53 protein-coding genes and 1 pseudogene are annotated in these 51,085 nt (G+C 66.4%); 14 read left to right on the top strand and 40 right to left on the bottom strand.

The features are described from left to right. Positions 1-464 precede the first annotated feature (464 nt). Together ACFWZ3_RS16640 and mddA are read left to right on the top strand one after the other, a co-directional pair. On the top strand, positions 465-1,895 hold the full coding sequence (locus tag ACFWZ3_RS16640; protein WP_439708792.1) for a hypothetical protein: 1,431 nt from the start codon (positions 465-467) through the stop codon (positions 1,893-1,895). Positions 1,896-2,036: 141 nt separating this feature from the next. Further along, positions 2,037-2,843, top strand: coding sequence for a methanethiol S-methyltransferase (gene mddA / locus ACFWZ3_RS16635; protein WP_439708791.1), 807 nt, complete (start codon positions 2,037-2,039; stop codon positions 2,841-2,843). Between the two features lie 36 nt (positions 2,844-2,879). Here mddA and ACFWZ3_RS16630 read toward each other — a convergent pair whose 3' ends face one another. The 3 genes from ACFWZ3_RS16630 to ACFWZ3_RS16620 form a co-directional block, all read right to left on the bottom strand. Then, positions 2,880-3,404 carry a GNAT family N-acetyltransferase gene (locus ACFWZ3_RS16630; RefSeq protein ID WP_439708790.1) on the bottom strand — a complete coding sequence of 175 codons (525 nt, stop codon included), beginning with the start codon at positions 3,402-3,404 and terminating at the stop codon, positions 2,880-2,882. Positions 3,405-3,507: 103 nt separating this feature from the next. Beyond that, on the bottom strand, positions 3,508-4,470 hold the full coding sequence (locus ACFWZ3_RS16625; RefSeq protein WP_439708789.1) for an alpha/beta hydrolase: 963 nt from the start codon (positions 4,468-4,470) through the stop codon (positions 3,508-3,510). A 72-nt stretch (positions 4,471-4,542) separates the two neighbouring features. After that, complete coding sequence (locus tag ACFWZ3_RS16620) at positions 4,543-4,986, bottom strand: hypothetical protein (RefSeq protein WP_439708788.1); 444 nt, start codon at positions 4,984-4,986, stop codon at positions 4,543-4,545. Positions 4,987-5,441: 455 nt separating this feature from the next. Between ACFWZ3_RS16620 and ACFWZ3_RS16615 the strand changes: the two genes are divergently transcribed. Beyond that, positions 5,442-5,891 carry a hypothetical protein gene (locus tag ACFWZ3_RS16615; protein WP_439708787.1) on the top strand — a complete coding sequence of 150 codons (450 nt, stop codon included), beginning with the start codon at positions 5,442-5,444 and terminating at the stop codon, positions 5,889-5,891. 61 nt (positions 5,892-5,952) lie between these two features. On the opposite strand, the gene ACFWZ3_RS16610 is transcribed toward ACFWZ3_RS16615, so the two are convergent. The 5 genes from ACFWZ3_RS16610 to ACFWZ3_RS16590 form a co-directional block, all read right to left on the bottom strand. Beyond that, complete coding sequence (locus ACFWZ3_RS16610) at positions 5,953-6,453, bottom strand: GNAT family N-acetyltransferase (RefSeq protein WP_439708786.1); 501 nt, start codon at positions 6,451-6,453, stop codon at positions 5,953-5,955. 591 nt (positions 6,454-7,044) lie between these two features. Beyond that, the gene (locus ACFWZ3_RS16605; RefSeq protein ID WP_439708785.1) at positions 7,045-7,515 is read right to left on the bottom strand and encodes a hypothetical protein; all 471 of its coding nucleotides are present in this window, start codon (positions 7,513-7,515) and stop codon (positions 7,045-7,047) included. A 74-nt stretch (positions 7,516-7,589) separates the two neighbouring features. Next, positions 7,590-7,994: a hypothetical protein gene (locus ACFWZ3_RS16600; RefSeq protein ID WP_439708784.1), complete on the bottom strand. Its 405-nt coding sequence runs from the start codon at positions 7,992-7,994 to the stop codon at positions 7,590-7,592. Between the two features lie 58 nt (positions 7,995-8,052). After that, positions 8,053-8,352 carry a DUF1871 family protein gene (locus ACFWZ3_RS16595; RefSeq protein ID WP_439708783.1) on the bottom strand — a complete coding sequence of 100 codons (300 nt, stop codon included), beginning with the start codon at positions 8,350-8,352 and terminating at the stop codon, positions 8,053-8,055. Positions 8,353-8,728: 376 nt separating this feature from the next. Further along, positions 8,729-9,064 (bottom strand): hypothetical protein, encoded by a 336-nt coding sequence (locus ACFWZ3_RS16590; protein ID WP_439708782.1) that lies wholly within the window; start codon positions 9,062-9,064, stop codon positions 8,729-8,731. 182 nt (positions 9,065-9,246) lie between these two features. On the opposite strand from ACFWZ3_RS16590, the pseudogene ACFWZ3_RS16585 reads away from it, so the two are divergent. Further along, a pseudogene (locus tag ACFWZ3_RS16585) lies at positions 9,247-10,226 on the top strand (IS30 family transposase); the annotation flags it as partial. Between the two features lie 489 nt (positions 10,227-10,715). Here ACFWZ3_RS16585 and ACFWZ3_RS16580 read toward each other — a convergent pair. From ACFWZ3_RS16580 to ACFWZ3_RS16465, 24 genes are all read right to left on the bottom strand, one after another. After that, positions 10,716-11,285, bottom strand: coding sequence for a hypothetical protein (locus ACFWZ3_RS16580; RefSeq protein ID WP_439708781.1), 570 nt, complete (start codon positions 11,283-11,285; stop codon positions 10,716-10,718). Between the two features lie 66 nt (positions 11,286-11,351). Next, complete coding sequence (locus tag ACFWZ3_RS16575; RefSeq protein WP_439708780.1) at positions 11,352-11,867, bottom strand: hypothetical protein; 516 nt, start codon at positions 11,865-11,867, stop codon at positions 11,352-11,354. A 95-nt stretch (positions 11,868-11,962) separates the two neighbouring features. Then, complete coding sequence (locus ACFWZ3_RS16570; protein ID WP_439708779.1) at positions 11,963-12,271, bottom strand: hypothetical protein; 309 nt, start codon at positions 12,269-12,271, stop codon at positions 11,963-11,965. 72 nt (positions 12,272-12,343) lie between these two features. Further along, on the bottom strand, positions 12,344-12,676 hold the full coding sequence (locus ACFWZ3_RS16565) for a hypothetical protein (RefSeq protein WP_439708778.1): 333 nt from the start codon (positions 12,674-12,676) through the stop codon (positions 12,344-12,346). 81 nt (positions 12,677-12,757) lie between these two features. After that, positions 12,758-13,141 carry a hypothetical protein gene (locus ACFWZ3_RS16560; RefSeq protein ID WP_439708777.1) on the bottom strand — a complete coding sequence of 128 codons (384 nt, stop codon included), beginning with the start codon at positions 13,139-13,141 and terminating at the stop codon, positions 12,758-12,760. 528 nt (positions 13,142-13,669) lie between these two features. Then, positions 13,670-14,011 (bottom strand): hypothetical protein, encoded by a 342-nt coding sequence (locus tag ACFWZ3_RS16555; protein WP_439708776.1) that lies wholly within the window; start codon positions 14,009-14,011, stop codon positions 13,670-13,672. A 17-nt stretch (positions 14,012-14,028) separates the two neighbouring features. Further along, on the bottom strand, positions 14,029-14,337 hold the full coding sequence (locus ACFWZ3_RS16550) for a hypothetical protein (RefSeq protein WP_439708775.1): 309 nt from the start codon (positions 14,335-14,337) through the stop codon (positions 14,029-14,031). Positions 14,338-14,764: 427 nt separating this feature from the next. Beyond that, positions 14,765-15,310: a hypothetical protein gene (locus tag ACFWZ3_RS16545; RefSeq protein WP_439708774.1), complete on the bottom strand. Its 546-nt coding sequence runs from the start codon at positions 15,308-15,310 to the stop codon at positions 14,765-14,767. Between the two features lie 1,147 nt (positions 15,311-16,457). Continuing rightward, the gene (locus ACFWZ3_RS16540; RefSeq protein WP_439708773.1) at positions 16,458-16,796 is read right to left on the bottom strand and encodes a hypothetical protein; all 339 of its coding nucleotides are present in this window, start codon (positions 16,794-16,796) and stop codon (positions 16,458-16,460) included. Between the two features lie 594 nt (positions 16,797-17,390). Further along, entirely contained in the window at positions 17,391-18,515 is a 1,125-nt protein-coding gene (locus ACFWZ3_RS16535) for a glycosyltransferase family 4 protein (RefSeq protein WP_439708772.1), read from the bottom strand. After that, complete coding sequence (locus tag ACFWZ3_RS16530) at positions 18,512-19,678, bottom strand: glycosyltransferase family 4 protein (protein ID WP_439708771.1); 1,167 nt, start codon at positions 19,676-19,678, stop codon at positions 18,512-18,514. The genes ACFWZ3_RS16535 and ACFWZ3_RS16530 overlap by 4 nt, the downstream gene beginning before the upstream one ends. 2 nt (positions 19,679-19,680) lie before the next feature. Further along, complete coding sequence (locus tag ACFWZ3_RS16525; protein WP_439708770.1) at positions 19,681-21,192, bottom strand: B12-binding domain-containing radical SAM protein; 1,512 nt, start codon at positions 21,190-21,192, stop codon at positions 19,681-19,683. A gap of 7 nt (positions 21,193-21,199) precedes the next feature. Continuing rightward, positions 21,200-21,898 carry a class I SAM-dependent methyltransferase gene (locus tag ACFWZ3_RS16520; protein WP_439708769.1) on the bottom strand — a complete coding sequence of 233 codons (699 nt, stop codon included), beginning with the start codon at positions 21,896-21,898 and terminating at the stop codon, positions 21,200-21,202. Beyond that, positions 21,898-23,118 carry an amidohydrolase family protein gene (locus ACFWZ3_RS16515; RefSeq protein ID WP_439708768.1) on the bottom strand — a complete coding sequence of 407 codons (1,221 nt, stop codon included), beginning with the start codon at positions 23,116-23,118 and terminating at the stop codon, positions 21,898-21,900. The genes ACFWZ3_RS16520 and ACFWZ3_RS16515 overlap by 1 nt, the downstream gene beginning before the upstream one ends. Before the next feature lie 4 nt (positions 23,119-23,122). Beyond that, complete coding sequence (locus ACFWZ3_RS16510) at positions 23,123-23,974, bottom strand: class I SAM-dependent methyltransferase (RefSeq protein ID WP_439708767.1); 852 nt, start codon at positions 23,972-23,974, stop codon at positions 23,123-23,125. A 249-nt stretch (positions 23,975-24,223) separates the two neighbouring features. Further along, positions 24,224-25,123: a Wzz/FepE/Etk N-terminal domain-containing protein gene (locus ACFWZ3_RS16505; RefSeq protein ID WP_439708766.1), complete on the bottom strand. Its 900-nt coding sequence runs from the start codon at positions 25,121-25,123 to the stop codon at positions 24,224-24,226. Next, positions 25,099-26,259 (bottom strand): hypothetical protein, encoded by a 1,161-nt coding sequence (locus ACFWZ3_RS16500; RefSeq protein ID WP_439708765.1) that lies wholly within the window; start codon positions 26,257-26,259, stop codon positions 25,099-25,101. Before ACFWZ3_RS16500 ends, ACFWZ3_RS16505 begins: the two co-directional genes overlap by 25 nt. Then, positions 26,256-27,170, bottom strand: coding sequence for a glycosyltransferase family 2 protein (locus ACFWZ3_RS16495; RefSeq protein ID WP_439708795.1), 915 nt, complete (start codon positions 27,168-27,170; stop codon positions 26,256-26,258). The genes ACFWZ3_RS16500 and ACFWZ3_RS16495 overlap by 4 nt, the downstream gene beginning before the upstream one ends. A 2-nt stretch (positions 27,171-27,172) precedes the next feature. Further along, positions 27,173-28,423: an O-antigen translocase gene (locus ACFWZ3_RS16490; protein WP_439708764.1), complete on the bottom strand. Its 1,251-nt coding sequence runs from the start codon at positions 28,421-28,423 to the stop codon at positions 27,173-27,175. Beyond that, a complete protein-coding gene (locus ACFWZ3_RS16485; RefSeq protein WP_439708794.1) occupies positions 28,420-29,532 on the bottom strand; it encodes a DegT/DnrJ/EryC1/StrS family aminotransferase in 1,113 nt (370 codons plus the stop codon). Before ACFWZ3_RS16485 ends, ACFWZ3_RS16490 begins: the two co-directional genes overlap by 4 nt. Before the next feature lie 14 nt (positions 29,533-29,546). Beyond that, complete coding sequence (locus tag ACFWZ3_RS16480; RefSeq protein ID WP_439708763.1) at positions 29,547-30,479, bottom strand: GNAT family N-acetyltransferase; 933 nt, start codon at positions 30,477-30,479, stop codon at positions 29,547-29,549. After that, positions 30,466-31,419, bottom strand: a complete 954-nt coding sequence (locus ACFWZ3_RS16475; protein WP_439708762.1) for a hypothetical protein — start codon at positions 31,417-31,419, stop codon at positions 30,466-30,468. The genes ACFWZ3_RS16480 and ACFWZ3_RS16475 overlap by 14 nt, the downstream gene beginning before the upstream one ends. Positions 31,420-31,422: 3 nt before the next feature. Continuing rightward, on the bottom strand, positions 31,423-32,088 hold the full coding sequence (locus ACFWZ3_RS16470; protein ID WP_439708761.1) for an acetyltransferase: 666 nt from the start codon (positions 32,086-32,088) through the stop codon (positions 31,423-31,425). Continuing rightward, complete coding sequence (locus ACFWZ3_RS16465; RefSeq protein ID WP_439708760.1) at positions 32,073-32,510, bottom strand: sugar 3,4-ketoisomerase; 438 nt, start codon at positions 32,508-32,510, stop codon at positions 32,073-32,075. Before ACFWZ3_RS16465 ends, ACFWZ3_RS16470 begins: the two co-directional genes overlap by 16 nt. Before the next feature lie 583 nt (positions 32,511-33,093). Here ACFWZ3_RS16465 and ACFWZ3_RS16460 point away from each other — a divergent pair. The 7 genes from ACFWZ3_RS16460 to ACFWZ3_RS16430 all read left to right on the top strand — a co-directional run bounded on the left by ACFWZ3_RS16460 (position 33,094) and on the right by ACFWZ3_RS16430 (position 38,888). Next, the gene (locus ACFWZ3_RS16460) at positions 33,094-33,705 is read left to right on the top strand and encodes a cytochrome b (protein ID WP_439708759.1); all 612 of its coding nucleotides are present in this window, start codon (positions 33,094-33,096) and stop codon (positions 33,703-33,705) included. A 43-nt stretch (positions 33,706-33,748) separates the two neighbouring features. Next, positions 33,749-35,086: a cytochrome C gene (locus ACFWZ3_RS16455; RefSeq protein WP_439708758.1), complete on the top strand. Its 1,338-nt coding sequence runs from the start codon at positions 33,749-33,751 to the stop codon at positions 35,084-35,086. A 98-nt stretch (positions 35,087-35,184) separates the two neighbouring features. Further along, positions 35,185-35,577 carry a c-type cytochrome gene (locus tag ACFWZ3_RS16450; RefSeq protein WP_439708793.1) on the top strand — a complete coding sequence of 131 codons (393 nt, stop codon included), beginning with the start codon at positions 35,185-35,187 and terminating at the stop codon, positions 35,575-35,577. A gap of 46 nt (positions 35,578-35,623) precedes the next feature. Next, positions 35,624-36,337, top strand: a complete 714-nt coding sequence (locus tag ACFWZ3_RS16445) for a TorF family putative porin (protein WP_439708757.1) — start codon at positions 35,624-35,626, stop codon at positions 36,335-36,337. A gap of 81 nt (positions 36,338-36,418) precedes the next feature. Then, entirely contained in the window at positions 36,419-37,003 is a 585-nt protein-coding gene (locus ACFWZ3_RS16440) for a sigma-70 family RNA polymerase sigma factor (RefSeq protein WP_439708756.1), read from the top strand. Continuing rightward, complete coding sequence (locus ACFWZ3_RS16435; RefSeq protein ID WP_439708755.1) at positions 37,000-37,611, top strand: anti-sigma factor family protein; 612 nt, start codon at positions 37,000-37,002, stop codon at positions 37,609-37,611. Before ACFWZ3_RS16440 ends, ACFWZ3_RS16435 begins: the two co-directional genes overlap by 4 nt. After that, complete coding sequence (locus ACFWZ3_RS16430; RefSeq protein ID WP_439708754.1) at positions 37,608-38,888, top strand: S8 family serine peptidase; 1,281 nt, start codon at positions 37,608-37,610, stop codon at positions 38,886-38,888. Before ACFWZ3_RS16435 ends, ACFWZ3_RS16430 begins: the two co-directional genes overlap by 4 nt. A gap of 219 nt (positions 38,889-39,107) precedes the next feature. On the opposite strand, the gene ACFWZ3_RS16425 is transcribed toward ACFWZ3_RS16430, so the two are convergent. The 3 genes from ACFWZ3_RS16425 to polA form a co-directional block, all read right to left on the bottom strand. Further along, complete coding sequence (locus ACFWZ3_RS16425) at positions 39,108-41,414, bottom strand: ATP-dependent DNA helicase (RefSeq protein WP_439708753.1); 2,307 nt, start codon at positions 41,412-41,414, stop codon at positions 39,108-39,110. A 56-nt stretch (positions 41,415-41,470) separates the two neighbouring features. Next, a complete protein-coding gene (locus ACFWZ3_RS16420; RefSeq protein WP_439708752.1) occupies positions 41,471-41,689 on the bottom strand; it encodes a hypothetical protein in 219 nt (72 codons plus the stop codon). 317 nt (positions 41,690-42,006) lie between these two features. Continuing rightward, complete coding sequence (polA, locus tag ACFWZ3_RS16415; protein WP_439708751.1) at positions 42,007-44,733, bottom strand: DNA polymerase I; 2,727 nt, start codon at positions 44,731-44,733, stop codon at positions 42,007-42,009. A 97-nt stretch (positions 44,734-44,830) separates the two neighbouring features. On the opposite strand from polA, the gene ACFWZ3_RS16410 reads away from it, so the two are divergent. Then, positions 44,831-45,292, top strand: coding sequence for a DUF2782 domain-containing protein (locus ACFWZ3_RS16410; RefSeq protein ID WP_439708750.1), 462 nt, complete (start codon positions 44,831-44,833; stop codon positions 45,290-45,292). Between the two features lie 7 nt (positions 45,293-45,299). Continuing rightward, positions 45,300-45,731, top strand: a complete 432-nt coding sequence (locus ACFWZ3_RS16405) for an EamA family transporter (protein WP_439708749.1) — start codon at positions 45,300-45,302, stop codon at positions 45,729-45,731. A 54-nt stretch (positions 45,732-45,785) separates the two neighbouring features. On the opposite strand, the gene ACFWZ3_RS16400 is transcribed toward ACFWZ3_RS16405, so the two are convergent. After that, positions 45,786-46,328, bottom strand: coding sequence for an REP-associated tyrosine transposase (locus ACFWZ3_RS16400; protein WP_439708748.1), 543 nt, complete (start codon positions 46,326-46,328; stop codon positions 45,786-45,788). Positions 46,329-46,473: 145 nt separating this feature from the next. After that, a complete protein-coding gene (locus tag ACFWZ3_RS16395; RefSeq protein WP_439708747.1) occupies positions 46,474-47,187 on the bottom strand; it encodes a glutathione S-transferase in 714 nt (237 codons plus the stop codon). Between the two features lie 75 nt (positions 47,188-47,262). Between ACFWZ3_RS16395 and ACFWZ3_RS16390 the strand changes: the two genes are divergently transcribed. Then, positions 47,263-47,550, top strand: coding sequence for a hypothetical protein (locus tag ACFWZ3_RS16390; RefSeq protein ID WP_439708746.1), 288 nt, complete (start codon positions 47,263-47,265; stop codon positions 47,548-47,550). A 119-nt stretch (positions 47,551-47,669) separates the two neighbouring features. On the opposite strand, the gene purH is transcribed toward ACFWZ3_RS16390, so the two are convergent. The 3 genes from purH to ACFWZ3_RS16375 all read right to left on the bottom strand — a co-directional run bounded on the left by purH (position 47,670) and on the right by ACFWZ3_RS16375 (position 50,649). Beyond that, positions 47,670-49,289 carry a bifunctional phosphoribosylaminoimidazolecarboxamide formyltransferase/IMP cyclohydrolase gene (purH, locus tag ACFWZ3_RS16385; protein WP_439708745.1) on the bottom strand — a complete coding sequence of 540 codons (1,620 nt, stop codon included), beginning with the start codon at positions 49,287-49,289 and terminating at the stop codon, positions 47,670-47,672. A gap of 115 nt (positions 49,290-49,404) precedes the next feature. Then, entirely contained in the window at positions 49,405-49,695 is a 291-nt protein-coding gene (locus ACFWZ3_RS16380; RefSeq protein WP_439700490.1) for a helix-turn-helix domain-containing protein, read from the bottom strand. Positions 49,696-49,872: 177 nt separating this feature from the next. Then, positions 49,873-50,649, bottom strand: a complete 777-nt coding sequence (locus ACFWZ3_RS16375) for a zinc-ribbon and DUF3426 domain-containing protein (protein WP_439708744.1) — start codon at positions 50,647-50,649, stop codon at positions 49,873-49,875. Positions 50,650-51,085: the final 436 nt, after the last annotated feature.

The following is a 51,085-nucleotide window of genomic DNA, read 5'->3' as shown; positions in this document are numbered from 1 at the left end:
GTGAGGGGCCGGGGCTCGCCGGGAAGGGTGTCGAGGGCGGCGGCTTTTCAGAAGCCTTCGACAAGGTGGTTCTTCGCCAGTGCGACCCCTCACCCCAACCCTCTCCCCGGCGGGGAGAGGGAGCTGATTCCGCTCGCATGGCGAGGCTCTCGATACATCCCGCGCACCGCCGCTTGAACCCTCTCCCCTCCGGCGAGAGGGCAGGGTGAGGGGCCGGGGCTCGCCGGGAAGGGTGTCGAGGGCGGCGGCTTTTCAGAAGCCTTCGACAAGGTGGTTCTTCGCCAGTGCGACCCCTCACCCCAACCCTCTCCCCGGCGGGGAGAGGGTGCTGATTCCGCTCGCATGGCGAGGGCCCCTCGACACATCCCTCGCGCCACCCATGTCGCACTTCCCCACCGCCCAGTGTTCCCCGTCGTGCCACGCCCTCCGCAAACCGGGCACCACCGACCCACGGGGACCACCACATGTCCAGCCTGCACGCCTCCCGGCCCGCCGCCACCCGGCGGTTGGCCGTCACCCTCGCCGTACTCCTGCTCGGCGTGAGCGCCACGCACGCCCAGCAGGCCAATCCTTCCCGCGGCAACCCGCTGGCCACGCCCAACGATTCGGGCTGGGTGCAGACCACCACGCCCACCGGCCGCATCGACCACAGCAACGCGTTCTTCCAGGGCTTCGGCAGCAACGGCCGCACCTGCGAGTCCTGCCATCGCCAGGCGCAGGGCTGGTCGGTCACGCCGCAGGAGCTGCGCCAGCGTTTCGCCCGTACCAGCGGCATGGACCCGGTGTTCGCGCTGGTCGATGGCGCGGTCTCACCGTTGGCCGACGTCTCCTCCGTCGAAGCCCGCCGCAGCGCCTACGCCATGCTGCTCAACCGCGGCCTGATCCGCATCGGCATGCCGATCCCGGCCAACGCCCAGTTCCGCCTCACGGCGGTGGACGACCCTTATGGCTACGCCAGCGCCCATGAGCTCTCGCTGTTCCGCCGCCCGCTCCCCTCGACCAACCTCATCTGGCTCACCGCCGTGATGTGGGACGCGCGCGAGACCTTCACCCCGTTCAACCCGCCCATGGACGCCGGCATCGACCTGCAGAACCTGCGCAGCAGCCTGGCCCAGCAGGCGCGCAACGCCATCCTTGGTCACGAGCAGGCCGCGCGTGCGCCATCCGACGCGATCATCGACAGCATCGTCGAGTTCGAACTGCACCTGGTCACAGCGCAGGTGGACGACAAGGCCGCCGGCCGTCTCAACGAGGCCGACGCGCTGGGCGGGCCGGCCATCCTCGCCCTGCAGCGCTTCTGGATCGGCATCAACGACACGCTCGGCAACGACCCCACCGGCGATGCGTTCGACGAGAACGCCATGCGCCTGTTCGACAACTGGGACGACCCCGGTCGGTTCAGCCGCGACCGCCGCGGCCGCGCCCGCGCCGCCATCGCCCGCGGCGAAAAGCTGTTCAACTCGATGCGCATCAACATCACCGGCGTCGCGGGCTTGAATGACGTCACCGGAAAGGCGGTCATCCGCGGCAGCTGCAGCAGCTGCCACAACGCACCCAACATCGGCAACCACTCGGTCGCGCTGCCGGTGAACATCGGCATCGCCGATGCCAGCCGGCGCACGCCCGACCTGCCGCTGTACACGCTCACCAACATCGCCACCGGCAAGAGCGTGCAGACCACCGATCCGGGCCTGGCGCTGCGCACCGGCAAGTGGGCCGACATCGGCAAGTTCAAGGGCCCAATCCTGCGCGGCCTGGCGGCGCGGCCGCCGTACTTCCACAACGGCTCGGCCGCCACCCTCGACGACGTCGTCGCCTTCTACGACACCCGCTTCCAGATCCACATGAGCGCGCAGCAGAAGCGCGATCTCGTGGCGTTCCTGTCGGCGCTCTGAGCGCCCATGGATCCTTCCCCCGCCCCCGCGGGGAAAGGTGCGCGAAGGGCAGTTGGGGGCGCTCCTGAACCCGCACCGCTCCTTCCGCGATCGGCACCGTTCCGCCGGCCACCACCGCCTCCCTCCATGGAGATTCCCACCATGTCCCGCCTGCTCGCACTGCTCTACGGCGCCGTCGCCTACATCGTGTTCCTGCTCACCTTCCTCTACGCCATTGGCTTCGTCAGCGGCCTTGGCGTGCCGCGCACCATCGACGATGGCCTCACCGATCCGACGCCCATCGCGCTGGTGATCGACCTCCTCCTGCTCGGCCTGTTCGCCGTGCAGCACAGCGGCATGGCGCGCCCCGCGTTCAAGCGCTGGTGGACGCACTACGTTCCCGCGCCGGTCGAGCGCAGCACTTACGTGCTCGCCAGCAGCCTCGCGCTGATTCTGCTGTTCTGGCAGTGGCGCACGCTGCCGCTGGCGATCTGGCAGGTGGACAACCCGCCGGCCCGCTGGGCGCTCTACGCCCTGGCCGCGATCGGCTGGTTGCTGGTGCTGACCGGGACCTTCGTGATCAACCACTTCGACCTGTTCGGCCTGCGCCAGGTCTGGTCCTACGCGCGCCGCCGCGGACCGCAGCCCGACGCGCCCTTCGTCACCCGCGCCTACTACCGCATCGTGCGCCACCCGCTGATGCTCGGCTTCCTCATCGCCTTCTGGTCCACCCCGGACATGAGCGCCGGCCACCTGCTGTTCGCGCTGATGACCACCGGCTACATACTGGTCGCGGTGAAGTGCCTCGAAGAGCGCGACCTGGTCGCCCAGTTCGGCGACACCTACCGCGCCTACCAGCGCGACGTGCCCATGCTGCTGCCCTGGCGGTTCGCGCGCGGGCGGGGCAGCGCATCGGCCGGTTGTCCGCTGGGCCACACGGCCGGCGGTTCGGAACATCTCCCGCACTGAGTCCGGGCGCGTAGGGCGGGCTTCCGCTCACCACCCTCACGGCGAGGCCATCACCGGCCTCGCCATCACGATGTCCCGCTGCGGATCGCTGCCCACCGCGAACACATGCTCGCCCACCGGAACGAAACCGAACTTCCGGTAGAACGCGATCGCCCGCGGATTGCGCTCCCACACACCCAGCCAGACCACATCCGAACCGCGCGCCCGCATCGCCGCGAGGCACGCATGCATCAGCGCCTGCGCGACGCCCTTGCCGTGCCAGTCGCGGGCGACGTACAGCCGCTGGATCTCGCCCGCCGCCACACCTGACACGCAGCCCGGTGCACCACCCCAGCGAAGCTGCGCGAACCCGACCAGCCGCCCGTCCTCCTCACCAAGCAACGTCAGCATGTCCGGGCTCGCAATCTCGCGCGCCTGGATCGCCTTGCCGTAGCTCGTGCGGCAATGAAGGTCCATGTCCTCGGCCGTATTCGCCGCGCCAAAGGTATCCCTGAAGGTGGCTTCCGCGAGCTCGGCGAGCTGCCTGGCGTCACTGGGACGGGCTGTGCGTATCGGGGTCACGGTGCTTGCGTCGGTGTGCCTGGTCGAGCGCATCGCTCACCTGCGACGAGAAGCCCCTGCGCGAGGTGAGTAACGCTGAAGACGTGAACCTGCGCCTCTGCGCTCAGCTGCCTTCCCCGGGACCAAGCATGCGAATGGTATGCAGCCACTGCTCCACCAGCTCGGGCCAACGTCTGATCGGCAGCTTGCTCGGGCGCAGGCCGAAGGCGTGGCCGCCCTGCGCGTAGAGGTGCAACTCCGTGGGCACGCCCGCCTTCTGCAGCGCCACGTAATAGGCCAGCGACTGCTCCACGCCATCCACGTGGTCGTCCTCGGCCTGCAGCAGGAAGGTCGGCGGCGTGTCGGCGGTGACGTGGATGTCCGGCCGAAGCTTCAGGTCGGTCTCGTCGCGCGTGGCATCGTCTTCATCCTCGTGCACCCACAGGTGGCCGGGGTAGAGCGCGATGGCGAAGTCCGGACGGGAGCTCAGCCCGTCGGCATCATCCACCACCGGGTACGTGCGCCGCTCGAAATGCGTGCTGACCGCAGCGACCAGATGCCCGCCGGCGGAAAAACCCATCACGCCCACCTTGTGCGGATCGACATGCCACTGCGCCGCGTGCTGGCGCACCAGCCCCAGCGTGCGCTGCGCATCCTGCAAGGCCGTCTGCACCTTGGGGTAATAGCGGTGGCCATCCTTCCATGTCGGCCCCGAATCGGGCACGCGGTACTTCAGCAGCACGCAGGTGATCCCGCGCGACGTCAGCCAGTCGCAGATCTCCGTGCCCTCCAGATCCATCGCCAGCATCTGGTAGCCGCCACCGGGAAACACCACCACGGCCACGCCCGTGTTGTGGTTCTGGGGCGCGTACAAGGTCATCGTCGGGCGGCTGACGTTGGTGACCTTGGGCCAGTCCGCGGCGACCGCCTCCGGCTTCGGGTGCGACAGTGCGTCCGGCACCTTGCCGGGCCAGATCGGCACCTGCACGTGACCGGAGGATGGCTGCCAGACGGCCGGGCGCGCCTGCGCGTCGGTGCAAGCAAGCGCGAGCAGGAGGAGCAAGAAAACGGATTTGTACGTAGTCATCTGTTCCACTGCCTTGGCAAAGCGCATTTTGCAGCAACCCGGCCATAAAACGGCGTCGGCCTGAACGACCTGTCAGCGCTTGTCTGCGAGCTGCACCTGGCTGGTGCTGTCTACCCGCACATGCGTCTGGAAGTAGTACTTCCCGGTGGGATGGCCGTTCTCGGTGAACTCGATCCGGACCCGCCTGGCGGTGCCCGTCACGACGATCCGGTGGTTCTCGAGCTCCTGGAGTGACAGGCCCAGATGCTCCTCCAGCTTCGGGACGAGCGTGGTGGGCATCCGGACGGTCAGGTTGCGCTGGTCGTGGTAGTCGGCCTCCGAGTTGAGGAACGACCAGGGGCCTTGCTCGCCCGTCGCCTTGACCGTCATGACGAAGTTTCCGCGCACGCCATACGTAGGGTCGTTGTTTGCAGCGCGGATGGCCTCCACAGGCTCAACCCAGCCTTGCGGCGTTGTCGCAACCGTTGAGCACGCGCCTAGCGACAGCAAGAGCAGGACAGTGAACAGCAGACGCATGATTTCCTCCATGAGAGTCAAACGGCGACGAAGCCGTTCGCCTTGAATAATTTGTCAGCTGCCGCGCCCGTTGTGGCGACAGCTACCAAGAGAATCTCGTCGACGGCCTGACGCTCAAGTTAAGCCGATTTGCAGCGCGCATCTAACATGGCAGGCTCTTCCTGCGTAGCGACGCAATTCCGGCTTCAACACATGGTTAGGCCACAAGGCTCGTCTTCGACTACGGCGGTTGGCTCGCATGCTGCGACTGCTCGCAACCTCCGGAGCCTCAGTACAATCAACTCGGCAGGCCGTCCTGCCTGCAGGGTGCCGGCTAGCGGGGCTTGCCGAGGCGAGTTCGTGGCCAAAAGTCCAGCCGGCATCTTTCCAAAAGACAGGCATCGAGCTCATTCGGCCTAACAACTCGTTCAAGGCGGACGGCTCCGCCGCAGCTTAACTCCAGCGCTAGGTGACATATGAAGCATATTGCTGCCTTGATACTTTTTCTGGCTTGCTTTAGCGCTCATGCTGATTGCCAAGACGAATGGCTTACGTACAACTCTCCAGCACAGTGGTTGTCAGTGACCTATAGCCAAGGCTGCTACCAAGGCGACTTGGTTCTCTCGTATTCAAAAGAAGGGCCAAGACGACCAGACACAGGTGAGCATTCGATAGAGATCCCTTTTAATCTCGAATGCCCATTAAAAAAACAGGACAAAAATGGAGAAATAATCGAGTTCAGCTGCCGCAAGGACGGGGTATCTCCACTGGCCGGAGCAACCTATCGCTTCAAGCTAATAAAAACCAGCCTCGAATGTGACGGCGTCGTCCAGCCAGATTGGGATCATACCTTTATATGTATTAAAGGTTGTGGCCCTAAAACTCCCAGGAAATTATTTGTGCCCTTCGGCGAAGGGTGTTCGTGACAATGTAGTCACCTAACAACTCGTCCAAGGCGGACGGCTGCGCCGCCGCCTAGCTCAAGCGTCAGGCCGTAGCGTCGAACGAGGCATGGTATGTGACCCGTCCAGAGGGCACGGCGTCGTGGAACGCGATCGCCTGGAAGTACTGAGCTGGGACGCCCGGCAGTACAAGTCCCCGCTCGGGCCTAAAGCCGAGGCGGGCGTAGTAGCCAGGGTCTCCGAGCACGACGCAGCCCGCCGCCTCCAATGTGCGAAGCTCCGTCAACGCACGAGCCACGAGCCGCGTACCCAACCCCCGCCCCTGGTGCTCGGGCAAAACAGACACGGGGCCGAGGCCATACCAGCCCGCCGTGCCATCGGATAACGTCACGGGCGACACGGCAACATGCCCGACTAGCTGCCCGTGCTCCTCTGCGACAAGGGATACCACCAGCTGGCCTGCGTCCCGAAGCGCTCTAACGATGTGCTGCTCAGTGCCACTGGAGTGCTCAGCGGAACGAAAGGCGGCAACGGTTACAGCCTCAATGGCATGCGCGTCTGCAGGGCTCTCGTTTCGGATATCCATCATTCCCTCATACGGCCTGACGCCAGAATTAAGTGGCGCGCGAGTACGCGCGTCCGCTTGGACGATGGTTAGGCATGGAGGCGTGGCCGGCAACTTCAGTCACAAGCGGGGTCAACATCCAAAGTACGAGGGGCTCGCTCGCAATTGTCGACGCATTGAAACTTGTATTCTTCCGCAGCAGCGATCTCACCACAGTCCTTCGCCGAGCCGAGTTGAAGCTTCTTATAGGTTGCTCCTGAAAGCGGGTTTCGTGGATTTATACGGCATTCGAACCCGTCGACATCACTTGCCCACGCACATTCCTTGGAAAAGTCTAAAGTGCCCAACAACGCTGAGTAGTCCTGCCTCTTGGTCCCGGCACGATAGACGTAGATCGCGATCGATGGATCCTTGGGTACTTGCGCCACGTCGATGAGGATGCAGGCATCACTGCCACAGTGAGAGATGGGGCTCCAATCGTCCGCGCTCGCTGTCGAAGCAACAGCCAGAGTGATTAGGGCGAACAGGATTGATGACGTTCTATGCATGTCGGCCTAACGCTGGAGTTAAGCAGCGGCGGAGCCGTCCGCTTTGAACGACCTGTTAGGCGGCTTAGTATCCATCTGCCGTGATGGTTAAGACCATGCCACCCATGTCGCGATCTTCGTCATATTTGATCGTGATGTTGGTACCGCGTTCGTCGGTGCCATAGGGGAACGAGAACTCGGCTCGGGCGAGTTGCACGTGCAAGCCAAATTGCGTCCCCTCCGACAGGCAAGCCAGTGCTTGCTCTGCGTTGTTGCCAGAGAATTCGATCATGCCGTAGCTCATAAGGTGGACACACACGACATCGGCAGGCCCGTAGTCGTGGCTGACACAGCGTTTTGCGAGGAATGCGGGGGTGGACGAGCCCTTAAAGTTCTGGCCCCATGAGGTGTGAAACTCGATGCTTCTCGTTTCACGCGGCCCAACCGAGGCGACAAACCTTCTAAGAAGACCGCACAATGGATCTGGCGAGGCCATCGCTTCGGCTTGCCACAATGTCGTCATCGCTAACAAGGTCAGGACCAAGAGGGGCTTCATATCTATTGCCTAACACCAGAATTAAGCCGAGCCGCGAAGCGGCTTCGGCTTGAATGACTTGTTAGGCAGCAGGCTCACGGCGTTGAATATGCGCCAGAGACTTTGCCCAAGGTCTTGCTGAAGTCGAGTCCATAGGCTACATGCTCGCCAGAGAATGTGTTACCCGTGACGGCCCCGGCATACGAGTCATAGGCATCACACATAGTGTTGATTAGAAGCACCTCTAGCTTGCCGTCTGCCATAATGTAGGCAGGGCTCTTGGTATAGCCATTGACGTCAGTCAGTACGGCGGCCTGTTTCCAATCGCCGGAAATGCATGTATTGGCCGGACGGTCAGTGAGCTCAAACTTTAGCTCCCTTACCTCTTTCCCGGCGCTGTCCGTTTCAACAAACGAGACCGTCGGATAGTGGCTCCTGACCTCAGCGCTGCAAGCAGAGGCTAAGAGGATGGCTGCTGCAGTTGCAAGGATTTTGATCATGCTGCCTAACGCTTGAATTAAGCCGACCCCGCGAAGCGGGTTCGGTTTGAATGAATTGTTAGGCAGTGGGCAAGAGGTTTGCACGACCCGACTCCTGAAAAATCTGATGCGCTGGCTCCGAACAGTCTACGGGCGAGAATCGCTGTCCTGACCCGAAAGATGCGGAGAATACGTTGGAAATTGCTTGCGCTGTGTCCGAAGAGCTATGAAACTCTGGGACTTTGGCAGTGATCTTGGTGATCTCGGCGTCAAACTCGTCTGCCGGAGCGCCCTCCGCGAGGAGGCAGTACGGATCCCAGGCGCGAATGACGCGGCCGATGATCTCAATTGCTTGCTCATAGTCGCTGCGATCTTTCACTGCCGCCTAACGCTGGAGTTAAGCGGCGGCGAAGCCGTCCGCCTTGAACGAGATGTTAGGCCTAGGCCGCAGGTTTGGAGGGCAGGTTGCGCAGTAGGCCCTTTGCGGCAAAGAGGAAAAGCACCAAGCCGATGACTAGGGCCGGCCAGGCCAAGGCTGAGGTGAAAGCAGGAAAGTAAGTCATGGCGAGAACCCCTGCAGCAAAATCGAGAAGCACCCGACAACGATAAACATTCATAGCTCGGCGCCGCTCAAATTTTGAACCCGCTGACGATTGCTTTCGAGCATCGGTGATCCTTGGTAGCTTGTTGCCTAACGCCCGAGGTAACCGGCGCAAAGACCGCGTAGCGGGATTTGCGCTCGGTTGACCAAGTTGTTAGGCCGGTGCCACCGATGACGCCGGCTGGGCCCAAGGGCGCCAGGTGTTTGCTAACAGATAAACACCGATGATAGTGCCAATAGGGAACCCGATTAGAAGGATAACGCCAATTACCATTGAACAGATGCGCCCCCAGCGCGTGCACGCTTTTGCGCCCTTGGCGGTGACGAAGTGCACCACAAGGAGAACTGCAAGCAAAGCTAGGGGTGCGATGAGAGCTGCGTCGAGCTGGTCGAGGTGCGTAGCGATGAGAGCGACAATGAGGGCGATAAGTACGAGGTAGAACCAGTACAGCGCGCGGTGTACGCGAAAAACTTTGATGTTGCGTTCCATCTCGATCCCCCTTGTCGTTACGATGGTCTAACGCTTGAAGTAAGCGGCGGCGGAGCCGTCCGCTTGAATGAGAAGTTAGGGGGCCGCAGGTTAACAAACTAAGTGCAACACCCGCGGCGCCCGAAAGAGGAGTGGTGAGCTGGCAGACTGGAGGGGATCACTCCGGCAAGAGACGATCCCTCATGTACCACCAGCTCACCGAGCAGGGACGATACACCGTGAGGGTTCTCCGACGACAAGGCTCGTCGCTGCGCGCCATTGCCAGGATCTTGGACAGGCACCCAAGCACGATCAGCCGCGAGATTCGCCGCAATGCCTGCCACGCCAATGATGGCGCTTACCGCCCCAGCAAGGCCCAGGAACGGACCAATGGCAGGCGGCGGCGCTCACGTAGCGTGCGCCAGCACGACCAAGAGATCTACGAGGCCATCGAAGGCATGCTACGGGACAAGCAATGGAGCCCGGAGCAGATCGCCAACTGGTTGATGGGACTGGCGTCGCCCGGATCAGCCATATGACCATCTACCGCTATGTGCGCGAGGATGCCAAGTACGGCGGCGTGCTTCGGCTTTGCTTGCGGCAGGGCGGTAAGCGCCGGCGTAAACGAACCTTTGGACCGGAGAAGCGTGGGCGCCTGCAAGGGAAGCCGATGATCGATACCCGGTCAGAGGAAGTGGAGACCCGCATGGAACCGGGCCACTGGGAGGGAGACACGGTGATTGGCGCGGCTGACGAGCGCGATTGCCTTCTCACGCTCGTCGAGCGCAGCTCTGGCGTGGCGCTGGTGGCCAAGCTACCTAATCGCACGACTGCGGCGGTCAACAGGGCGGCGCTGAAGCTCATACGGACGAGCGGGATGCCGTTCAAGACCATCGCCTGGGACAACGGCACCGAGTTCCATGGCTACAAGGCGTTGGAGCAGGCTGCCGCGATACGTTGTTACTTTGCCTACCCGCAACGGCCATGGGAGCGTGGCAGCAACGAGAACTTCAACGGACCATTGCGACAGTACGTCCCCAAGCGCCGCAACCTCGCTCACGTACGACAACACCACTGCGACCTCATCACCGCGAAACTCAACCAGCGCCCCAGGAAACGATATGGTTACAAAACGCCAATCGAAAGACTTGAAGAGCTACTCGGGATGTTGCACTTCGAGTGTCAATTCACCCTTGACGCCGTTGGTGGGTACGATCGCCATTTTTCGAGATGTTCCATGATCGGTATGAGCCCTTGGTTTACCACGACGCCAGCTGCAGCAAAACACAAAAGGTAGTACCACGGATTGGTGCTGAAGATAGTGCTGAACACGCCAGCCAGGGCCATAAGGAAGATGCCGGCCAAGCAGATGGCGGAGAATGCTCGCGACACCGAGCCATCACCTAGCAACTCTGCCCAGCGCCCTTGCACAACGCGATCCCAGAACAGATGGCCAGCAAATACCGTGATGTAGCCCATGGTATAGCCATAGACCGTTAGTGCGAATTTCTCGAGTTCGTGTGCGTGAAAAAATGCGCCGAGTTGAAACGAGCCCAGCCACAGCAAAGTGCCCCAAAAACCAATCTGTGCCTGCCACGTCTTCATGAACTTTCCCTGTTGAGTCTAACGCTGGAATTGAGCGGCGGCGTAGCCGTCCGCCTCGAATGATTGGTTAGGCCCGATCTCGGAACAGTACACGGCCGTCGCCCATGTTTAGAAGGAAGGCTTTTGGAATGAATAGCTGACTTAGGGGTTGGAGTTCATTCATCCGGTTTTTGTAGAGCAAAGTTATAAGTACGATCAGTCCTGCCATTGCGTTGAGCAAATTTATCAACGTGGCTTCTTCGAAGTGCTGAGAACGATGGTGCTTCACCTTATTCGTTGCGGTCCACCAAGAAGGTGGATTCTGAGCGCTTTCCCAGCTAGACCACGGGTGAAGCTCTATCCCGAACCTGGGGATAGTGGTAAGAGCTTTATGAATGGTCGGATACGTGGCCGTAAGTTCTGTTTGATATTTGCCGATGCTCGCTGCTTTCGACGAACCTGAAATGCTTCTACAAACAATTTTTGCAAGAACGTCGACCTCTGAGGAAACCGCCATCAACAGACGGGCAACTTCGATGGAGTAACAATGAAAGTTGCTTTCAGCGAACTCGATCCAGCGTGAGAGTCTGATGACGTCTTCCTCTAGGCAGAGAAAGTAAGTCCAGTGCGGGTGCGTTTGGATTTTCGACGACTTCACGATCACTCTCTAAGGGCCTAACGCTGGAGTTAAGCGGCGGCGAAGCCGTCCGCCCTGAACGATTTGTTATTTCGCCTTGCTGCGATAGGCGCGAGCGTCGTTGATGAACCACTCTAACATTGCCCACTTGTCTAACGCTGTAGCGTCATTACCCATGCTGCGTCTTATTTCGAGAAGCAATATGCCAAAAATTGACATCATCTCTCTGACGGATTGTTCTGAGGGCTCACGTTCGCCAGAAGAAAAAAAGTACTGCATAAGATCATTGTATGCGGTGACGACCCCGTCTGAACCAATCAGGGCCAGTTTGAATGCACACTTGCGATAGTCTAGTGACAGCGCCTTCTGAGTGCCCAGGCTGGCTTTGTCCTTGTTCTTGTTTTTTGGGTCACTCCTCCATGCCTCATCGGTCATAAGCATGATCATGAAGGGCTCGAGTATTTCGTTGTAGGTAGCAACTCTGTCCTCACGAAGAGCTTGTTCGAGCGCGAATTGGCGCTCAATTCTGTTACGTATCTTCCAGCCGACGATACCCAGGGCTGCGACAAGTATTGGCGTTGCGATAGCGCCAATCGCTGCCAAGTAATTTAGCCATATGGGGGTGCTAGGGATCATTGGACATAACGCTGGAGTTAAGCGGCGGCGAAGCCGTCCGCCTTGAACGAGTTGTTAGGCCCTTAGAGGCCAGGCTGGAGCTGCGCTGCTCGTGTGAGGTCGTCAACAACTACGAAGAAAACATTGCCAAAGTCCGGCCTTATGCGCTCGTACGAGACAGCCCACTTGCAGTTTTTAGAGAGGTCTTCGAAGCGAGCCGCCGGAGCATAAAACTTTGCTAGGTCCACGCCCGATATCTGGGCCTTGCGATTGGCGATAGCAATCACTTCGGCTTCAGTGAGCAGTGGAGTGTGCCTCGCGCTCGGGCACGCAGCATGGCCGACGCCCTCGAAGAACAGGGTGAGGATGATGACTTGCAGCCGGCGCAGCATAGTGGACGGTTTCCCTCGTAGGCCTAACGCTGGAGTTAAGCGGCGGCGAAGCCGTCCGCCTCGAACGGGTTGTTAGGTATGCGCCAACGCTAGCGCGATGTCGACAGGAACAAGAACCAGTAGGGCGACCACGCCCAAGCAGCCTGAGTTACGAGACCTGAACGAAGTGACCTGCTCTTGCGAGGGCCGCGACTGCAACCATTTGGCATGGCAGGCCTGACAGAAGAACGTGGTCTTGCCGTTGCGCCAAGCCTCGATCGTGCGGCTCGTGTGCCGAGCGGTTGTGTTGCAGCGAGCACACTTGAAGAACTGGATGGGAGGCTGGCGTTTTGAGCCCGGCTTGGTGAGTAGCGAGAGCACGACAGCCAAGATAACGGCCGCACCGAAAAGCACTTCCAATGTCATGAGACTTTCCCTGCTGCCTAACGCCCGAGGTAAGCGGCCGACGGCCCGCGCAGTGGGGTGGCGGTCCGCTTGACCGAGTTGTTAGGGGGCAACAGCCGCGCCCCCGAAGTATTGACGAGTCTTGGAGCTGAGCAGCGCCCACAGATTGATTGTGAGCTCGAATGAAGCACGTACAGCGTTTGCGACGACCTTGGGAGCGATACCTTGGCCAAGCGCACTATTAGCACTGCCGATGAGCTGGACATTTTGAATGATGAGCGTGCCAAAGAAGACAAGTGCAGCCAGAAGCATGAGATACCGCCCGTAAGGCTTGCCAAGCAGGGCGATGACGGACGCAACGAGGAGAAAGCTCGGAGCGCCGAGTGCTGAGACAGCCGCCACACCGCTAGGGCGAAGTGCGACTGGCACCCGCGCGGATGCTAGAAGGAACACGACCAGACCAATGGCGAGGACACCAACCAGCATGTTCAGGACAGCCGCGACCCAAAGGCGCTTTGGCCGCTTGCGCGCACTAGTGTCCATCATTGCCCCCTAACGCTGGAGTTAAGCGGCGCGCGGTACGCGCGTCCGCTTGGACGAGTGGTTAGGCACGGGCGTGAGCTACAAGCGGCAATGCCCATGCCACGAGAGGTGCTGACACGAACGATAGCCCCAACGCTGGTGCGAAACCTAGCCCCATGGGACCTAAGCTGAGAGAGCCATAGAAGAGGGCGGCACACATGGCGCCGGTGCCAAGAGTGGGAAGGAGATGCGGCACGGTGCGGATGCGAGCAGTAGACCAAGAGAACGCGCCAAGGCTGGCCAAGAGCCCGAACAACCCGAAAAAGAGCAATGAGAGCCCAGCCATGTCTGGCTCGGCGTCTTTGTGCGCGAGATAGTCTGTGGCCGATACGGCGATTGCCAGGAAGCCGATGAGAAATGGCGCGATGCGCTTCATGGATAGCCTAACGCTGGAATTAAGCGGCGGCGAAGCCGTCCGCCTCGAATGAGTGGTTAGCGCCCAACATACAGAGCGAGGTTCTTTTTGAACACAGCCCAGCAGAAGGCTAAGCCACAGAGGAGCAGCACCAGATTGAGCGCCAGCATGATGAAGAATAGCTGCGGCTGAGTGGCGAGGCTGTAAGCGTGTCTCTGATGTTTGCCGAATGAGACTTCGCCGACGGAGATCGCATGTGTGGTGTAAGCGACGAGGAAAATTGCAACGCTGATGCCAAAGTAGGCTGACGACAGCATTTCACGTAATGACTTCCGCTTGCTCTGTGATACCCAGAAAGGCGGAACGAAGGCGGCTGCGAAAAGTCCTATAAACCACAAAATTAGAAGTGTCGCGGACATGGGAGCTAACGCCTGAGTTAAGCGGCGCGCGGCTTTTCGCGCGTCCGCTTGGACGATGAGTTAGACGCCTTGCGGAACAGCTTGGGCAGCGCGAATGAGATTGCCGATGGCAAGAGACCGAACGCGGCAACGATGCCAACTGTAACCCAGAAGAAAGAGCCGATGGCGTGGAACGTGTTTGCCCAAATGTCGTGCGGCGCGCCTGCAATACGCGAACCGTACTCGGAGTAGAACGCGAAGCTCCCAAGTGCGACGAGCAGGCCAAAGAATGCACCGGCCACGCTGGTGCCAATCAGTGTCTGGCGTAGCTGGATGGGAGTGCGCATATGGGTTCTTGGCGCCTAACGCTGGAGTTAAGCGGCGGCGAAGCCGTCCGCCTTGAACGAGTTGTTAGGCCACTCCGCGGGCACTTCGCCTGCGAGTTGAGAGAAGGTAAAGCGCGGTGGCCTGGCACGCGCCGCAACCTGTGAGCCACGTGAGCTGCACGAATGGGGATTCAAACGCCCTTGGGAACAGTTCGTAGAGAAACCCGGTTGTGAATGACGTAGGTAGCGATACGAAAGCCAGCAGCAGGCCTGGAAGCAAATGCTCCTGAACCCGATGAAGCAGGGTTACCTCAGCATACCAAGCCCAAGCGGCTGCCAAGACTACGGTAGCTGCATACAACAGAGCCAAGGTGCGGGCGATCTTTTTCATGGGGCCTAACGCTAGAGTTAAGCGGCGCGCGGTACGCGCGTCCGCTTGGACGAAATGTTAGGCCCTGACGCCGAGAGACAGCACCAAGACCGATAGGAAAAGCATGGCCAACTGTAGCAAGGCGAGCAGTGACTGCCACTGAGACCGACGAACGACGGGTTTGATGCCGTAGATAAAGTCACCAAGCTGGGCGTTTTTGTAGCCTCGCCAAGCGCCGCAGCGATGGATAGGTAACGAGGCATCCGCAAAAAACTTGGTGAACGCCAAGAGACTGAAATTCGCTTGAGGCCTAGCCACCTCGGCTTGCTGCTCAATTGTGGAGAGCGCCGCAAGCACACCGAGTGTTGCTGCCCCGAGCCACCGAGAGAGCAGACCCGTTAGCAACGATAAAGCGAATAAGGCAAAGGCCCAAGCGAGGTTGCCCACATAGACATGCGGCACAACCACGTCGAGGTGTGCAACCAAGAAGGCGAAGCTGGCGCCAGAAACTGCAAGAAGCCAGCCGGTGAAGGCTGCAAGGGATGACGATGCTGCGTGCGCTGTACCGAGCAGTGCGTTTCGCGCGGCCAGTTGTTCTTGAGGGTACCGTTTGCCCCAGGGCATCGCTCTTCCTTGGCTCTTAAGGCCTAACGCTGGAGTTAAGCGGCGCGCGGCTTTTCGCGCGTCCGCTTGAATGAATTGTTAGAGCGGTCTTGCCAGCCAGTCATGGGCACATGCCGTTATGACAGGCGATCGAAAAGTTGATGCCGGAGAATACTATGAGTAGTGATGGCACATAAGCGGCCAATACGAAAGCCCGGACGACTTGAGTTTTGAAAGGAAGCATGGCAACGCACCACGTTCCGATTGCAACCCCAAGTAGGAAGAAGCCTTGGAGTTGTATCCAGTTTAAGTGGCTGGGGCTTCCGGCTGTGTACAGCTCCCAAGCCACATACCAAGCAAGAAGAAGAGGCACAACAAGCGCGCCAGCTGCCAAGGCCAAAGAGCGTATAAGGCTAGGATTCACTGCTTCACTCTAACGCTGGAGTTAAGCGGCGGCGAAGCCGTCCGCTTGAATGAGTAGTTAGGCGACAGGTTCAATGTCATCTGGGAAGGCCCCAGCCTGTTCCCACTCTTGGCTCGTGAAGTCCTCTGGGATGTTTCGCCGACGCCACGCCCGGTTGAGGTGAGCATAGATGTGGCCCAGGTCTATACGGAGCTCTACCTCCGAGTACTCGGGATTTGCCTGGATTTCCGCGAGCATGGTGCCTAGATGTTCGTGTGCGTCTTCTAAGTCGTCCAGTAGGAAGGACCAGCCGAGAGGATTGGAATCGCGGTTGATCATGTTCCCTGCCTAACGCTGGAATTGAGCGGCGGCGAAGCCGTCCGCCTCGAATGACTGGTTAGGCCTAGTAGCCACGTAGCGCACTGGAGAATCGACCCTGTGCATCATAAAGGTAGAAGTCGTCCGAATCGATTCCATAGCTTCTAACTCCATCGATGCCGTGGGTAATTGGAATAACAGAGACTGACCAACCACCATGAATAAGTGGCGATGCTCTGAATTCGCAGCCTTTCGCGTACTTTGCGCAGTAAGTGGCCGACCGGGTCTTCGCATCTGCCAGAGCTGCGTCCGACGGCGCAACTAGGCCTGTTCTAGATGCGCATCCCACAAGAGCTGCAAAAAAGATTGGCAACGAACAAATGTGCGGTCGCATACGCCTAACGCTGGAGTTAAGCGGCGGCGTAGCCGTCCGCCTTGAACGAGTAGTTAGGCATATGCCCACAACAGCATGCAACCTAGTGGCACAAGCGCAAACAAAGCTACGACGCCGAAGCAGCCAGAACCAGAAGAACTGTGCCGCGAGAATTGCTCGCGCTCTTGTGGTGGCCGGGACTGCAGCCATTTGGCGTGGCAGGCTTGGCAAAAAAACTTGGTCTTGTTGTTGCGCCAAGCCTCAATGGTGCGATTGTTGTGCCTCGACAGAGCCTTGCAGCGTGAGCACTTGAAAAACTTCTCGGGTGGCTGGCGCTTGGGCAGCAGCCAAGCGATGAAAGCCAAGACAGCAACAACTGCGACGACAATGCCAAAAATCATTTCTGGCGCCACGAACTCCCCCTATGCCTAACGCTCAAGTTAACCGGCCGAAAGTGAGCCAGGATAAATGGTTGTCGCAGGAGCCTATCCGAACGAGGTCCGGTTGAACGCGTGGTTCGGGAGCGAGAGGGGCGGACGGCGCGCTCATTGCTCAGAGCGCGCAGCTTTTGAAAGCGGGCCGACGCGACGAGGCGTCGTGACCGAAACCAGCAAAGCGCCCGCGGCGCCCGGATCAACACAGTTATCCGGGCGCCGCGGGCGCTTTGCTGAGTATCCGTGGCCACGATGGCTCGTCAATCAGGGTGCTCCGCTTACTTACGTAGGGACTTCCCATCGAGCCAGGTCCGCCGCTCTCGATGCCGAACGCTTAGTAGACCCCGATTCGGGGCATATGCACCGATCCTCTCCCGCCGCAGACGCTTGGTCAAGCCGGAGGAATTGCGCGTGGGCTCAGTCCGTTGGCTGCGCCCGTGAGGCGTTGAATCCGCTTGGGCGGTCTTTGCATATCGGCTGAAACGGGGTGCTATTTCGTATGCGTCGGAAATGGAGGAATAAACCGTATGGAGCGCGCTGGGGCGGAGGCGCGCGTCGTCGCTGAGCTGGCGGCTACCGCAGCCCAGCTGAAGATACGGGCGCTTCGTGTAGCGACAGGTACAAGGCTTCAAACGCCCTCGCCGTGTGATCGGCGTCCTCGCGCATGGCGCGGCGTTGCGCGGACCAGGCGAGTTGCAGGCGGAGGTCTTCGTCGTTCAACAGGCGTTCGATCGCATCGGCGAGGGTGGCACTGTCGCCCGGGGGAACGGCAAGAGTGGCAGCAGGGGACCATTCGGCGAGGTGGCCTGCGGCGGTGCCGGCGGTGGGTACGCCGGCGATGGCGGCTTCCAGCAGCACGAGTGGTCCGGTTTCGTGCCGCGAGGACATGACGAGCAGATGCGCGGCACTCATGAGCGGGTGCAGTTCGCGTTGCGTGCGGAAGCCGAGGAAGCGGACGTGGTTGTCCAGGCCGAGCTGGGTGGCGAGGCGTTGGATTTCGCCGTCGAGCGTGTCGACGCCGACGATGTCCATGCGGAAGTCGATCCGTCGCCTGACCAGTTCGGCCAGCGCGCGCAGCAGGGTGGGCTGATCCTTGACGCGGTTGAGGCTGGCGACGTGGAGCAGGCGGGCGGGGCCCGGGCCGCGGCGGCGGGGGGATTGCGGGGGCCAGGTGGTGAGGTCGACGCCCAGGGGGACGCGTTGGGCCTTGATGCCGAGGGCGCGTAGCGCGTCGATGACCGGGGCGCTGGCGGCGGTGACCTGGTCGGCGCAACGCAGGACGATGGCTTCGCTCAGGCGGCCGCGCCAAGTCAGGCGGCCGCCGTAGTGGATGTCGCGCAGGGCGACGAGTTCGCCGCCGGCGACGTGCACCAGGATCGGGCAGTGCAGCCACAGGCCCGCGGCGGCAGCGACCTGGCCGCCGCGGCCGGAGAAGATGGCCTGGATGCGGTCGAACGGGGCGCGGCGGTGTTCGGCGGTGATCGCGCGGATAGCGCGCCAGCGTTGCCGGCCGTCGCCAATGTTGTGGACGGTGGCGCCGGCAAGCGGCCAGGTGGCGGGCTCAGCTTCCTGGCGCAGCGCGAAGACGTGCACTTCGTGCGCCTGCGCCAGCCGCTTGATGAGGTGCAGCAGCGCGGGAATGACGCGGCATTCGCCGCTACGGTCGACGCCGCCGGGGACGACGAGGGCGAGTTTCACGCGAGGCTCCCGGGCCGGCTCTCGATGGCGTCGGCAAAGGCGTCGCGGCGGCTCTGCAGGGTCTGCAGGTAGGCCTCGCGCCAGCGTTGGCCGACTGCGGCGAAGGAGAGTTCGGCGTCGAAGTGGGCGCGCACCTGCTCGGGCGGCGTGCGCTCGAGCGTGGCGGCGACCAGTGCCTGCGCCAGCGCGCGGGCATCGCCACATCGCCACAGCCGGCCGATCTTGCCGTCGCCGGTGAGTGCGCGGAAGGACGGGATGTCGCTGAGCACCGGTACGGTGCCGCAGGCCATCGCCTCCAGCGCAGCGAAGCCGCAGCTCTCGGCGCGGCTGGCGGAGAGGAACAGGTCGGCTGCCTGCATCAGGGTTTCGATACGCGCGTGCGGAACCTTGCCGAGCAGATGCACGCGGCCGGCGAGCCATGGATCGCGCTCGATGCGTGCGCGCACCTTGCCCATCAGCGGCGCGCTGCCGTACGCGCACCAGAGCTGCAGGCCCGGCAGTTTCTGCGCGGCGAGCGCGATGCCGTCGAGTGCGGTGAGCGGGTCCTTGCCGGCTTGCAGGTGACCTACCCAAAGCACGGCCGGATGGCCGTACAGGCCGGTGTCGACGCGGGCGCGGGCACGGTCGCCCGGCTGGAAGCGGCTGCTCGATTCGGGGATCGCGAACAGCCGCGTGGATGGTCGCAGCACGCCAGCCGCAGCGAACGGCCAGGCCAGCTCCGGCGCGGTGAATGCCACGCCGGCCATCGTGCGGTAGCGCTGGCGCCACTGCCAGCGACGCCACCAGCGCCGCGGCGCGCGGTCGGCATGATCCTGGAACAGGAGCGGCACGTGCGGCAGGTGCCGCGCCAGGGCGTGGGATTCTTCCGGGAAACCCAGGCTGTGCACGTGTGCGAGCTCCACCCCGAGTGCGGCGAGCAGGGTGGCGACGCGCCGTCCGCGCTCTCGGCGGCGCGTGCCGCGCACGTCGACGAAGTGGTAGTCGACGCCGTGGCGGCTCAGCCGCTCCGCGTGCGAGGCCGCCTGCACCACGCAGATGCGCGTGCCGGCGCTGGCCGCCGCCTCGGCGATGTCGGCCAGCGCCGGCCAGCGCTCCAGCACTTGTGCGCCGGCAAGCCCCGCCGGCGCGGGCAGGAAGCTGATCTGCGCCACGTGCGGGGTCATCGCTACAACCCCTGCACCTGTGGCAGACGCAACTGCACGAAGCGGTTGGCCAGGCGCAGTTCCCACGGACGGTCGTAGTGGCCGACCCGGTAACGCCAGGCAGCCATCGCGCTCAACGCCTGCTTGGCCCAGTGCGGCGCGCGCATGTCCTGCACGGTGGGGTAGCGGCAGCGCAGCACGGTCACGAAGTCGTCGATGCGCCGGCGCAGGCGTTCGTCCAGCCACGGGGCGTCGGCGTGGCAGGCGTAGTTCACCCACTGCGGCTGCGCCCATTCGTCGGGCGTCTCGGGGAACACCACCGGCAGGCCCTCCAGGTCGAACAGCGGCGTGGCGCGGTGGCGGCCGCGGTCCTTCGCGTGCATCGAGCTCTCCGGCAGCGGCGTGTAGATGTAGATGACGATCTCGCAGGCCGGGTTGACGCGCTTCAACTGGCGGATGAAGGCGAAGGTCTGCTCGGTTTCCTCTTCGGTGTTGGTCGGCGGCGCGACCATGAAGGAAAACTCGGGGATCACGCCGTGACGGCGACAGACCTCGGCCACCTCGAGCGTCTGGTCCGGTCGCGTGCCCTTGCGGATTTCCTTGAGCATCTGCCCGTCGGGCGACTCGGCGCCGATGTAGGCCATGCGCAGGCGGCTCTTGCGCACCAGCTTCCAGCTTTCCTCGGACAGGTTGATCAGCGCGTCGGCGCGGGCGAAACACCACCACGGCAGCTCCAGTCGCGCCAGCACGTCGAGCAGCGGCACCATCTCCGCTTCGCGGTCGAAGAAGTTGTGGTCGAAGAACTGCACCGAATCGGCACCGAGTTCGTTCTTGAGGTGGCCAAGCTCGCGCTCCAGCCTCGCCGCGGCGGGCAGTGCGGTGGCACCGCCGAACATGGCCGCCACGCCGCAGAAGGTGCAGTGGTAGCGGCAGCCGAGCGCGGCCTGGTGCGCGACGGTGCGGTGGCCCAGGAAGGTGCGCGAGAGGTACTTGCGCGGATCGCCGAGCTTCTCGTAGGGCAGCAGCGGCGGCGGGTTGCCGCGCGAGAACGGGCGCGCCCGGTTGTGCACGATGCGCTCGCCGTCCTTCCACGAGAGGCCGGCGATGGCGTGCAGCGGTGGGCCGTCGCCGGTCAGCGCGGAAACCAGCTCAAGCAGCGTGTCCTCGCCCTGGCCGCGCACCGCGTAGTCGACGTAGGGCGCATTGAGTGCCGCGTCGGTGAACAGCGTGGGGAAGTAGCTGCCCCAGATGATCGGCAGACCCGGCGAATGGTCGCGGATGGCTTTCGACAGCCGGATGGCCTCGGGCACGTGTGGACCGCCCATCACCGTCAGGCCGACCGCGTCGAACGATTCGCGGTCGAGCACGCGCAGCACCTCGGCCACGGTGTCGCGGTCGATGTTGCCGTCGATGATCCTGCTCTCGCCATGGCGGTCCAGCGCGGCGGCCAGGTTCAGCAGCGCCAGCGGGAAGCGCGCACTGTGGCGCGAGGCGATGGTCGGGTTGATCAGCAGCGTGCGGGGTCGGCGGGTCATGGCACGGTCACGGTGGGGAAGGGCGCCGGCGCAGCCGGAACACCAGCGCCACCGGCACCTCCAGCGCGACGCGGTCGAAGTGCGCACCGTCGGGGATACGGGTGGGATCGAGCATGGGTTCGCGCACTTCCTCGATGGCCAGGTCCAGTGCGGCGCAGGCCGCGTGCCAGTGGCTGTAGAGGTGCTGTGTGTGGCGCACGGCGTAGCGCTTTCCGCCCGCCTTGAAGTCGCGCAGCCAGCCGAGCGCGGGGCCGATTGGGTGGATGTCGCTGATCAGCAGCGCGCCGCCGGGGCGGGTCACGCGGCGCAACTCGGCGAGCGCGGGGCCGAGCGCTTCGAGATGGCCGATGACCAGGCCGCAGACGGTGAGGTCGGCCAGCGCATCGGGCAGGGGCAGGGCGGTGAGGCGGGCCTGAGCTACCTGCAGCGGAGCGCTGCCAGATGGCACCGCGGCGGCGCGCTGCAGCATCGCCGGGGAGAGGTCGACGCCGGCCGCGCGGGTGGCGCCGCGGCGCAGCGCGTGACGCATGTAGCGGCCACTGCCGCAGCCGGCGTCGAGCACGGTGAGGCCGGTGAGGTCGGCAGGCATCAGTTCCAGCATCGCGCGCTCCTCGGCCTGCATCACCGGGTTGTGCGCGTGCGCCGGGTATTCGGGCGCCCACAGCGCGTAGGCGGCCAAAGGATCGAGCACGGGGGGCAGCGACATCAGCGCGCTCCGGCGACGGCGAAACATGGCGCGCTGGCCGTGGCACCGGCGGCCAGGCCCGGTTCGAGCGCGAGCAGTGCGCCGTCGGCCAGGCGGCGGTCGATGAGTTTTGGACGGCCATCCAGTGTGACCGGCACGGTGTCGATACCGAAGGCGGCAAACCAGTAAGCGAAGTCGGGATCGGCGATGCGCGGAACGCCATCGCGCACGACGGCGCGGATCTCGCTGCGGGTGAGGCCGAGCAGGTTGCGCACCGGATCGCCGCCCCGGTCCTCGACGATGAGCAGGTCCGCGTACGCGCCGGGCGACAGGCGGCCGCGGCCGGGAAGGCCGAGGATGCGTGTGGCGTCGCGCGTGGCCAGGTCGAGCAGCTGCGCGGGCGTGAGGCCGTAGCGGTCGAGCGCGAGGCGCAACTCTTCCAGCAGGTCACGCTCGCCGCTCAGGCGCGAGTCGCTGCCCAGCAGCAGGCGGCCGGCTTCGCACAGCCGGCGCGGGTCGAGGGTGTGGCCGAGCAGGGCGCGGTTGCTGCCGGGGCACCAGACCACCGCGGCGCCGCCGGCGATGACGCGCTCGATGTCGCGCGCACTCAGGCCCACGCCGTGCACCAGCACGCTGTTGGCGGCGAGGCAGCCGAGGCGGTCCAGTTCGGCCAGTTCCGCGCGCGCGACCGCGTCGGTGCCTTCTGCGAGGTGGATCATCCACGGACGGTCGGGCGGCGTGGCGGCGAAGCTTGCGCACACCGGCGGGCCGTAGTTGGGGCCGGCGAGTGCGTAGCTCCACTCGAAGTCGCGCAGCAGGGCGACCGGGAAGTCGGGGTCGTCGAGCGAGGTGTGCCAGGGATCGTGGTGGACCACGCAGGTGGTGCCGGCGAGCAGGTTCTTGAGTGCACCGTGGCGCAGGCGCAGGGCCATGGGTCGTGCCAGCGCGGCGATCACCGACGGCTCGGCGAAGTGCGCCTGGAACGCGTCGATCCACGCGTAGCTGTTCGGGAAGGGCGCACCGCTGCGCAGCGGAGGCACCGCGTTGATGTGCAGGTGCTCGTGCGCGTTGATCAGGCCGGGGAAGACCAGGTGGTCGCGCAGGTCGATACGCAGGGCGGTCGTCCACGCGGCGGGCGCCATCTTTCCACGGTGGATGGCCAGTGCGCCCCGCGCCACGCCGCTGCCGCTCCACCAGCCGGCGGCGAGCAGCAGCGTGTCGGGGCGGGCGCGCGGGTCCATGCCGTCAGCGCCGCTGCATCACGATCAGGAAGTGATCGCCCATGCCGCGCAGCAGCGGCCAGCCGCCGAGGCGGTCGTCGAGGCGGCCGAGCCGTTCGGATGCGGCGGGGTGGCGGCGGCAGAACTCGACCAGGTAGGGCGGTGGCAGGAACAGGCTGAGCGCGCGGTGAGAGGCGAGCGTGAAATGCGCGGCGAAGGCGCGGTGGAACTCGCGCGGCGAGTAGTAGCGCGTCCAGATCACGTGGCGATTCATGCCCACCGCCATCGGCTTGCGCGCAAAGCGCACCGCGGCGCGACGGAAGCGGCCGCGGATCGCGTAGTGGCCCAGCTCCCACGGGCAGAGGCGGCCGATCACCGAGAACACCAGTTTCCCGCCGGGGCGCAGCAGGCGCGCGCAGTCGTCAGCGACGGCGCCCAGATCAGGGGCGCAGTTGAGCGGGCCGAAGTTGGAATAGATGCCGTCGAACTCGCCGCTGAGGCGGTCGAGCTGCTGCACGCCGAGATGGGCGGTGGCGACCTGGCTGGCAAGACCGCTGGCAGCGGCGCGCGCGTGGGTGCGCTGGACCATCTGCGGGGACCAGTCGGTGGCCAGCACGCCGTAGCCGCGGCGGGCGAACTCCACGGCGTCCAGGCCGGTGCCGCAGCCGAGGTCGAGCAGGCGCGAGCCGGGCGGGAGTTCGCGCTGCACGGTGTCCCACAACTGCACGCGCATGCGCTGGATCAGTTCGTTGTTGCCGCGCGGACCGTCATAGTCGGGCGCGACGCTGTCAAAGGCGCGCTGGGTGTCGAGCAGTTGGGCCTCGCTCAGCGTCCCGTGGGGCGCGATGGGCGGGGCGAGGGGGAGTGGGCGGTTCATGCTGTCCTCGCGTGGCGCCATGCGCAGGCCGCTGGCGTTCCGTGGCTCGACCGGTGAGTGCCGGGTGCGCGGGGTGGGGTTGAACCTGAGGTGCAGGGCGTTGCGCCCCGTCTCCTGGGAAAAGGTTCGGGGTCACCGTCCTGTCCAGACCTTCGAAAAGCCTCCAGCCTTCGTGGTCACGGTAGGAGCCCGCTTGCGGGCGATGCTTTCGGTGAACCCAAACGGATCGCCCACGAATGGCCCCTTTTTCTACCTGTGGACCAGCGGTTCCCTACCTGCCCGCTCACTCTGGGCGTAGGCCCCCAGTGCTGGAGTCGAAGGGTCATCCGCGACCCGCATCCCCGCCCGCCGTGCCGCATTGCGCGCCACCGCCGCCACGAGTCCCAGACCCAACCCGAGCACCAGGCCGGCAGCCAGGAGCAGCACGCGGTTCGGATACACCGGATGGTCCGGCACGTAGATTGGCCAGGCGAGCGTGGTCTCGTAGGAGTAGCTGGCCGTCAGCCGTGCCTTCAGATCGCTCACTGTCTGCTGCAGGTTGCGCACCTCCTGGTTGCTGCCGCTCAACACCATGCTGGCGAGCATCAGATCCTGCCGGCTCTGCGAACCCGTGATCGCCTGCCGCAACCGGTCGCGCTCGGCGGTCGCTTCCCGCAGCTGCGCCTGCGCCTGGCTCAGCCGCGCCTTGGCCAGCTCCAGCGGCTCGGCCATCAGGCCTTCATGCAACCGGTGCAGATGCTCGAACGTGACCTGCACGAAGCGCTGCGCCTGCGCCGGCGAATACCCGCGCAGGGTCAGCTTGAGCAATCCGGCATAAGGCGAGGGCGCGAGGTCGAAGCTGCCGCGGTACAGATGCGCCTCGCGCGAGCGCGGCGACAGTCCCATGTCATGCAGCACCGCGTCCTGGAACTCGCGCGTCTCCATTCGCTCGATCACGCGCTGGAACGGCTCGATGCGCGGGTCCTCGCCCGCCGGCACCGGCCCCAGTTGGCCGGGCCGGATCCACGCGGTCGCCTCGTAGCGCGGTCGCGCCGCCTGCGCGAAGAAGATCGCGGCGGCCAGCACCACCACCGCCACGGCGATGAACCAGCGCCATTCGCGACGCAGGATTCGCCACAGGTCGATCAAGTAGATCTCGTCGTGTTCCATGGGTAGGCACTCGGGTCGGGCGGGACAGGGGCGCGGACGGGCAGCCACGCGGCGAACAGCTGCATCAACAGGCACAGCACGATGAAGTCGACGTTGGTCCAGATGAACGCCTGCGGCGCGAACGGCGCCATCAGGCAGACGTAGGCCATGCGCAGGAAGATCAGCAGCCCGAACAGCGGCACGTTTGGCCACAGCCGGCGCACGCTCCAGTGCAGCCACAGGTAGAGCACGAACACCGACGCCGCCGCACTTGCCGGGCCCCAGGCCATCAGGAACGGGAAGAATTCGGTGCCGACGTTGACCGTCGGGGAGTCCAGCGGAATGGGCGTGCCGGCGGTCGCCACCGAGCCGCTCAGCGGCACCGTCTGGTGGATCAGGAAGCTGGCGTCGAGGTAGTGCTTGGCCTGGATCGCCCCGAAGTTGTACGGCCCGGCGCTGATGTAGAGCAGCAGCCACTTGATGCCCTGCGGCGAGGCGCGATAGACGTCGCCGAAGGGCAGCGTCAGGCCCTCCAGCGGGCCGGAACGCAGCATGCCAAGCACCGAGAACACCGTGGCGCCGGCCAGCGCGATCAGCACGACGCGCTTCCACGGCAGCGGCGCATGCTCGTCCCGCCGCAGCACGATCACCAGCGCCAGTGCGAACAGCCCGTTGAGCAGTCGGTTGCGGTCGATCACCAGCACCGGGAAGACCAGCCCCGCGACCACCAGCGACCAGCGCAGCCAGCGCTTGCGCGCGCACAGCAGGCCCACTGGCGGCAGTACCCAGCACATGTCCGAGATATGCCGGATGTGCTCGCGGCCACCTTCCATCGTGGCGTAGGCATGCGGGTCGTCCACCAACGCCACCGGGAACAGCAGCAGGTCCAGCAGGCAGAAGCCGAGCACGGCCAGCGCGAAGGCCAGCGCCACGAACGCCTCGCGCGTGCCGGCGTACTGGCGCAGGCGGAAGCGCGCCAGCGGCGGCAACCGGTTGCCGGCGAGCAGGTCGAGCAGCAGCACGGCGCCGGCGCAACTGGCCAGCAACGTGATGCCCTCGCCGTAGCCTTCCGGCAGGTGGTAGGTCATCACGGTCACCGCGCAGGCGAACAGCAGCGGCACCGCGAGCCAGAGGGAGGGAAGACGCAGCAACCTCATGCGTGCCTCGCGAGGGTCGGTGGCGAGGGCAGGCCGATGCGGGCGAGCGCAGCCAGGGCGAGATAGGCGGCCATGTGCCAGGCGAGCGCCAGCGGTCGGTGGCGCAGGAAGGCGATCTTGGCGCCGATGTAGTGCGCCTGCGCCTCGAGCCGGGTGCGATCGGTGCCCTCGAACAGGGCCAGATGACGCAGCGCGACGTGGCGCGACTCGGCCAGGTTCGACACGCGCGTGGCGACGTGCCGGGTCTTGCTGAGGTTGGCCTCGTGCATGCGGTAGGCGCACACGCGCACGTCGACGAAACCCAGAGCGTCGCGCGCGGCCAGGCGCAGGAAGAAATCCCAGTCGTCGATGCGCAGGCCTTCGGTCCAGCCGCCGAAGCGTTGCAGTGCGTCGCGCCGCAGCAGCACCACCGCGCCGCCGACCGCCCACTGCCCGATCACCGCGCGGCGGATGCCGGCGTCGGTGCGGTAGAGCCGTTTGTCGGCACGGTGCAGGCCGCACATGCCGCTTTCGTGCAGGACCCGCTCGTGCGGGTCGACCACGATCGAATCGCCGACCACCGCCTGCTTGCGCGGGTAGGCCTGCAGGTAACGCACTTGCGCTTCCAGTCCGCCGGGCAGGAAGTAGTCGTCGCTGGCGCCCAGGCGCAGGAACTCGCCCCGTGCCAGCGCGGCCAGCTCGTTGAGCGTGGCGGCCACGCCCTTGTTCGGTCGACGCAGGAAGCGCACGGGAACCGCGCCTTCGTGTTCGGTCACCCAGGCTGCGATGCGCTCGCCGGTGCCGTCGGTCGAGCCGTCGTCGATGATCACCAGCTCCTTCGCCGGCCACGGGTCTTCGAGCACGCTGTCCAGGCAGCGCCGCACGAAGCGCTCGTGGTTGAACGCGGGGATCAGCACCGAGACCAGCGGCATGTTCATGGCCGCTCCAGGTAGCGTCGCGCCAGGACCAGGGTGAAGCCTAGGTACAGGGCGTAGTTGGCGCTGAACGCGTACACCGCGCCGACCAGCCCGAAGCGTGCGGTGAGCAGGTGCACCAGCACCAGGTAAGTCAGCGCGAACACGCATTCGGAGGCGACGAACAGCCGCGTCATCGCCTTGGCCAGCATCACGTAGGAGGGCACGAACGAGGCGATCTTGATCACGTCGCCGATGAGCTGCGGCCCGTACAGCGTGTTGGCCAGCGCGAAGTCGCTGGTGAACAGGAAGCGGGTGATCCATCCGCGCGCGAGCCAGATCGCCAGCGCCAGCGCGACCACCACCGGCATCAGGAAGCGCCAGCCCTGCAGCAGCTCGTGCGCCAGCGCGTCGCGCTCGTGCGTGGCGGCGAGCTTGGGCAGGTAATAGATGTTGATCGCCGCGGTGAGGAACAGCAGGTAGGCGTCCGACACCCGCGTCACCGCCTGCCAGTAGCCGGTGCCCACCCAGCCGAACTGCGCGGCCAGGTGCGAGCGCACCGCGATGTTGACCAGCGGCGAGAGCACCGCCGAGCTCAGCGTCATGACCGAGAAGGCCGCCAGGCGCGCGGTCATCTCGCGGTCGAAGCGCGCCTTCCACATGCCGGGGCGGAAGTACGGGCTGCGCCGGAACGCTGGCAGGCCGATCGCCAGCCACAGCACCTGGCCCAGCACCAGCGCCAGCAGCGCGCCATACAGGTGCAGCCACGCCGACAGCAGCAGCGCCACCGTGATGCTGGCCGCCGAGCCAAGCACCTGCACCAGCGCGAGGCGCCGCACGTCCATGAAGCCGTTGATCACCGCGAGCAGATAGTTGACCAGCGCGATGCCCAGCTGCGCGACGGCCAGCGTGCGGATCAGGCCCTGGTAGCGCGCGTCGTCCAGCAGCCACAGCGCGAGCGGGCGGCTGCACAGCAGGGCCAGGCAACCGATCAGGCAGGAGGCGCACAGGGCGTACCACAGCGCCGAGGCCAGCAGCCGCGAGAGCTTGGCCGGATCCTCGCGGTACTCGGCCACGTACTTCACCAGCCCGGCACTGATGCCACCGCCGGCGAGCACTGCCAGCAACGACATCAGGCTCATGAACTGGCCGAGCTTGCCGATGCCCTCGGGCCCGGCGAAGGAGGCCACCAGCTTGACCACCACCAGTGCCGCGACCAGCCGCGCCGCGGTGGCGGCGGTGGAGTAAAGGGTTGCCCGGGCGATGTTCATGCCGGGCTCCGGAACGCGTTGACCGCGGCAATGACGTGTGCGACGTCGGCATCGGTGAGCGTCGGGCCCATCGGCAGGCTGAGCACTTCCTTGTGCAGGCGTTCGGCCAGCGGCAGGTGCACGTCGAGGAGTCCGGCATAGGCCGGCTGCCGGTGCGGTGGCACCGGGTAATGCACCTGGGTCTGGACGCCGCAGGCGAGCAGGTGGCGTTGCAGCGCATCGCGATGGCGGCAGCGCAGGACGAACAGATGCCAGGCATGCGCCTCCTCCTGCCCCACGAGGGGCAGGGCGATGCCCGGATGGCGGATGGCGGCGAGGTAGCGCCGCGCCACCTCGCGGCGCAGCCGGGTGTCGTCGTCGGCGTACTTGAGCTTGACCCGCAGCAGCGCCGCCTGCATTTCGTCCAGCCGCGAGTTGGTGCCGCGCAGGCAGTGCCGGTACTTCACCTCCGAACCGTAGTTGCGCAGGGCGCGCACGCAGTGGGCGAGGGCGTCGTCGTCGGTGGTGACCGCGCCGGCATCGCCGAGCGCGCCCAGGTTCTTGGCCGGGAAGAAGCTGAAGCCGGCTGCATCACCGAGGGCACCTGCACGGCAGTTTCCCAGGGCGGCGCCGTGCGCCTGTGCGGCGTCCTCGATCAGCAGCAGGCCGTAACGGTCGGCCAGTTCCCTCAGCGCCGGCATGTCGGCGAGCCGGCCGTACAGGTGAACCGCCATGATCGCCCGCGTGCGCGGCCCGATCGCCGCCTCGACGCATCCCGGATCGAGGTTGAAGCTGGCCGGATCCGGTTCCACCGGCACGGGCACCAGCCGGTTGGCGCTGATCGCCAGGAAGCTGGCGATGAAGGTGTTGCCGGGCACGATCACCTCGTCCCCCTCGGCAAGGCGGCCCAGCTCCATGTAGCCGCGCAGCATCAGTGCGAGTGCGTCCATGCCGTTGCCGACGCCGATCGCGTAGCGTACGCCGCACCAGGCAGCGAACTCGTGCTCGAACGCGGCCACTTCGTCGCCCAGCACGTACCAGCCCGAGTCGATCACCCGTGCGGCCGCGGCCTTCAACTCCTCGGCATGACGGGCATTGACCGCCTTGAGGCTCAGGAACGGCACGTCGATGTGCGGCATTTCCATCACAGCGGCCATTCGTAGAAGTCGTGCACTACGGCGCGCGCGCCGAACCGTTCCTTCTGCGTCACCAGGCCGCCGTTGAGTACGCAGCCTTCCTGCTCGGTGGAGATGCCGAAGCTGAAGTAGTGGCGATCGGCATAGACGCTACCGATCAGTTCGCCGAGCAGCAGGCTGAGCGCGGCGGTGCGGCGGCCCGCCTCGGAGGTGGCCATGTATTGGGTGTGCACCACGCGGCCGAAGTCGTAGACGAGCGCACCGGCCTGCAGCTCGTCGCCGACGTGCGCGGTGTGGAGCAGGATCTGGCGCGGGAAGCGCGACTGCAGCAGGCGCAGCTCCTCCAGGCTGTGCGTAGGGGTCGCCTCGTGGCGCTTGAGCACCTCGCTGAGCAACGCGTGGAAAGCCACCAGGTCGCCACCGGCTTGCGTCCGCACGCCGGCCTCGCGTGCGTGGCGGATGTCGCGGCGGCGCTCGGCGGAGAAGCGATAGCCCTCGCGCAGCGCGATGACCGAGGACAGGTCGCGCCGCACCAGCCGGGCGCCCAGGCGGTGCAGCGCGTAAAGGTCCTCCTCGGCCGGGTAGGCGTGGTAGGCCGAGGGCACCGCCTTGTAGAGCACACGGCGCATGCCGGCGGCGCGGTAATGCGCCGCCATCTGCGTGAACACCGCCAGCGTGCTTTCGGCGCGCAGCGCGGAGGTGGAGAGCAGCCCGGCATACGTGAGGCCGCCGTGGCTGCTGACCACGCGGCCCTCGCAGCTGGCCGGGAAGGCGGCAACCAGCTCGCCGTCGCGCTCGATGAGCAGCGAGCAGTCGGTGAAGCGGTCGGCGTGGTAGTCCATGTAGCCGCGCCGGTGCAGCAGGTTGCCGGTGCGCGAGCGCGCCACCAGCGCGTCCCAGGCCGCCGCATCGGCCGGTGTGTAGGGCCTAAGCCGGAACATGGGCGGCATCCGCGGGCGCATGCACGCGCGCCTCGGCCACGCCGAAGCCGTCCACGCCCATGTCGTTGCCGTTGTAGAACATCAGCAGCCGGTCGTGCTGGAGCAGCAGCGCGGGGTAGCAGATCGTGCGCGAGTCCCAGCCGCTATCGGACAACGAGAGGCCCAGGCTCTCGTCGCGGCGCTCCCACGCCAGGCCGTCGTCGCTCACCGCCACGCCGGGGAAGTATTCGCCGGTGCGGTTGCCGCGGGTGAAATACATGACGTAGCGGCCGTCCAACCGGTACACCCGCGGGCGGCCGATGCGGTATTCGCTGCCGCGAGGCCGCAGGCAGACCTGGTCGCTGCGCGGGATGACATCGAGGCTGGCCGTTTCCGCGTGGCGGATGTGGTAGCGCGGGAAGGGCTTGCCGTCGATGGGTTCCCAGTCGTCGCCGACGGCGTACCAGAGCCGCCAGCGGCCCGCCGCGTAGTGCGCCGAATGCACCGCCGCGATCGTGCTGCGACCGGGGGCGCGGTCGAGGATCGGCGTCTCCTGCACGCGACGGAAGTGCTCGCCGCCGTCGCAGGAGACGGCCAGTCCTGTGAAGGCCAAGAACTTGGCGCGCGCCACGCGCTGGAAACCGACGTAGAACAGGTGCAGTCCGCCGGGGCCCTGGACGACGTCGCCCAGGATCATGCCGTTGTCGTCGAAGCAGCCGCCGCGGCCGATGTCGAGCACCGGCTCGCGGCTGACGCCGGTGACCACAGTGGGATCGTCCGCGCGCACGTCGACGTAGCCGATGCGGCTGACGCCTTCGGCGTCGCGGAAGCCGGCGTAGACGCGGATGCGCCCGTCATCCAGCGCCACCGGCGTGGGCGTCAGCGCCGAGTGGCGCATCCAGGCGCCCACGCTGCGGCGGGCGGTGTCGAACACCAGGCCCTTCTTCTGCCAGGCGAACATGGCCTACAGGCTCACGCCGAAGCTGGCACGGTTGGGCATCGCCCTGGCCGGCGAGCCGACGTAGACGCGGCCGGGCTCGGTGTCGCGGGTGACCAGCGCGCCGGCGCCGATGACGTTGTAGGGAGCGACCTTCACGCCGTCGTTGAAGGTGGCGTTGACGCCGATGAAGCTGCCTTCGCCGATGCGGCAGTAGCCGGAGATCACCGCGTGCGAGGAAACGAACACGTGATCCTCGATCACCGTGCGGTGGCCCACGTGGTTGCCGCTCCACAGCACGCAATCGTCGCCCACGCGCACGAACGGCTGGATCACGTTGTGCTCGAAGATGAAGCAGTTCTCCCCGATCTGGGCGTTGCGCCACACGAAGGCGCGCGAGCTCACGTAGGTGGCAAGCCGGTAGCCGCGTTGCCTGGCTTCGAGGTAGAGGCGCCGTCGCAGGCGGTTGAGCTGGCTGGCCGGGATTGCCACGAACAACTCCACGTCGCCGGGCGGGTAGTGCTGTTCCAGCGTTTCCCACGCCAGCACCGGGCGGTCGGCCAGTTGCGGCTGTGCCAGGTACTCGCGTTCGACGCTGAAGGCCAGCACGTCGTAGTCGCTGTCGTGCTGGAAATATTCGCAGGCGATCTGCGCGAACTCGCCGGCGCCGACGAGGACTAGCGGTCGAGACATGCCACCAGCCCCGCGGGATAGAGCCCGGCGTTGACCTCTTTCAGAAAGAGGTCGTAGTCGGTGATGTAGTCCTCCGGGTCGTACGGCTGGTCGGCCAGCACCATCAGCACGCAGTCGTCGCTGAAGTCGTACAGCTCGCGCCAGACCATGCGGCCGAGCAGCAGGCCTAGGGAGGGATCATCGAGCAATACCTCGGTCGGGCCGCTGCCGTCGTCGAGCAGGATCTTCACCGAGCCGCGCACGGTGATCGCCAACTGGTTGAGGTGGCGGTGTGCGTGACGCCCGCGATGCACGTTCTGGCACGTGGCGAACAGGTAGTACACGCGGCGGATGGGGAACGGCACGTTCCGCTCCGGCTCCAGGGCAATGAGCATGCCCCGGTGGTCCCCGTGCGACTGCAACTGGATGCGCTTGATGTCCATGCTCGGGTCAACGGATGCGTCGTGGACGACTCACCTGGCTTGAGTGCCGGGCGGTTGGCGGAAGGTTGTGGCGGAGGGTGAGGGGCCGCGAAGAACTCGAGCCCTCTCCCCTGCGGGGAGAGGGATGGGTGAGGGGTCGGGGCTCGCGGGAAAGGTGGTTGATGCGCTCGGGCATCGCGAGCAGCCCGCGCTTCGTGGGGGCTGTTTCGCAAGAGTGGCCCCTCACCCCAGCCCTCTCCCCGGAGGGGAGAGGGAGCAAAAGCGGGCGGCTCCTCCTGTGCCTGGAACTTCTGAGCCCTCTCCCCTGCGGGGAGAGGGTTGGGTGAGGGGTCGGGGCTCGCGGGAAAGGTGGTTGATGCGCTCGGGCATCGCGAGCAGCCACGCTTCGTGGGTGGCTGTTTCGCAAGAGTGGCCCCTCACCCCAGCCCTCTCCCCGGGGAGGAGAGGGAGCAAAAGCGGGCGGCTCCTTCTGTGCCTGGATTCCTGAGCCTCTTCCCGGAGGGAGAGGGAGCAGAGGCGCGGCAACCTTTGGTGCCTGGCCCGGCACTCATCCGCCTGAAACCAGGGACGCGAACAGGGGCTCATGGCAGCGGCAGACGGCAAGGCTGACGAGGACAGCGGTGGCATCGCGGGCCTGTCCCCATCCGCGCGCGGCGCGACGATCCCCGTCACTGCCCGGCCGCGCGCACTGGTCGGGTCGCACTGGCTCACCGTGCTGTTTCTGGTGCTCGCCGCGGCGGTGATCCTCGCGCGCAGCGGCATCGACGCGCGCGCCTGGCGCAACGGACTGCTGGACGTCCATCGCCACCTGGGCCTGTGCGTGCTGCTCCTGTTTGGCGTGCGCATCGCGCTGCGCTTCCGCTGGGGTCCTTTGCCTGACCTCGCCAACGCTCACCGTACGCATCGCGCTGCGGCCGGATTCACCCACGCCGCGCTGTACGCCGCGTTGCTGGCGCTGCCGCTGCTCGGCTGGGCGCTCAGCGATGCACAGGGCAAGCGGGTGCATTTCCTCGGGCTCTCTTTGCCACGCCTGGTGGAACCGGATTTCGACCTCGCCGACCAGTTGCTGGTGTGGCACCAGGACGCGGCATGGGTGCTGCTCGCGCTCGCCCTGCTGCACGTGTCGGCCGCGCTCTGGCATCACTTCGTACTGCGAGATGCCGTGCTTCGCGGCATGTGGCCCCGGCGCCGCTGATCGACAGGACAACCTTTGCCGTTCCGGAAACCAAGGAGTCTCCATGCCGTTTCTTCCCGATCGCCTGCAACTGCGGCACGCACGGGCATTGCCTGTCTGGCTCCTGGTACTCGCGTTGCTGGTTGCCAGCGGCTCGGTACAGGCGACCGCGGCGTTCGCGCGGCAGACCGGCTCGGCCTGCGCGGATTGCCATGCGGCCGCCTACGGCCCCGCGCTCACACCCTACGGCATGCGGTTCAAGATCAACGGCTTCACCGAGACCAACGGCGAGGGCACCAAGCTGCCGCTGGCCGCGCAGCTGATCGCCCAGTACACCAACCCCGCGCGCGGCCACAGCACGACCAACCTCACCGAGGCGGACCTGTTCCTGGCCGGCCGGCTGACCGAGCACGTGGGGGGCTTCGTGAAGATCGAGGCCGACCACGAGGGCGATGGCGGCTACAACACCAGGCTGAGCAACGTCGACCTCCGCTACGTGGCGCACGACCTCACGTTCGGCGGGCGCGACCTGGTGCTCGGCGTGAGCGTGAACAACAACCCGAGCTTCGACGATCCGATCGGTGCGTTGCCCGCCCCGGCCTACCTCGGCCCGCCCGGCGTCACCGGCACCCTGCTCAACCCCTCCAGTCCCGGTTCGCTCGCCAACCGCGTGGTCGGCGGCGGCGTCTATGGCTTCTACGATGCGCAGTGGTACGCGGAAGTCGGCAGCTACCGCTCGCTTTCCGCCTCGCAGCAGGACGACCTGGGTTACTCGCGCTCGGGCGACCCGGGCAGGTTGAGCGGCACCGGCTACCTGCGGCTGGCCTGGATGAAGGACCTCAAGCGACAGTTCTTCTCCGCCGGTGTGGTGGCGCTGACGACGCAGCGCCGACTACCGCGCAGTGCGGCGGCGGACGACATCACCGACCTCGGCTACGACCTCACTTACCAGTACCTGGGCAACCGCGACCACATCGTCCAGTTGAACTACGTCAACATCATGGAGCGTCGCCACTACGGCAGCGCGCCGGCGATCGGCGGCCTGGTCGCGCCCACCCACGCCACGGCGCACGACCAGGTACTGACGGCCACCTACACCTTCCGGCAGAGCTACGGCATCAGCGCCACGCACCTGATGAGCACCGGCTCGCGTGACCCGGTGCGCTACGGGCCGCTCGGTGATCCGGCCACCACCAGCAACCTGTTCAGCCTGTACTGGACGCCGTTGGGCAAGGACGGTTCGTGGACCGCCGTGGCGAACCTCAAGCTCGCCGTGAGCTGGTTCCGCTTCACCCGGTTCAACGGCCGCCGCTCCAACATCTTCGGCGCCCCGCCGGGTGCGCCGGGCACGGACGCGTCGGACCTGAACGCGTTCTTCGTATCCGCCAGCGCCATGTTCTAGCCGCCATGTTCCAGCCGCCATGTTCCAACCACGGGTGGCCGGTTCCGCGCCGGCCGCCTCCGGGAGAATGCCATCGACGGGAGTGTCATGTGAGCAAGCTGTTCTTGCGGCGTCGACTGCCGCTCATCGCCGCAAGCGGGGTCCTGCTGGGCGCGCTGGCGGGCCCGCGGCCGGTCCACGCCGGCGATGCCGCCGCCGGGGCGGACGTGTTCCGTTCCGAGTGCAGCGAATGCCACAGCATCCGCCAGGGTCGCAACAAGAAGGGCCCGAGCCTGTTCGGCATCGTCGGGCGCCACGCCGGCGCGCTGCCGGACTACCACTATTCGGAGGCGCTCCAGCGGGCCGACTGGACATGGACGCCCGAGAAGCTTCGGTGGTACCTCGCGCAGCCGGCCAGGCAAGCCAATCCGGGCACGAAAATGAAATACGATGGCCTGGATGACGCCGAGCAGCGTGACGATCTCATCAGCTTTCTTGGCACGGTGCGCTGACCCCGGCCAGGGCTGGCGCGTTCCGTTTTCGCGACCGGGGCGACGCGTGCTGCTCGCCGCACTTGCGCTGCTCGCGCTGGCCTCGCCGTCCGGTCCGTTGCATGCCCAGGCCAGTCCGTTCGCGGGCACGGTGGCGCTCACCTCGCAGCTGGTCGATCGCGGCCTGCCGATCACCTCGAACCGGCCCGTCCTGCAGGGCGAGCTGGACTGGAGCGCGCCCAGCGGCTGGTCGCTCGGCGCGGCAGCGGCCAGCGAGATGCGCTCGACGCGGCTGGCCGAGGGCCTGCTTCACGTGGCGTATTCCTGGCCCGTGTCGACCAACTGGCAGATGCAGGCGAGCGTCCTCTACTACGACGCGCCGCGGCGCGGGCGCTCGCGCGGCTACCGGCGGGTGGAGGCCGACCTGGCGTGGATCTACCGCGACATCCTCACCTTCAACCTGGCCGCCCTGCGCGCGGTCGGCAGGCCGGATGCGCATACCAACCCGGCGGCGGAGGCCAACCTGCGCTGGCCGCTGACGCGCCATCTGTCGCTGCTGGTGGGGGGAGGCGTGGCGCGCTTCCAGGGCAGCGCCTACGGTTATTACCGCTACTACGGCGAGGGTCCGGGCTACTACCGTTACGGCCAGGCGGGGCTGGCGTGGCGCCGCGACCGATGGCGTGTCGAGCTCGACCGCATCGCTACCGACGGCGCGCCCGCGGCGCGGCGGGGCACCGGCGGCCTGTCGCCCTGGATGGCCTCGGTGTCCTGGTCTTTCTGAGCGCCCCGGAGCAACCTTTTCCGCCCATACCGGCACCTACCGGGCAAATGGCCGCCTTTGCACCGTAGCCTGAGCCGTCCCATGAACGACGCCGACACCCACGATGACGAAACCGACCGCATGCTGCTCCAGCGCATGGCCACGGGCGATCGCGCCGCGCTGGCGGTGCTCTATCGCAGCTACCACGGCCGGCTGTGCCGCTTCCTGTCGCGGTTGACCCGCCGGCCGGACGTGATCGAGGAAGTGATCAACGACTGCTTCTGGATCGCCTGGCAGAAGGCCGCCGGTTTCCGCGGCGACTCGCGCGTGTCCACCTGGATCATGGGCATCGCCTATCGCTGCGGGCTGAAGGCCCTGCGCCAGCACGGCGACGAGCCGATCGAGGACGATCCGGCCCGCGACGAGCGCGCCTCGGCGCACGACCCCGGCGAGGACCGCGAGCTGCGCGACTGGCTGGCCAAGGGCCTGGAGCGGCTGTCGGTCGACCAGCGCGTGGTGGTCGAGCTGGTCTACGGCGTGGGTCACAGCCTCGACGACGTGGCGGTGATCATGCAATGCCCGGTGGGAACGGTGAAGGCGCGTCTTTTCTACGCGCGGGTGAAACTGCGCAACGTACTGCCGGCGCTGGCCGGCGAGTCGATCCAACATCAAGAGAACGTGCCATGACATTCCCGAACAGGTGCGCCCGTGCCTGGGAGGCCATGCCCTGGGTCCTGCAGGGCACCGCGGCGCCGCACGACAACGAGTGGCTGGCGCAGCACCTCGCGCAGTGCGAGGCCTGCCGCACCGAATTCGAACAGCAGAGCCGGCTGCGGCTGGCGCTGTCGCTACCGGCCGAGGTCGGGCTCGACCCGAATGCGGGGCTGGACCGCCTGATGGCGCGGCTGGACCAGCCCGAACCGGTCGCGCAGCCCGCGCGCGCCAGCCCGTGGCTGAGCCGGGCGCTGGTCGCGGCGGTGCTCGTGCAGGCCATCGGCATCGGCATCCTCGGCGCGAAACTGTGGTCCGAGCATCCCGCGCCGGTCTACCGCACGTTGAGCCAGGATGCCGCGCCGGCGGTGCAGGGCTCGATCCACGTGGTGCCTGACGCCGGCATGAAGCTGGCCGACTGGGATGCGCTGCTGCGCGGCCTGGACCTGCAGGTCGTCGACGGGCCCAACGACGTGGGCGCCTACACGGTGGTGGCGATCCGCGGGTCGGCGCAGGACACGCTCAAGCGCCTGCGCGCCACGCAGGGCATCCGCCTGGCCGAGCCCGCCGACCGCCGGCCATGAAATTCCGCCACGCCTGGGCACTCGTGCTGGCCGTACTCGCGCTGGGCCTGGCCGGCTGCGCGTCGACGCGGACGGCAACGCGTGCGCCGGGCGATCCCGTCGCGACCACCTCGGTCGCTTCCATGGACAGCGGACGCGACATCGTGCTCGCCGTGGCCAACCCGCTCGATCCGCCACCCATGCACGCCGGTTCCAGCCTGCTCGGCTACGCCGCGCCCGCGCATTACGGCGCGGGACGACGCGCCGCGTCCACGCTGACCGACCTGCAGCAGCTCTACGGCTGGACCGAGGTCGCCGGCTGGCCGATCAAGGCGCTCAAGCTCTATTGCATCGTGCTGCAGCCGCCGCCGGGCACCAGCCGCGAGGCGATGCTGCAGGCGCTGGCGAAGGACCAGCGCGTCGCGCTGGCCGAGCCGCTGCACGAGTACGCCACCTACGCCGACCAGGCGACGCAACCGCAGCGCTACAACGACCCCTATGCCGACCTGCAGCGCGGCTTCGTCGAGACCGATGCGGCGCTTGCCCACAGCACGAGCCAAGGGCGGGACACGCGCGTCGCCGTGGTCGATACCGGCGTGGACGTAGCTCACCCCGACCTCAAGGGCCGCGTCCTCGCCACGCAGAACCTGGTCAACGACGATGCGCGCGCGTTCCGGGACGACCGTCACGGCACCGAGGTCGCCGGCATCATCGCGGCGACCGCGAACAACCGGCAGGGCATCGTCGGCATCGCCCCGGACGCCGCGCTCAGCGTCTACAAGGCCTGTTGGTACGCCGGCGCGGGCGCTGGCGCGCGCTGCAACTCGTTCACGCTGGCCAAGGCGCTGGCGGCGATCATCGATACCGATGCGCGCGTGATCAACCTGAGCCTGGGTGGACCGGCCGATCCGCTGCTCGGGCAATTGCTCGGGCAACTGCTGGAGGAGGGCCGCATCGTGGTCACGGCACTGCCGCCCAGCGGCAACCTGGGAGGCTTTCCCGACGGTACGCCGGGCGTGCTGGTGGTCCGCACGACTGCCGACACGCCCGCCCCGGCTGGCGTGCTCAGCGCACCGGGGCACGACATCCTCAGCACCGAGCCGGGTGGGGGCTACGACTTCAGCTCGGGCTCCTCGATGGCCGCTGCGCACGTGAGCGGCATCGTCGCGTTGCTGCTTTCGCTCGATCCGCACCTGAGCGCGCAGTCGGTGCACCGCATCCTGCTGGACAGCAGCAAGCGCACGCCGGACGGACTGCAGGTGGACGCCGCCGCCGCCGTCGCACGGCTGCGCCGCTGACCTGACAGGCACCCAATCGCGCGGCCCCTGTAGGAGCGCACCTGTGCGCGAACGCGGTGCCGCGCCTTGCCGCCATGCCGGACATGGCGGTCGCGCACAGGTGCGCTCCTACATTCGCCTCGACGTTTGATGGTCGCAAGGCAGCCACCCACGCTCTCTCTGCAGGTAGGGGGAGGGGCAACAGCCCGCACAGCATCCGAGACGGTGTCGGGTGAGGCCCTACAGCGGCGTGAGGTTGGCGTAGGCCGCCACCAACCACTTGCTGCCGCTACCGGCGAAGTTGACCTGCAGCCGCGTGTGCGCACCGCTGCCTTCGGCGCTCACCACCACGCCCTCGCCGAAGCTCGGATGGCTGACGCGCTGGCCGAGCTTGACCGGCAGCTCCTCCTGCAGCGAGGACGTGTCGGTGTAGCGGCCGGCATACATCGGGCGACTGACCTGCACGCGCGGGCGCACCTCGTCGACCAGCTCCGGCGGCATCTCGGCCAAAAAGCGCGAGGGGCGGGCGAGCATCTCGGTGCCGTGCATGCGGCGCGACTCGGCGTGGGTCACCACCAGCCGCTCGCGCGCGCGGGTGATGCCGACGTAGGCCAGGCGACGTTCTTCCTCCAGCCGGCTCTCGTCCTCGGTCGAGCGCTGGCTGGGGAACAAGCCTTCCTCCATGCCGACCAGGAACACCAGCGGGAACTCCAGGCCCTTGGCCGAGTGCAGCGTCATCAACTGCACGCAGTCGTCCCAGGCCTCGCCCTGGCCCTCGCCGGCCTCGAGCGCGGCGTGGGAGAGGAAGGCGGACAGTTCGGTGAGCCCGGCCTCGACGTCCTCCGGCGTCATGGCGAAGCGGCTGGCGACGTTGACCAGTTCGTCCAGGTTCTCCACGCGCGCCTCGCCGTTGCCGCGGCTGTCCTTCTCGTAGTGGTCGCGCAGGCCGGTGTGGGTGATGGCGTGGTCCATCTGCTCGGCGAGCGTGAGGCTCTCGTGACCTTGAGCCCTCTCCCCTTCGGGGAGAGGGTTGGGTGAGGGGTCGTTCGGAGCGGGGACTTCCGGCAAGCCCGACCCCTCACCCCAACCCTCTCCCCCAGCTCCTATTCCATTCGGGGGAGAGGGAGCGAAGTCCTTAGCCATCTGGTCTATCAGCGCCAGGAAGGCTTTCACCGCGTTCTTCGCGCGGCCGGCCAGCTCGCGCCCATCGGTCAACTCGCCCAGCGCCGCTTCCCACATCGAGCTGCCCTCGGCCCGCGCACGCCGGCGCAGCACGTCCAGCGTGCGGTCGCCGATGCCGCGCGGCGGGGTGTTCACCGCGCGCTCGAACGCGGCGTCGTCGTGGCGATTGGCGGTCAGGCGCAGGTAGGCGAGCGCGTCCTTGATCTCGGCGCGCTCGAAGAAGCGCAGGCCGCCGTAGACGCGGTAGGGAATGCTGCGCTGGCTGAGCTGTTCCTCGAAGTTGCGCGACTGCGCATTGGAGCGGTAGAGGATCGCGCAGTCCTTCGCACTGCCGTGCTCGTTGACGTATTCGCGGATGCGTTCGATGACGAAGCGCGCTTCGTCCTGCTCGTTGTAAGCGGCGTACAGCGCGATGCGGTCGCCCTCCTCGCCGGCCGTCCACAGCTGCTTGCCCAGGCGTCCGCCGTTGCGTGCGATCACGCTGTTGGCGGCTTTCAGGATCGTCGCGGTGGAGCGGTAATTCTGCTCCAGCTTGATCGTGCGCGCGCCGGGGAAGTCGCGCAGGAATTGCTGCATGTTCTCCACCTTGGCGCCGCGCCAGCCGTAGATCGACTGGTCGTCGTCGCCGACGGCGAACACCTTCCCGACATTCCCGGCGAGCACGCGGATCCACGCATACTGCAGCGCATTGGTGTCCTGGAACTCGTCGATCAGCAGATAGCGCCAGCGCTGCTGGTAATGCTCCAGCACGGCCGGGTTCTTCAGCCACAGCTCGTGCGCGCGCAGCAGCAGTTCGGCGAAGTCGACCAGGCCGGCGCGCCGGCAGGCCTCTTCGTACGCCTGGTAGATCTGCACCAGCGTGCGGGTGACCGGGTGGTTGCCGTGCTCGATGGCGTCCGGGCGCTTGCCTTCGTCCTTCCAGCCGTTGATCTGCCAGGTGGCCTGGCGCGGCGGGAACTTCGCCTCGTCCAGGCCGAGGCCGGCAACCACGCGCTTGATGAGCCGCTGCTGGTCGTCGGCATCGAGGATCTGGAAACCTTCCGGCAGCCCGGCCTCGCGCCAGTGCCGGCGCAGCAGGCGGTGGGCGATGCCGTGGAAGGTGCCGACGGTGAGGCCGGTGGTGCCGCCGGGGATCAGCGAATCCAGCCGCGCGCGCATTTCGCCGGCGGCCTTGTTGGTGAATGTGACGGCCAGGATGGCCCACGGCGGCACCCGCTCGACCTGGGTCAGCCAGCCGATGCGGTGGGTCAGCACGCGGGTCTTGCCGGAACCGGCGCCGGCCAGCACCAGGTAGTGGCCGGGCGGTGCGCATACGGCTTCGCGCTGCGCGTCGTTGAGCGAGTCGATCAGGTACGAAACATCCATCGACCCATTGTACCGGCGCCTGTCAAGCGCGCCGCGCGAACGCGGCGCCGCAGGGCTTACCTTTTCTTGACGAAACCGCCGATGGTCAGCAGGCCGCCGACCACGATGCCGGCGATGCCGATCCACTGCGGCACAGCTCTCTCGTGCGTGGCCGAGATCCTGGCGGGGCCGAGCTGCGCCACCGTGTCGGTCTGCGTGTAGCTGCCGTTGCCCAGGGTCACCCAGATGCCCGCGACCAGCAGGATGATGCCGACGATGATGAGTCCTGCACGCATGAGCCGCCTCCACGGTTGAGTTCGGCCGATCTTAGCGGGCACGGCCGTGAACGGGCAAAAAAAAGCCCCGAAGGCTAGGGGGAACCTTCGGGGCCGGGGGTGGATGCGAAGCCCAGGGGAGAGGTTCGCATCCTGTGGCCCGCTCAGGGAGGTGGACGGGCCGGTGGATGCCGTTGCGTGCATCCGGAACCTTGGATGCGTCCGGGGTAGGAAAGTTTCAAGGGAAGGGCTCGGGATATCCGGAATAGGTCAGGATCCGTTCATTCGCACGAACTTGCTCCCTCTCCCCTTCGGGGAGAGGGCTCAAAAGCAGCGCGCTAGTGCGCCTGCTCCCAGTTCGCTCCGACGCCCACATCCACCACCAGCGGCACGGCAAGCTCGGCGGCGCCTGACATGCGCTCGATCACCGCCTGGCGCATGCGCTCCACCGACTCCTCCTGCACCTCGAACACCAGTTCGTCGTGCACCTGCATCAGCATGTGGGCGTCGGTGCGGTCGCGCAGATAGGCGCCCATGGCGATCATCGCCCGCTTGATGATGTCGGCCGCGCTGCCCTGCATCGGCGCGTTCACCGCGGCGCGTTCGGCGCCGGAGCGCAGCGCCTGGTTGCGCGCCTTGAGGTTTTCCAGATACAGCCGCCGGCCGAAGATGGTTTCCACGTAGCCGTCGCGATGGGCCTGCTCGCGGGTGGCGTCCATGAACGCGCGCACGCCGGCGAAGCGCGAGAAGTAGCGCGCCATGTAATCGCTGGCTTCGCCGCGATCGATCCCCAGTTGCCGCGCCAGGCCGAACGCGCTCATGCCGTACATCAGCCCGAAGTTGATCGCCTTGGCGGCGCGGCGCTGGTTGAGCGTGATGTCCTCCGGCGCCACGCCGAACACTTCGGCGGCGGTGGCGCGGTGCACGTCGCCGCCGCTCTTGAACGCACGCAGCAGCGCCTCGTCGCCGGACAGGTGCGCCATGATGCGAAGCTCGATCTGCGAGTAGTCGGCCGCCATTACCACCCAGCCCTCCGGCGCCACGAAGGCGGCGCGGATGCGCCGGCCCTCGTCGGTGCGCACCGGGATGTTCTGCAGGTTCGGATCGGACGAAGAGATGCGCCCGGTCGCCACGGCGGCCTGGTGATAGCAGGTGTGCACGCGGCCGGTGCGCGGGTTGACCATGGAGGCCAACTTGTCGGTATACGTCGAGCGCAGCTTGGCCAGGCCGCGGTAGTCGAGGATCAGCCGCGGCAGCGCATGGTCGTCGGCGATCGCCTCCAGCGCTTCCTCGTTGGTCGAGGGCTGGCCCTTGGGTGTCTTCACCTTGGCCGCCAGGCCGAGCTGGTCGAACAGGATCGCCTGCAACTGCTTGGGCGAGTCCAGGCTGAACGCGCAGCCGGCCTCCGCATAGGCCTGCTGCTGCAGCTCGTGCATGCGCTTGCCCAGCTCCTGGCTCTGCCTGCGCAGTTCGTCGACGTCGATCAGCACGCCCTTGCGTTCCATGCCGGCGAGGATCGGCGCGAGCGGCACTTCGATCTCTTCGTACACACGCTTGAGCGCAGGCACGGTATCGAGCATCGGCTGCAGCGCCTCGTGCAGGCGCAGGGTGATGTCGGCGTCCTCGGCGGCATAGCGGCAGGCGGTGTCCAGGTCCACCTGCGAGAACGGGATCTGCTTGGCGCCCTTGCCCGCGACGTCCTCGTACCTGATCGTCTGGTAGTTGAGGTAGCGGCTGGCCAGCGAATCCATGTCGTGGCGCGTGGCGGTGGCGTTCCATACGTAGGAGGCCAGCATGGAATCGTGCCTGAGGCCCTCGACGAGGATGCCGTAGTGCGACAGCACGTTGATGTCGTACTTCGAATGCTGGCCGAGCTTCGGGAGGGCCGGGTCCTCGAACAGCGGCTTGACCGCGTGCAGCACCTGGTCGCGGTCAAGCTGCCAGGGCGCGCCCGGGTAGTCGTGCGCGAGCGGGATGTAGCAGGCCTTGCCCGATTCCACCGCGAAGGACAGGCCGATCAGCTCGGCACGCATCGCATCGATGTCGCTGGTTTCGGTGTCAAAGGCGATCAGCGGCGCCTCGCGCAGCACCTTAAGCCAATGCTCGAAGCGCTCGGGCGAGGTAACCAGTTCGTACTCGCCGGGCTTCGCCGCCGCGGGCGCCGGCGTGTGCGGTGCGGGGGCGACCGCGGCGACGGGAGCGGGGCCCGGTTCACCGAGCGTTTCCGCGTCCAGCTCCCTCAGCGCCGCCTTGAACTCGTAGCGGGTGAACAGCTCGCGCAGCGCGGCGGTTTCGCGCTCGCGCAGGGTGAGGTCGGTCGGGCCGTGCTCGAGTTCCAGGTCGGTGCGGATGGTCACCAGCTCGCGCGAGAGCGGCAGCTTGGGCAACGCCTCGCGCAGGTATTCGCCGATCTTGCCCCCGATCTTGTCGGCGCTGGCGATCACGCCGTCCAGCGAACCGTATTCGGCCAGCCATTTGGCTGCGGTCTTGGGCCCGCATTTGGTCACGCCGGGCACGTTGTCGATGCTGTCGCCGGTGAGCGAGAGGAAATCGACGATGCGCTCGGGCGGCACGCCGAATTTTTCGGTCACGCCGGCGATGTCCAGCGTGGTGTTGGTCATCGTGTTGATCAGCTTCACGTGCGGGCCGACCAGCTGCGCCAGGTCCTTGTCGCCGGTGGAGATCGTCACGTCGATGCCCTGCGCCGCGGCCGACTGGGCCAGCGTGCCGATCACGTCGTCGGCTTCCACGCCCGGCACGCACAGGATCGGGAAACCGAGTGCGCCGACGATCGCCATCATCGGCTCGACCTGCGCGCGCAGGTCGTCGGGCATGGCCGCGCGATTGGCCTTGTACTCGGCGTAGATGTCGTCGCGGAAGGTGCGCCCGGGCGCGTCGCAGACGAAGGCCAGGTACTCCGGCTGCGCCTTCAGCGTCGCGCGCAGCATGTTGACCACGCCGAAGAGTGCGCCCGTCGGTTCGCCGCGCGCGTTGGTCAGCGGCGGCAGCGCGTGGAAGGCGCGGTAGAGGTAGGAGGAGCCGTCGATCAGGATGAGCTGTGCCATCCGGGCATTCTCGCACGCGTGCCATGAGGTCGCGGTTCACCGGGCCGCGCCAGGGCCGCTGCTATGCTCGCCGCACATCTCCCCCGGACCCGAAGCCATGAAGCTTGCCGCCGCGCTCGTCCTCGTTCCCGCCTTACTCGCCGCGCCCGCTTTCGCCCAATCGACGCCGCCGCCGGTGAACGTGCCGCCGCCGCCGGGGATGAACGATCCGGGCGTCAAGCCGAGCGCACCAGCGCCGGGGCAGCAGCAGGCCGCGACGCCGGCGCGAAGCGGCACTTCGCTGCTGCCGCGCAAGCCTGAGCCGATCCGGTCAGGCGAGCCGATGCCTGAGGTCAGCGTGCACCAGCAGGGCGAGAACGTGGTGCAGGAATATCGCCGCAACGGACAGCTCTACATGGTGGTGGTCACGCCGCCGAACGGCATCGCGCAGACCTACATGGTCGATCCGAGCGGCCGGCTGGTCGACGAGCACGGGCAGAAGCCCACGCGGCCGGTGATGTACAAGATCCTCGAGTGGGGCAAGTCCAAGCCCGCGCCGGCGTCCTCCGCGGGCGACTGAGGGGGTCATGGACCTGCGCCAGAGCTGGCTGCTGTTCGCGCTGGGCTCGGCGTTCTTCGCCGCGCTCACCGCGCTGTTCGGCAAGCTCGGCGTGGCCGGGATCAACTCCAACCTGGCGACCTTCATCCGCACGCTGGTGATCCTTGCGGTCACCGCCGGCATCCTCAGCCTGCGCGGCGAGTGGGCGCGTCCGGCAGGGCTGCCGTGGCACAGCTGGGTGTTCCTGGTGCTCTCGGGCGTGGCCACGGGGCTGTCGTGGCTCTGCTACTACCGCGCGCTGCAACTGGGGCCGGTGAGCAAGGTCGCGCCGATCGACAAGCTCAGCGTGGCAATGGTGATCGTGCTGGCGCTGGTCTTTCTGGGCGAGAAGCCGAGCCTGCCGGTGCTGGTCGGCGGTGGGTTGATCGTCGCCGGCGCGATCGTCATCGCGCTGTTCTGAGGATGGTGGGCAGAAGTCGACCCCACGTGTCCGCGGATAGTCGTAGGGTGGGCTTCAGCCCACCAGCACTACTCGCCGAAGCGCGTGTTTGAAGCGCCCTCTCGAACACCGGCCCAATCCGGCGCCAGCATCGCCCTGGGCGACGAAGCGATGGAAAGTCGACCACGGCCAGTCCCTGACCTGGCTGACATGCCCGTGTTTCACTGGGTTGTAGTGGATGTAGTCGATATGGTTCTGGTGGTCCCGCTCGTCTCGGATCGTGTGCTCCCAGTAGCGGCGTTGCCAGACGCCGCGCTCGCGGCGTCGACGCCATGCGCGATCGCTGCGGTCAGGTAGGTACCGCGAAAAGCACGCCTTGAAATGCGCGATCCGGGTGGCGTAATCGGTGTCGGTTGCCGGCAGCGTGCATAGCAAATGCAAGTGTTCCGGCAGTACCACCATCGCATCTAAGCGGAAGGGACGCGCATCGCGCGCCAGGGAAAGGGCGGCCCGTAGCGAAGCGATGTGCCGGGTTAGCAGGGCGCTGTCCCGATCAGCCAAGGCAAGCGTGAAGAAGAAGGTGCCGCCTGGCTGCAATACACGCAGGTAGTTGCTCATGGTTCGGAGTTTGAAGCTCCTGGCGCATGGGTGGCATCAGGGCGGAGCGTTGGAGCGGGTAGGTTTTGCGCGAGGTTGCGGTGGGCTGAAGCCCACCCTACAAAGTCGCGGTCGTAGGGTGGGCTTCAGCCCACCGCAACCAGCGTCAGGCCGGATCGTCCAGCTCGGGGTAATGGCGGAAGATGCCCTGTTCGTTGAACGGAAGGCGCCGTGGCGAGGCGAGATAGGCGGCGATGCGCGGGCGCCGGGAGACGTCCTCGGCCAGCGCGCACAGGCGTGGCAGGTCCTTGCGCAGGCGGCGCATGGCGTTGGGAAAGGCGTAATCCAGGCCGGCCATCAACTGGAACAGCGACAGGTCGACGTAGGAGTGTTCGCCCAGCGCGTGGCGGCCGTCCGAGCGCGCCAGCACCTGTTCGAAATAGCCCAGGTACTTGGGCAGCCGGTGCGTGCGCAGGTCGGCCGCGCGGCGCTCGGCTTCCTGCTGCTGATCCTCGTAGTACAGGCTGGCGGCGATGGGATGGTGGCTGTCGTGGACCTCGGCAACCAGGTCGGCGATGGTCAGCTGCAGCTGGTTGGCGTAGATGCGCCGCGCCTCGCCCTCGGGCACCAGCCGCAGGTGCTGGCCCAGGTAGGCCAGGATGGCGGCAGTCTGCGCGATCAGCAGGTGGCCGGCACGCAGGAAGGGTGGGGCGAAGGGCAGCGCATCTTCGGTGCTTTCGCCGGTGAGGAAGGGATCCATCACCGCATCGCCGCGGTTGCGGGCGACATCGACATAGTCGGCACCGGCATCTTCCAGCGCGAGCCGGACGAATTCACCGCGTCCCTGGATGCCGGTCCAGTAGTAGAGCTCGTAGGTCATGGCTGGGCCTCCGTACCGGCCAAGCCTCGCAATGCACACCACAAGGTGCCGTGAGGGCGCACAATCGGCAGCTGTATGGACCTGGCCCGTTTCGAAGCATCGCTCGCCGGTGGTACGCCGCCCGCCGGCCTGCCCGAGCATCTGCAGGCGCTGTGGTGGCTGGGCCACGGCGAGCCGGAGCGCGCGCACCACCTGGTGCAGGGGCTGGAGGACGCGGGCGCCGCGGCGATCCACGCGCACGTGCACCGGCTCGAAGGCGATCTGGACAACGCCCGCTACTGGTACGGGCGGGCCGGCGTACCGTTCTGCGACGATCCGCCGGAGCAGGAGTGGCGGCAGCTGGTGCAGCGCTTCGTGCAGTGATGGTTCCTTCTCCCTGCGGGAGAAGGTGCGCCGCAGCGACGATGAAGGTGCGGCCGGCCGGGGCTGCGCTCCGCCGGACCCACACCCCAACCCCTCCCGCAGGAGAGGGGTTCGAACGTTCAGTGGCGGAAGTGGCGCATGCCGGTGAACACCATCGCCATGTCGCGCTCGTCGGCGGCGGCAATGACCTCCGCGTCGCGCATGGAGCCACCCGGCTGGATCACTGCCGCGATGCCCGCCTCGGCCGCGGCATCGATGCCGTCACGGAACGGGAAGAACGCGTCCGAGGCCATCACCGAGCCACGCACTTCGAGCTTCTCGTCGGCCGCCTTGATGCCGGCGATCTTCGCGCTGTACACGCGGCTCATCTGGCCGGCGCCGATGCCGATCGTCTGCCGGTGTTTCGCGTAGACGATCGCGTTGGACTTGACGAACTTGGCGACCTTCCAGGCGAAGATCAGGTCGTCGATCTGCTCGGGCGTGGGGGCGAGCTTGGTGACGACCTTGAGGTCGGCGGCACCGATCATGCCGGTGTCGGCGGTCTGGATCAGCAGGCCCGAACCCACGCGCTTGACGTTCATGCCCGGGTGCGGCGAACGCAGGTCGCCTCGCTCCAGATCGGCGTTGGCCGGCGGCGGAATTTCCAGTACCCGCACGTTGCCTTTCTTCGCGAAGGCCTTCAGCGCGTCGTCGGCGTAGCCGGGCGCCAGCACGACCTCGACAAACTGCCGCTCGACAATGGCGCGCGCGGTGGCGCCGTCGACCTCGCGGTTGAACGCGATGATGCCGCCGAACGCCGAAGTCGGGTCGGTCTGGAACGCCAGGTCGTAGGCCTTGCCGATACCGTCCAGGCTCACCGCCACGCCACAGGGGTTGGCGTGCTTGACGATCACGCAGGCCGGCTTAACGAAGCTGCGCACGCATTCCCACGCGGCGTCGGCGTCGGCGATGTTGTTGAAGGACAGCTCCTTGCCCTGCAGCTGGCGGAAAGTCGCCAGCGTGCCCGGCGCGGGATACAGGTCGCGGTAGAACGCCGCGCCCTGGTGCGGGTTCTCGCCGTAGCGCAGGTCCATCAGCTTGACGAAGCGGCCGTTCGCCTGGCCGCCGAAGGTTTCGTGACCGGCGATCGCGTCGTGCGCGTCGTTGAGCTTGAGCGAGGAGAGGTAGTCGCTGATCGCACCGTCGTAGTCGGACACGCGGTTGAACGCGGCCACCGCGAGCTTGAAACGCGTGGCGCGCGAGAGGCCACCGTCGCGCTCGATCTCGGCGAGGGCCTCCTCGTACTGCTCCGGCGCGGTCAGCACGGCCACGTCCGCCCAGTTCTTCGCGGCCGAACGCAGCATCGCCGGGCCACCGATGTCGATGTTCTCGATCGCCTGCTCGAGCGTGCAGTCGGGCCTGGCGACGGTCTGCTCGAACGGGTAAAGATTCAGGACCAGCAGGTCGATCGGCGCGATGCCGAGGTCGCCCATCACCTTGTCGTCCGTCCCGCGGCGGCCGAGCAGGCCGCCGTGCACTTTCGGGTGCAGCGTCTTGACGCGGCCGTCCATGATTTCCGGAAAGCCGGTGAGCTCGCTGACGTCGGTCACGGCGATGCCGGCATCGCGCAGCGCCTTGGCGGAGCCGCCGGTGGAGAGCAACTGCACGCCCCTGGCGGCCAGGCGGCGGCCGAGATCGATCAACCCGGTCTTGTCGGAGACGCTGAGCAGGGCGCGGCGGATCGGGGTGACGGCGGACATGGCGGCTTCCAGGGTGGGGGAAGCCGGCAATTATAACCCGACGAAGGTGGAATGCTGTTTGGACGGCCAGACGGCCAAAGCTTGTCGACCTCGTGCCCCGTTATGGGCAGGAAGGTTACAGCAGGCCGTGCGCGGCCAGCTTCTTGCGCAGCGTGGCGCGGTTGATGCCAAGCACGGCGGCGGCGCGGCTCTGGTTGCCATCGTGGAACGCCAGCACTTCGCGCAGCAGCGGGCCCTCGACCTCGCGGATCACTAGGGCGTGCAGGCCCTCGTCGCATTCGGTGTCGCCGATGTCGGCCAGGTAGCGACGCACGGTACGGCTGACGCACTCGCCCAGCGCGCTCTGCGACGACGGGGTCTCCCGGACGGCCTCGTTGACAGGCAATCGGACGGCGTTCACAGGCAGTACCTCACGAGCGACGCGGCGGCTAGCGTGGGCCGCTGCAGTGGTTATGGTGGATCTCGCCGGCATGGCGCACTTGGCATGCGATGGGCGCATGCGCGAGGGGGCGAGTGTACCGGCGCCGGCCGATAAATTTAAGTGCTGGCGCCCGCAGCCTTTGGTTTCACTCGAAACCGTCGTTCACTCGAAACCGAATTCGAAGGCGACCGCGCGGTTGCCGGGGTCGGCGACCTCGATCAACAGCGCCGCGCTGGCGCCAGGCGCCAGGCCGGCGCGCAGTACCGCGGCATCATCCAGGTATTCGGACGGGTGCAGGCGGCGCATGGCGAGGCGATGCCCGTCGGCGTCGGAGAGCGTGAGCGAAACCACAGGGTAGGGCTGGGCGAACGGGGCGTCGTTGCGGACGGTCGCGCTGATCATCAGCGCGCCCGGGACGCTCGGATGTGCCTGCACGTCGCGCGCCACCAGGTGCAGGCGGTGCACGTCACGCACCAGCGGCAACCGGCAGCCGAGCGAAGCGCAGGTCTGGCGCAGCCACGCGCCGATGGTCGGGTCGGTGATCAGCACGTCGCGCTTGGCCCAGGCGACCTGGGCGGCCAGCAACAGCGCCAGCGATATGCAGGTGACCACCCAGGGCCAGCGCCGCGGACGCTTGCGCGTGGCTCGGCGATCCTGGACAAAGCCGGGCGTGAAAGCGGGCGCCGCGGCAGCATCAGCCACGGCGACCGGCACGTCTTCGCGAGGCCGGTAGATCGCCAGCTCGAGTTTGGGTGCTTCCTCGGAGCGGGTGTTGCCGGGAAGCAGCCGGAAGGGTTCGGGTGGCAGCTGGTCGGCGAGCGTGTCCAGTGCATCGAACAGGGTTTCGCAGTTGCCGCAGATCACTGCCCCGCGCGCATGCGCCAGTACGCTCGCGTCGAGCGAGAACACGGTGCGGCAGTCGGGGCACTGGGTGTACATGCGCGCAAGAGTAAAGGGAAAGCCGGCATTTGTCGGAGTGCGAGCGCACGTTGTTCGACGCAGTTACCTACAGCGGCACTTGCGCGTTGACGCCGACCGGGCTTCCGCGGGGGAAGGTGCCGAAGGCGGATGGGGGTGCTCTTCGCGCAGTGTTGGGGGTGTGAGCAGGCTAAGCGGAGGGCTTCCCGCAAGACCTCCCCCATCCGCCCTGCGGGCACCTTCCCCCGCAGGCGGGGGAAGGATCAGTGGGGGCGTCGCCGATGCGAACCGGTTGTCGCGCGCGCCGTCGCTCAGGGTGCCGGACTATTCGGCGTAGCGCGCACGGAGTCCTGCCCGCGTGCGGTAGAGGAGAAGGTAGTCGGCAGGCGCTTTGTGTAGGAGCGCACCTGTGCGCGACCGGGATGCATGGCGGTCGCGCACAGGTGCGCTCCTACAG

It is taken from the genome of Frateuria sp. GZRR35 (genome assembly GCF_051900415.1).
GTDB lineage: Bacteria > Pseudomonadota > Gammaproteobacteria > Xanthomonadales > Rhodanobacteraceae > Frateuria_A.
The sequence above is the reverse complement of the archived record's forward strand: the minus strand, read 5'-3'. Positions and strand labels throughout refer to the sequence as shown.

Coding starts and splice junctions, on each gene's coding strand:
- ACFWZ3_RS16640 (WP_439708792.1), top strand. CDS start 465: ATGTCCAGCCTGCACGCCTCCCGGCCCGCCGCCACCCGGCGGTTGGCC.
- mddA (WP_439708791.1), top strand. CDS start 2,037: ATGTCCCGCCTGCTCGCACTGCTCTACGGCGCCGTCGCCTACATCGTG.
- ACFWZ3_RS16625 (WP_439708789.1), bottom strand. CDS start 4,470: ATGACTACGTACAAATCCGTTTTCTTGCTCCTCCTGCTCGCGCTTGCT.
- ACFWZ3_RS16620 (WP_439708788.1), bottom strand. CDS start 4,986: ATGCGTCTGCTGTTCACTGTCCTGCTCTTGCTGTCGCTAGGCGCGTGC.
- ACFWZ3_RS16615 (WP_439708787.1), top strand. CDS start 5,442: ATGAAGCATATTGCTGCCTTGATACTTTTTCTGGCTTGCTTTAGCGCT.
- ACFWZ3_RS16610 (WP_439708786.1), bottom strand. CDS start 6,453: ATGGATATCCGAAACGAGAGCCCTGCAGACGCGCATGCCATTGAGGCT.
- ACFWZ3_RS16605 (WP_439708785.1), bottom strand. CDS start 7,515: ATGAAGCCCCTCTTGGTCCTGACCTTGTTAGCGATGACGACATTGTGG.
- ACFWZ3_RS16600 (WP_439708784.1), bottom strand. CDS start 7,994: ATGATCAAAATCCTTGCAACTGCAGCAGCCATCCTCTTAGCCTCTGCT.
- ACFWZ3_RS16590 (WP_439708782.1), bottom strand. CDS start 9,064: ATGGAACGCAACATCAAAGTTTTTCGCGTACACCGCGCGCTGTACTGG.
- ACFWZ3_RS16570 (WP_439708779.1), bottom strand. CDS start 12,271: ATGCTGCGCCGGCTGCAAGTCATCATCCTCACCCTGTTCTTCGAGGGC.
- ACFWZ3_RS16565 (WP_439708778.1), bottom strand. CDS start 12,676: ATGACATTGGAAGTGCTTTTCGGTGCGGCCGTTATCTTGGCTGTCGTG.
- ACFWZ3_RS16560 (WP_439708777.1), bottom strand. CDS start 13,141: ATGCTGGTTGGTGTCCTCGCCATTGGTCTGGTCGTGTTCCTTCTAGCA.
- ACFWZ3_RS16555 (WP_439708776.1), bottom strand. CDS start 14,011: ATGTCCGCGACACTTCTAATTTTGTGGTTTATAGGACTTTTCGCAGCC.
- ACFWZ3_RS16550 (WP_439708775.1), bottom strand. CDS start 14,337: ATGCGCACTCCCATCCAGCTACGCCAGACACTGATTGGCACCAGCGTG.
- ACFWZ3_RS16545 (WP_439708774.1), bottom strand. CDS start 15,310: ATGCCCTGGGGCAAACGGTACCCTCAAGAACAACTGGCCGCGCGAAAC.
- ACFWZ3_RS16530 (WP_439708771.1), bottom strand. CDS start 19,678: ATGACCCCGCACGTGGCGCAGATCAGCTTCCTGCCCGCGCCGGCGGGG.
- ACFWZ3_RS16525 (WP_439708770.1), bottom strand. CDS start 21,192: ATGACCCGCCGACCCCGCACGCTGCTGATCAACCCGACCATCGCCTCG.
- ACFWZ3_RS16520 (WP_439708769.1), bottom strand. CDS start 21,898: ATGTCGCTGCCCCCCGTGCTCGATCCTTTGGCCGCCTACGCGCTGTGG.
- ACFWZ3_RS16515 (WP_439708768.1), bottom strand. CDS start 23,118: ATGGACCCGCGCGCCCGCCCCGACACGCTGCTGCTCGCCGCCGGCTGG.
- ACFWZ3_RS16510 (WP_439708767.1), bottom strand. CDS start 23,974: ATGAACCGCCCACTCCCCCTCGCCCCGCCCATCGCGCCCCACGGGACG.
- ACFWZ3_RS16505 (WP_439708766.1), bottom strand. CDS start 25,123: ATGGAACACGACGAGATCTACTTGATCGACCTGTGGCGAATCCTGCGT.
- ACFWZ3_RS16500 (WP_439708765.1), bottom strand. CDS start 26,259: ATGAGGTTGCTGCGTCTTCCCTCCCTCTGGCTCGCGGTGCCGCTGCTG.
- ACFWZ3_RS16495 (WP_439708795.1), bottom strand. CDS start 27,170: ATGCCGCTGGTCTCGGTGCTGATCCCCGCGTTCAACCACGAGCGCTTC.
- ACFWZ3_RS16490 (WP_439708764.1), bottom strand. CDS start 28,423: ATGAACATCGCCCGGGCAACCCTTTACTCCACCGCCGCCACCGCGGCG.
- ACFWZ3_RS16480 (WP_439708763.1), bottom strand. CDS start 30,479: ATGTTCCGGCTTAGGCCCTACACACCGGCCGATGCGGCGGCCTGGGAC.
- ACFWZ3_RS16475 (WP_439708762.1), bottom strand. CDS start 31,419: ATGTTCGCCTGGCAGAAGAAGGGCCTGGTGTTCGACACCGCCCGCCGC.
- ACFWZ3_RS16470 (WP_439708761.1), bottom strand. CDS start 32,088: ATGTCTCGACCGCTAGTCCTCGTCGGCGCCGGCGAGTTCGCGCAGATC.
- ACFWZ3_RS16465 (WP_439708760.1), bottom strand. CDS start 32,510: ATGGACATCAAGCGCATCCAGTTGCAGTCGCACGGGGACCACCGGGGC.
- ACFWZ3_RS16460 (WP_439708759.1), top strand. CDS start 33,094: ATGGCAGCGGCAGACGGCAAGGCTGACGAGGACAGCGGTGGCATCGCG.
- ACFWZ3_RS16455 (WP_439708758.1), top strand. CDS start 33,749: ATGCCGTTTCTTCCCGATCGCCTGCAACTGCGGCACGCACGGGCATTG.
- ACFWZ3_RS16440 (WP_439708756.1), top strand. CDS start 36,419: ATGAACGACGCCGACACCCACGATGACGAAACCGACCGCATGCTGCTC.
- ACFWZ3_RS16435 (WP_439708755.1), top strand. CDS start 37,000: ATGACATTCCCGAACAGGTGCGCCCGTGCCTGGGAGGCCATGCCCTGG.
- ACFWZ3_RS16430 (WP_439708754.1), top strand. CDS start 37,608: ATGAAATTCCGCCACGCCTGGGCACTCGTGCTGGCCGTACTCGCGCTG.
- ACFWZ3_RS16425 (WP_439708753.1), bottom strand. CDS start 41,414: ATGGATGTTTCGTACCTGATCGACTCGCTCAACGACGCGCAGCGCGAA.
- ACFWZ3_RS16420 (WP_439708752.1), bottom strand. CDS start 41,689: ATGCGTGCAGGACTCATCATCGTCGGCATCATCCTGCTGGTCGCGGGC.
- polA (WP_439708751.1), bottom strand. CDS start 44,733: ATGGCACAGCTCATCCTGATCGACGGCTCCTCCTACCTCTACCGCGCC.
- ACFWZ3_RS16410 (WP_439708750.1), top strand. CDS start 44,831: ATGAAGCTTGCCGCCGCGCTCGTCCTCGTTCCCGCCTTACTCGCCGCG.
- ACFWZ3_RS16405 (WP_439708749.1), top strand. CDS start 45,300: ATGGACCTGCGCCAGAGCTGGCTGCTGTTCGCGCTGGGCTCGGCGTTC.
- ACFWZ3_RS16400 (WP_439708748.1), bottom strand. CDS start 46,328: ATGAGCAACTACCTGCGTGTATTGCAGCCAGGCGGCACCTTCTTCTTC.
- ACFWZ3_RS16395 (WP_439708747.1), bottom strand. CDS start 47,187: ATGACCTACGAGCTCTACTACTGGACCGGCATCCAGGGACGCGGTGAA.
- ACFWZ3_RS16390 (WP_439708746.1), top strand. CDS start 47,263: ATGGACCTGGCCCGTTTCGAAGCATCGCTCGCCGGTGGTACGCCGCCC.
- purH (WP_439708745.1), bottom strand. CDS start 49,289: ATGTCCGCCGTCACCCCGATCCGCCGCGCCCTGCTCAGCGTCTCCGAC.
- ACFWZ3_RS16375 (WP_439708744.1), bottom strand. CDS start 50,649: ATGTACACCCAGTGCCCCGACTGCCGCACCGTGTTCTCGCTCGACGCG.